A 57,671-nucleotide genomic window follows, 5' to 3' on the forward strand; every position below is an offset into this window, starting at 1 on the left:
TTAAAGATCATCTCCGCGAGCTCAACATAACAACTGCCTGTGTACCCCTTATGAATCCATACTGTATCCAGAACCTTCGTCAATGACTTCGTAAAATATAAAGCAGCCATATTTTATTACTGCTTATTATCCTGATTTTCTTTCTGATCCTTTTCTTTTTTCTGAGCAGTACTGTCGGACTCTGCAGAATCTCCCTGCATGATCTTATTCAGTTCCTGGATCATCTCTTCATCCTTCAAACGGAATTTTACCTCTACACGTCTGGACGCCTCCTTATCTACATTTCCTTCTGCATCCAGAACCGGATCTGACATGGAATGCCCATTCACTGTCAGACAATCCTTCAGTTCCTGAACCTGTGAATCCTTCAGAAAATCACTCTTAATATCCAAAAGATACTGTGCTACCGCCAGAGACCTCTTCTGTGACAGCTCCAGGTTATAACTGTAATCTCCGTCTGTATCCGTATAACCATCAATAATGATCTCGCCAAGATATTTCTTATAGGAATCATCCAGCAATACCTTACAATATGTCGGCAGTACCATGGACAATGTCATCTTACCGGAATCGGTAAGCTCTGCCTGATCATAATCAAACATAACATTGGCATTCAACGTCAGCGCACCTGTCTGTGGATCAATATCCACATTGAGGTTCTTTTTCTCAAATTCCTTCTGCAAAGCTTCCACAACCTCCGCTTTCACGCCGATGATCTTGTCGATCTTCTCCTGCTGTTCTTCCAGAAGCTCTGTTTTTTCATCCAGCGCAGACTGCTGCTCTTTCAGTGTATCCTGCTGGCTGGAAAGCTTCTTTTTCTGAGAGGACAGCTTTTTCTGCTGTTCTTTCAGCTTCTTCTGCTGTGCCTCCAGTGTTTCCTGCTGTTTGACAAGCTTCTCCGCCAGAGAAGACAGTTCTTTATCCTGAGATTTGATCTGCTTGTCCTTGGACTTGATCTGCTCATCCTGGCTCTTTAATGTTCCTGCCTGCTCATCCAGCGCATTCTGTTTTTCCAGAAGCTCTTCTGTATATTTTTCCTGAAGAGCGATTTTTTCATCCCGTTCCTTCAGACTGTCCTGATAGCTCTTCTGTGCCTGAAAAAGTGTCACACACATAATCAGAACAAAAAGCAGCAAAACTCCTGCCATCATATCCGAATAAGAACGCCAGACATTAAACCCATGCCCCTCCGGCTTTCTTTTTTTGCGCATTGACAATTCCTCTCTTATTTAAATAAACCAAAACGGCTTTTCTGTGCTGCCTTCGTTGCCTCACGGATACTGCGCTCGATCTCATCCAGCAGCGCTTCCTGTCTTGCACCCTGTCCTTCCAGAAGATCCTCCAGACCCGTCAGCTTATCCTTAAGTTCCTGGATACCGGCATTGCTTCCATAGCCCCAGGGCTGTCCGGCGATCAGATGGATATCACGGTTATTTTTTGCCGTCTTGATCTCAGAAAGAAGCCTGCGTACCTCATCCAGAACACTATTGACCATCTTCTGGCTCTCGGTAAATTCTTTCACTCTGGCTTCGAAATCTTCGATCATCTTCTTATCTTCACGAAGAAGCTCCTCGCTGATCCTATTGGAATCCGCAACTGCTTTCATCCCCTCTGCAGCGCTGTCCACATACTGGCGCATAGATGCATTGCAGTTTTTCCAGAGATCTGCGGATTCTTTTTCATTTTCATGCATATGCCGGGCAAACTTTTCGTAATCCTGTTTCTGCAGCTGCTGGATCATCTGATTATCCCGGATAATACGGTCTGCAGTCTTCATATAACTGCTCTGCATCTCATCGATTTCCTTAATGGCATCCTTCATGGCACGTTCCTGCTTCGTAAAAGTTTCACTCAGCTGACTGCTCATGGTCTTGTACAATTCTGATGTATATTCTGTATTCTCCTTCTGCACCTTCTTAAGTTCTGCCAGAGCATCATTAAAATCTTCAAACTGCATCTGAAAGGAACCATGCATCTCGCTTAAAAACGTATCCAGGATCTCCCGGATCGCATCCTGCTGCCCTTTTGTCACAGATGCGGTAAGAACGTCCAGAGAATCATTCATCTTCTGAAAAGTAGGTGTGATCACTTTCTCAAAGCTATCTGCCATCTGCACAGAAAACTGTTCCGCCATCTGTTTCATGGCTTCTGTCTGTGTCTTCTGGCTGGAAACAAGGAGATTCCAGGACTCATTCTCCGCAGTAGGGAGCACCAGTGCGTGAAAACGATCCAGAAAATCCTGCATCGCCTGGGACATCGCAGAATATCCGCTTTTCATCCCAAATGTATACACAACAGAAAGTGCAACTCCATAAATGGAAGTCAGAAACGCAACTTTGATGCCATCTACAAGAGCGGATACCGAGCTTGTCATCACTTCATAATCTGTGGGCTGGAAGTTCTTAAGTCCCCACACAAGACCGATAAAGGTTCCAAGGATACCAAGGCTTGTAAAAATGTCCGGAGCCATCTCAAGGAGTCTCTTGTGGATATGTACATCTACATCCTCAATATTCACAAAATCCTCTACTTCAGCGATCCCTTCTTCCGTTCTGCTGATGCTGTCAACAAAATCATCCATCTTTTTGTCGAGATAGCGGTCACCGAAAATCCCTCGCAGCTGCCCAATCTCTTCTTTTCTGGCTCTTCCCGGAAGCTGAAACACTTCTGTGATCTCACCAGAGCCATGCTTCAGTGCTCTTGACAGGTTATCCATCCGATATAAACCTGCAAAAAGCCCCACTGCGTATATGATCAGCATAAGTCCCAGAAATGTAAAATTATAAAGCAACACATTCCCGGAGCCTTTTCCAACATAAGCAGTCAGGGTTGCCGCGGCCACTGTTACTGCCAGAAACAGCACTGTATTCATAAACTTTTTTCCCATAATATGCCTCCCCTGTCTTTATTTTTGAAAAAAGTTACTCTTTTGTTCCCATACTATCATAACATCTTCCCTAAAACAACCAGAAAGGACAATTCCTTCGCCAAAAGAATTGTCCTTTCGTCTTTTTTCTATTTATACTTTTATACGGCAGGCTGCATCATCGCTGATCAGGATCCTGCGTCCGCAAACACCTACGATCACTCCGCCAAGTATCCTGCTTATGATCTGCACGGTCTTTCCTTCACTGACATCATATTGCCTGATCTGTTCCATAGTCTCCGGCATTCCGGTCATCCACTTGATCGTGTAGCTTTCCCCTGCTTTTGTCTCATTTAATGACTGCATATACTCACCCCATTCCATATATCACATCGCTATCAGTAATTATCCTCTATCCGTAGGCGGATATTCGCAATCCGCACTTGGTTAAATGATTTCATATAGTTCCAACACAATTCTGCATCTTTATATAATTAGTAAAGTTTAACTTTTATTTTTCTGAATTATTCATTACTTTTATATATTTTATCTCATTTTATCTTAATTAGTCAATCATAACCTGTGAAATTCCACCAATAAAAATAAGCAAAAAAAGAAACGCAGAACAGCCATTACAGTTATTCTGCGTTTCTCATTATTTTCTATGCATAAACTCTATCTTCTTCCAGAAGCGTTGTCTTTCCATTCTTTACTTCCACAAGATTAACACAGCAGTTTGGCGGCACGGAGCCTCTCCAGAAATTCTCCGGATCAGGATCTACATTCTGAAGAAGAGCACGGACTGCACATCCATGAGAGGCAACAAGAATTGTTTTATCCGCAAGAGTCGGATCTGATGTTATTTCATCCCAGAAATCCTTTGTCCTGGCGATTACATCAAAAATATCCTCGCCCTTTTCCGGTCGTTTAAAATTTACCGGAGCACGGAAAAAAGTCTCGATCTGCGGATCGATATAATTGCCATCTGCATCTCTTACCTGATCACCCTCCAACACACCAAAATCGATCTCCTGAATCCGCTTATCCGGTATGATCGGAACATCACGTTTCCCCAGAATATATTCTGCTGTCTGTTTTGCCCTTGAGAGCGGACTTGTAAAACAGATATCAAACTTCACATTACGGAGAGCTTCTCCGGTTTTTTCTGCAAGAAGGATCCCTTCCTTCGCAAGAGGTACATCCGCTGCACCCTGAAGCTTTTTTAATTTATTCCACTCAGTCAGGCCATGTCTTACAATGTAGATCAGCATCAGCTTCTCAGCTCGATTCCAAGTCCGTTAAGACCATTCATGATCTTTTTCATTGCTGCGGAGATCTCGTTTTCACCAAGAGTCTTGTCATGGGCACGGAATACCAGAGAATAAGCCATGGATTTGAAACCTTTCTCAATCTGTGCGCCCTCGTAGATATCAAACAGCTGATAACTCTCAAGAATATTTCCGCCTCTCTGATCAAAAATCTCCTCGATCTGTCCTGCGAGAACTGCATGGGGAACTACAAGGCTCAGATCACGAGTTACAGCCGGATATTTGGCAATTCCTGTATATTTGTGGTTGAAACCAGCAAATTCCAGAACATCCAGAATGTCGATCACTGCAATATATGCTTTTTCTCCGATAGAGTAATTATCTGCAACAGCCGGATGAACCTCCCCTAAATATCCGACTACCTTACCCTCATAGATCATGTTAGCCTGTCTTCCCGGATGAAGGAATGGTTTTCCGCTGTTTGGATCGTAGGTAACCTTTTTCTTCATTCCGATCTTCTCGAAGAACTCCTCGCATACACCCTTCATATCAAAGAAATCGCCTTTTCCGTACATTCCAAGTGTAAACATGGTACGCTCATCCGGAAGCTCTGTAACCGGAAGGGACTTCGGAAGATAGATATTTCCAAGCTCGTAAAGACGAACATCTTTATTACGTCTGTTATAGTTTGTGGAAAGGGATGCCAGCATACCGTTCAGTGTGCTTGTACGCATGATACTGTAGTCCTCTCCAAGAGGATTGCTGATGGTGATGACTTTACGAAGATCACTGTCCTCAGGAATACAAAGCTTGTCAAATACCTTCGGGCTTTCGAAAGAATAGGACATTCCCTCTGAGAATCCGCAGTATTCTGCGATATCTCTTGCAACCTCCTGGATACGAAGCTTAAATGGCAGCTTACCTGTAGTAGCCTCTCCTGTAGGAAGTGTCATCGGGATCTTATCATAGCCATAGAATCTTGCAACCTCCTCTGCAACATCTGCATTACAGTGGATATCCTGACGGAATGTCGGTGCAACGATCTCGTCTGTTTTTTCATCATAAGCCAGTTCTACACGTCCAAGATAATCGATCATCTCTTCTTTTGTAAGGCTGGTTCCAAGAAGCTTGTTGATCTTCTCAGGCTCAAATTTTACTCTGGATGGCTCTCTTGTCTCGCTGCAGACATCAACCATTCCGCCTACAACCTCACCTGCACCAAGCTCTTCCATCAGCTGGCATGCACGGTCAATTGCAGCCTGTGCATTGTTCGGGTCAAGACCCTTCTCAAATTTACCGGATGCATCTGTACGAAGTCCGATCCTCTTGGAAGAAAGACGGATGCTGGTTCCATCGAAGCACGCCGCCTCAAAAAGAACCGTTTTTACATCGTCTGTGATCATGGAATTCTCTCCCCCCATGATACCTGCGATGCCGACAGCCTTCTCACCGTCACAGATCATCAGAACGTTCTCATCCATGATACGCTCCTGGCCATCCAGTGTGACGAATTTCTCATCTTTTCCTGCACGGCGTACAACGATCTCCTGATTTGCGATGGTATCCAGATCATATGCATGCATTGGCTGTCCAAACTCTTCCATTACATAGTTTGTGATATCAACCAGGTTGTTGATCGGGCGGATTCCATTGGAAGCCAGACATCTCTGCATCCACTTCGGGGACGGACCGATCTTGACATTTTTTACAACTCTTGCGCAGTAACGCGGGCAAAGTTCCGGATCCTCTACAGTAACTTTTACATAATCGGAAGCTTTCTCATCATTTTCCTTAACCTCTACAACCGGCGGGCAGAATTTCTTCTGGAAGGTTGCTGCTGCCTCTCTTGCGATTCCAAGAACACCGTAGCAGTCTACACGGTTAGAAGTGATCTCATACTCAAATACCACATCGTCAAGGCCAAGTGCCTTAACAGCGCTCTCACCCACAACTGCGTCCTCAGGAAAAATATAGATTCCGTATTCCGGCGCTTCCGGATACATTTCTCTGGTGCTTCCAAGCTCCTCGATAGAGCACATCATACCAAAGGACTCAACGCCACGGAGTTTGCCTTTTTTGATCTTGATCCCTCCGGGAGTCATTTTTCCATCATGGCCGCCTGCAACACGTCCGCCATCAAGAACAACCGGAACCTTATCTCCTTCTTTTACATTTGGAGCGCCTGTTACGATCTGCACACTCTCAGTTCCGATATTTACCTGGCAGATGATCAGCTTATCTGCATCCGGATGCTTCTCGATCTTATCGATCTGGCCGATCACGATCTTGTCGAGATCTGCATCCAGCTCTGTAAAGCCCTCTACCTTTGTGCCTGTTAAGGTCATGGCATCTGTATATTCCTGTGCCGTTACATCCAGATCCGGCACATATGTTTTAATCCAAGATAATGAAGTATTCATTTTGGTTGTCCCTTCTTTTTTCTATATTTACTGTCAGACGGATACTCATGATCCGTGTTCACTGTTTTAGAACTGTTTCAGGAATCTGCTGTCGTTCTCATAGAGAAGACGCATATCATCAATCTCATATTTCAGAAGTGCGATACGCTCCAGACCTACACCAAAGGCAAATCCTGTATACTCATCCGGATCGATTCCGCACATACGAAGAACATTCGGATGAACCATACCACAGCCAAGGATTTCGATCCAGCCGGAACCTTTACAGAAACGGCAGCCTTTTCCGCCGCATTTGAAGCAGGAAACATCAACCTCAGCGCTCGGCTCTGTGAACGGGAAATGATGCGGACGGAATTTGGTCTTTGTCTCCGGTCCGAACAGCTCTTTTGCAAACTCCTGAAGGGTTCCCTTAAGATCTGCAAACGTAACATTCTTATCAATAACAAGGCCCTCGATCTGATGGAAGGAAGGTGAATGTGTTGCATCTACCTCGTCAGAACGGAATACACGGCCAGGTGCGATCATACGGATCGGAAGCTTGCCTTTTTCCATCTCACGTGCCTGCACCGGTGATGTCTGGGAACGGAGCAGAATGGAATCATTGATAAAGAATGTATCCTGCTCATCTCTTGCCGGATGATCCTCCGGAATATTCAGCTTAGTAAAGTTGTAGTCCGCATACTCAACCTCCGGACCTTCCACAACCTCATAGCCCATTCCGATGAAAATACGCTCAACTTCTTCCAGAGCGATAGTATTCGGATGGCGATGACCGATCTTCGCTTTCTTTGCAGGAAGTGTTACATCGATCACTTCTGCCTTCATTTTTTCCTCACGGACCTTCTCCTCGAAATCCTTTTTGGAGGCTTCCAGAAGTTCTTCGATCTTAGCTCTTGTCTCATTGACAAGCTGTCCAACCTTCGGACGCTCTTCCGGAGCAACATCCTTCATACCTTTTAAGATTGCAGTAAGCTCACCTTTTTTTCCAAGATATGCAACACGCACATCATTCAGCTTATCCAGGCCCTCGGATTCCTCGATCCGTTTTCTGGCATTTTCAGCCAGTTCCTGAAGTCTTTCTTTCATATCCATGGTCTATTTCTCCTTTAATTAAAATGATCAAATGATCCGCCGCCCACCCCGAAGATCCAGATATGGGCAATAAAAAACCGTCCCTCATAAAAGGGACGGAATATCCGCGGTACCACCCAGTTTCCCATGAAAAGATCACGGGCACCTCTTGTCTGCTTAACGCGCAGCTTACGTCATCTCCTACTGTTACTTCAGAGAGGAAGCTCCGGTGGGAAATTCAAGAACCATCTGAACCCGGGGAAGCTTACAGCCGGTGACTTCCCTTCTCTGTGAGAAAATGATCCTCTATAAACACCTTCACAGCTTTTCTGTCTTTTAATACTATGCCACAAGGTCTGCCTTCTGTCAAGCGCAAAGTCAGGATTCTTTGGAACTGTTTTTTTCATTTTCTTTCTTGGAAAGAAGTGTTTTTACAGATCTCTGGGCCTTTCGGAATTCATTTTCGAAGTAGGCATTGATCTCCGCCCCGTAAAGAAGCAGATTCATACACACATACAGCCACAGCATTACCATGATCAGCGCAGTCAGACTTCCGTACATATTTCCAAAACTCGGAAAAAATTCAAAATACAGGGAAAATCCATAGGAAAATATCATCCATGCCACTGCGATCATAAATGCACCCGGAAGCTGGCTTTTAAAGGTTGCCTTTCGGTTTGGAAGCACTTTATAAAGGACCAGAAACACTGCAAACAGCACGGCAAATACAAGCAATGTCCTGGCCCCTATAACCTTGGCCAGCAGCCTCCCGAGAATCGGAATGGTTCTCTGTGCAGCTACTTGGATTCGATTACCAAGAACCAGGACCAGAAGAGTGACAATGATCGCCAGCACAAACAACAGCATATAAAAAACCGAATAGATTCGGGTCATCAGCCAGTTTCGGGTTTCCTTTACATGATAAATGGTATTTAAGCCATTGGTGATCGCCTGCATTCCCTTTCCGGACGCCCAGAGCGCCATCAGCGCAGACAACGGCACGATGGCTGTACTTCTTTTGTATACTTCTACCACAATGCTCAGCACAAAGGTCTGCAGATTTCCGGGCACAAACCCGATGATGGCATCCCTGACAACATTATAGCTTAACGGTGTATAACGGATCAGCGTTGTAAGAAACAGTATAAACGGGATAAAAGACATGATCAGAAAATACGCTGCCTGGGCCGCATATGCACTGACATGATCTCCGTTTGCCCTGCGCACAAATCCCAGCATGAGCTGGATTATATTTTTCTTTTCCTCGTCCATGCTGACCTCCCTCAGGTTTCTTTTTTCACCAGGAAAAACGTTCAAATCCGATCTTATCCTGGATTTCCGGAAAAAGCTTTACTTCCGGCTGCAGGCTCTTATGTTCGCCTATCATCTTTTCCATCCATACCATATTATACCAACGGTTAAACTTATAGCCGCATCTGTGGAACTCTCCCACACGCTTATAGCCGAAATGCTTATGAAAATCCACACTGGCACTGGTCAGGTATTCATCTTCTTTTGGTGCAACTGCAATGCAAGCGTTCAGGTTCAGAATTCCCATCTCTGCAAGAAGACTCTCCAGGGCTCGATAGAGTCTGCCTCCTGCACCGCTGCCCCGCCGGTCATGCCTCACATAAATGGACATTTCCGCACACCAGCCATAAGCAGCTCTCGGATGAAACGCAGAACCATAGGCATATCCCAGGATCTCTCCGTTCTCTTCTGCCACAATATACGGATATTTCGCCTTTATATCATGGATCCGATGCGTAAACTCTTCTATGGAAGGTGTTTCATATTCAAATGTGATCGCAGTTTTTTCTACGTAGTAGGAATAAATTTCCAAAAGTGTTGCTGCATCCTTCTCTTCTGCCACACGTATCTGCATTGCCTTCTCGCACCTCTTTTAATTCTGTTTGTCTGTTATTTCACAAAGAAACGGTAAACCGTTTCAGAGCTGTACTCTTCACCGGGAAGCAGGATCGGAGAATGGAAATCCTCTACATTGACTGCATTTGGCTCCACCTGTGTCTCCAGGCAGAATCCATAACGTTCATGATAAACATGACCGTTCTTTCCCTTCTCATCCTTAACAAAATTGCCTGCATAGAACTGCACACACGGGCAATCGGAGGAAACCTCCATACCGATACCGGATTCCCTGCAGTATGCAGTAGCGATCGAACGGACATTGCCCTTTGCATAATTATCTGTTACATAGTTATGGTCATAACCGCCTGTAAACTTCAGCTGTTCAAAGTCCGCCTCAATGTCTCTGCCGATCGGTTTGGAAACATTGAAATCCATCGGCGTTCCCGCCACCGGTGCATATTCACCGGTAGGAATGGACTGGCTGTCTTTTACCGGAGTAAAATACTTCGCATGAATACATACTTCCTGGTCAAGCACATCTCCGCTGCCTTCTCCGTTCAGATTAAAATAAGAATGGTTGGTCATATTGGCGACGGTAGCTGCATCAGAGCGTCCTCTGTAAAAAATCTTCAGTTCGTTTTCCTCTGTGAATTCATATTTCACAACAATGGAAAATTCTCCCGGAAATCCGTTCTCTCCATCCGGACTGATGCGGAAGAAATCCACGCTGTTCTTCTCCTGGGAAATTTCTTTTACTTCCCACAGCTTTTTCTCAAAACCATCCGGACCGCTGTGAAGATTGTTATGATTCTCATTCTCTGCAAGAACCACTTCTTTATCATCAATAAAAAATCTGGAATTCTCGATACGGTTTCCACTTCTTCCAATGATCGCACCGAAAAAACATCCATTAATCTCATATCCCCGGATATCGTCATATCCAAGGACCACATCCTTCAGATCTCCGTTCTTATCCGGAACACATATCTTCACCAGGATCGCACCATACTGAAGCACTTCCGCATAGGCACCTTTTTTATTCTCAAGATGATAGATTTTTACTTCTTCTCCTGTAGGAAGTACCCCAAATTTCCTTTCAGAAACACTCATGTTTTAATTCCTCCCATATATGAAAAAAGAGCCACTAACCGGCTCTATGTCTTTAACCGATTAATCCCGGGATGCCGTTCCCTTATTTTTGACGCCTAGCAGATGCTAGGTGGGTATCCTCAACAGTGTCTTCTGCCTACCACGACGTGAGGTCTGACATCCAACCTGCGATTTTGGATTCCCAAAATGTCAATGTAGGTTCAAAAAGAAAAGGGGGATCGAACATTCCAGGATTCGGTTTTCATTGTTTTTATTATAAACCAGTATTTGTGCTTTTTCAACAGAAAATACATTTTCTTACTGATTTTATTATCAATTATTATTTGATCTTAAGGATATCCTTTACTGCTGCCGGCATATCCACTGCATCTACCACCCTGTCATGAAGAACCGGGGCAGTACGGATTTCTTCAACTGCACGTGGAACAGGTACTCCGGAAAGCGCACTTAATGCGTCTACAAGGCCAAAATCATCCAGATCTTTATGCTCCTCACCAAGTGCTTCCATAACACTTCTTGTGAATTTATACGGACTTGCAGTAGAAGCGATCACTGTCGGAAGATGATCCGCCGTCTCACTTACATACTTCTTATATACGCCGGCTGCAACTGCAGTATGCGTATCGATCACATAATTGCTGTTTTTGTAGATATCACTGATGGCCTGTGCAGTCTCATCTTCACTGCAGAAATTACCATAAAAATCAACAAGCTGTGCTTTCATCTCGTCAGTAATGGTATATTCACCGCCCTCACTTAAGGATTTCATAAGCTCTGCACATTTTTCAGCATTTTCTCCGGTAAGACGATAGATCAGTCTTTCCAGATTGCTGGAGATCAGGATATCCATGGAAGGAGATGTCGTAAGGATGAAATCTCTCTTTCTGTCATAGGTTCCTGTGCGGAAGAAATCATAAAGAACACGGTTCTCATTCGATGCACAGATCAGCTTGTGGATCGGAAGTCCCATCTGTTTCGCATAGTATGCAGCAAGGATATTTCCGAAGTTTCCGGTAGGAACTACCACATTGATCTCCTGTCCGTCTTTGATCCTGCCGTCGCGTACCAGTGATGCGTAGGCATATACATAATATACGATCTGAGGAACAAGACGACCGATGTTGATAGAGTTTGCAGAAGAAAACTGGAAGCCTGCCTGATCCAGCTCTGCTGCCAGCTCATGATCATTGAACATCTTCTTAACTGCAGTCTGGGCATCATCAAAGTTACCGGTAATACCTACCACATAAGTGTTGGCACCCTTCTGAGTTACCATCTGTTTCTCCTGGATAGGGCTGACACCATGCTTCGGATAAAATACAATGATCTTCGTTCCCGGCACATCTGCAAAGCCTGCCATGGCAGCTTTACCGGTATCTCCTGATGTTGCGGTAAGGATCACGATCTCATTCTTAACATTATTCTTCTTCGCTGCAGTTGTCATCAGATGCGGAAGAATGGAAAGTGCCATATCCTTAAATGCAATGGTCGCGCCATGGAACAGTTCCAGGAAATATGCCCCATCCGCTTCATGAAGAGGCGCGATCTTTTCTGTATCAAATTTGCTGTCGTATGCTTTGTTGATACAGTTCTTAAGCTCATCCTCGGTAAAATCTGTAAGGAAACGGCTCATTACCTCATATGCTGTCTCCTGGTAGGTCATCTGTGCCAGCTTGTCCATTGGTACATCCAGCTGTGGAATGCTTTCAGGCACGAACAGTCCGCCGTCCTCAGAAAGGCCCTTAAGTATGGCCATAGACGCTGTAACTGCCTGCTCTTTTCCTCTGGTGCTCTTGTACAATACCTGCATTGGTGTTCCGCCTTTCTATTGTAAGATATTCGTTTTCTTTTCAACGTTATCACATTATAGCATGGAATTATGGAAAATGCCACCACTTTTAAAAAAGAATCTGTCTTGCCCAATCCCACCCTGTGATCAGACAGATATTCACAGCTTTCGGATAAAAAGAAACCGCCGGTCTGTTTCTGCCGGCGGTTGATTCCTTCTGTACTGCATCAGTTCTTCCTATTTATATGTATAAAATTCATGAACCCCGTATTTAAAGAGCCTCTTCAGGTCCTTTTCAAACCATTCCACATTATGTTCCTCTGCTGCAGATTTCTGGATAAAGAACAGTGCGCCTTCAGAATAATCCGTACCCTTCAGCGCCTGCTTGACCGCTTCCCTTGTTTCATCGGAAACTGCAACTTCATTGATCCTGCCATCATAGGTCGGTGAAAACTGCGGAACGCCGTCACTGTTATCCCAGACAACCTCTGTCACCGTATTCGGAAAATCTTCGCTTTTTACACGGTTCATGATGACGTTGGCCACCAGAATACGGCCTTTGATATCTTCACTTCCTGCTTCTGCCTCCACGATCCTCAGAAGTGTATCATAGTCTTCATCTGACATCAGTGTGGGATTTTCTGCCAGTGTGATCGATCTTGCATCAAGTTCATTTACTTTGTTTTCCATAGAGGAGCTTACATTAAGATCTGCAGCAGTATTGGTTACTTTCTGTACTCTCTGGCCTACGATCACCTGCTCACAGGAGCTTCCGATCCTTGTAACCGTGCTTCCGGATAATGGTGTATCCGTAACTCCTGAAACCACACCTGCAATCCCGGTAGGAACAGTAACCTCTTCATAGGGAGAGCCCTCTCCTCCATCTGAAGCTGCATAAACCCTGCCCCCCTCACTTTCTGCAAATGTCCTTGTCCCCAGAGAAATAACCATCGCCAAAACTGCACATAATGTCAGCACTGCAAAACTGCGCGCGGAATTTCCTCCGGTTTTTCCATTTCTACGTTCATCCTGCACTCCGTCAGCCTCGCGTAAATCTTTCTCAACTTTCATAATCTCATTCCTTGCGTTTCATTTTCTGTAACAGCCCATAATCCTCCGATGCGACATCACAGCCCCCATTATCATCGCTTCCCGGATAAATACGGATCATTACGATTTCCTTTACATGTTTGTAACATTTTTGTAATGTATGGGAAAATTATATTTAATAATATTGAATATGTCAAGCTTTTTCCCGTATTTAACGCTTCAACGGCGGTATTTGTGTTTTATCCACACCTTATCCACATGTATTCCACATAAAAATCCACATAAAATCGCAGAGTTATCCACACTCATGCCATATTTCATTTCAGAAAAAAGGCAGATAGCGTTTCCATCTCCGTCCAATGTTGTACACCCACTTTCCGGAAATCGTACTTCTATCTGCCTGTTTATCCTTTTTCAGAACAGTTTTTTCTTCTGTTATTTACAGATTTGATTATAATATTTTGTTTTCAGCCAGTCAAGGATTTTTGCTCGACCAGATCCGACACCTTATGCAAAACGGCACAATGCCTGCACGAAAAGTGTCGCATAAACACACAGATCGATACTCCAGGCTCCCAGAAACAGTCCCCATGGTGTTCCCCCGGCTCCTTCGGCAAACCGTTTGGGCTTCAGCGCAAGGATCAGCGGAAAAAGAAGCGGCAGAAAATACCGTCCCTGCACGCCCAGGATCTTATCGTAGCCATAGGCTGTCCACTGTCCATATAACGTTACAAAGATCAGCGCAAATACCAGGAGACTGACTCCTCCCAGAATGCCCTTTGCCGGAAGATCCAGACGGATTCCCGACATATCATCATTCCCGGAAACCTGAAGGACCAGGATCAGAAGATATCCCATTGCCAGCAGGGCACAGACAGGAATGTTCAGCCATCCAAGATTACTTCCTATCATTTCTGTAAGATAGGTCACACCAAAATTATCCAGGCTCCGCACAAAAGTCAGGATAAAGGCAGCCGGATCCTTCAGGATCCCCACAAGCTGTGCAGCTGTATCCACACCCGGCTGTGACTCACAGAGATATCGGGATGCAATGACCAGCCAGCCGAAACTTAAGATCAGGATCACAGCTCCTGCACAGGCCACATGAAACCAGTAATTTTTTCTGCTTTTAAACCGTTCTTTCGGGATCAGGAACAGGAGCAGGCAAAACGGCATGTAAACCACTTTGCAAAGACACAGGAATCCGGTCAGCACGTACATCCATATCAGCTGTCTTCTACTCATCACTTTTTTCTGTTTATATCGCATAGCCAGTACAAATGCAGCCAGAGCAACCGTCAGAGCCAGGGCCAGGGCATCTGCTGACATGGAATTTGCTGACTGGATATTCACAGGTACCAGCCCCAGAAGTACGAGGAAATTTTTCCCAACAGGCGTCAGACGAATGGCAAAGAAAAAGAACAGTCCAAACATAAGCATATTGGCGATCCTTCCCGCATAGGCAAGAACCATCGGCCGGTCCGTAAACAGATCTGCAATGCGGATCCCTACTGCCTGGGGAAGATACGAAGTAGGTGCATACAAGGCTGTATTTCCAAATCCGTAAAACTGTGTTTTTTCCCGGTCGATACGCTGATCTGCATTCTCTCCGATATCCCATAATGATACATGATCCTTGGCGGAAAATTCCGGAACCAGACCACGGTTAAACGTCCTTCCATATGAGAATAAGTCGTTTCCTCCGTTGCCTTCCGACGTCAGATATCCTCTGGAAACCTCATAGCTTCTCAGATAATGGCTGTACTCATCCGGCGAATTAAAGGCCGGAACCGCCGCCAGCGTACAGATACTCATAAAAATATAAACAACGGCAAACACCACTTCTGCCCGGAGCTGTCTGCGTTTCAGAAATGCAAAGATCACCAGCATCACAGCTGCCGCCACTCCAATCACCAGAAACACCAGTGATTTTGGAAATGGCCTGGAAATGATCCGATAGGCAAGTGTCTGTGTATCATCCTTCTGGCTCACCAGCCCTGCAGCCACTCCGGTATCCCCTTTTGCGCCATCTAAAACGATCCGGAATTTCTGCCCCTTACATTCCGTAAGCTTCTGGTCAAGCCGGAAATACGTGGTATCCCCCGACGATATGGTCAGTCTGCTGGCCTGCCAGCTCTGGATCTCCCTTTCATTCTGATACAGCGTTATCTGAAACGTTCCAGCAACCGATGCACTCTCTGTAGAAAGAAAAAGCTCCACACCGGACAGACGGTTCGTTTTGCAGGTAAACTCCTCTTCAAAGCTTCCTCCCGCACCGATCATAGACCAGGTATCCGGTCTTGCCTGCTGCTTTACATTTCCGAGGATCTCCGAATCACTAAGCAGATATGCGGAAAAGATCAGGATCATTCCCCATATCAGCAGATATTTCAGAGCGTTTTTCAGCTCTGCGGACAGGCTGTATGAGCTCCTGTTTTTTTTCTTATTTTTCATAATATCCCTCTTACTCACTGTTATTTTCACATTCCGCACTATTATAGCATCTGCACGGCAAAAAAAGAAGCTGCATTTTATGGCAGCTTCTCATTTTTTGTAAACCTATCCGGAACCGGATGCTTATCGATTGTTGATCGCAGTTACCAGTGCATCAATAGAGGCACGGATGATATCCTGATCAACACCCGCTCCCCAGGCAAGCGTTTCATCCGGTTTACGGATTCCCACATAAGCGATAGCCTTGGAGGAAGAACTCTGCTCCAGAGCATGCTCCTGATAAGTTTCCAGTGTGTATTTCAGTTCGTAAGCTTTCTTCAGTGCATTGCTTACCGCATCCAGACGACCATTTCCGGAAGCCTCTGTAACGATGGTTTTTCCACGGAATGTAGAAGTAACCCGTGTTACGATGCCGTCTTCCTTCTGCTGGAAATGAACCTCATTGATGCTGTATGGTTCAACCACATTTTCGAAGGTAGATTTGAACAGACTGAAGATCTCGTCCGGATGAAGCTCTTTGTGCTTGTGATCGGACACTGCTTTGGCTGCATAGCCCATAGCCTCGCGCATTTTCGGAGGAAGGTTCAGGCCAAACTTTGTCTCCAGTACATAGCCTACACCGCCCTTTCCGGACTGGCTGTTGATACGGATAACATCTGCATCGTAGTTTCTTCCCACATCTGTCGGATCGATCGGCAGATACGGAACAGTCCAGTGCTCCAGATTTCCGTTCTCTCTCCAGTGCATACCCTTTGCGATGGCATCCTGATGAGATCCGGAAAATGCAGCAAATACAAGAGCTCCACTGTACGGACTTCTTTCATAGATCTGCATTCCGGTACATTTCTCATAAACCTCACAAATATGCGGCATATCAGAGAAATCGATCTTCGGGTCCACACCCTGGGAATACATATTCATACCAAGCGTTACAATATCCACATTACCGGTACGCTCACCATTTCCGAACAAAGTTCCCTCAATTCGGTCAGCACCTGCAAGAAGACCCATCTCGGAGTCTGCAACGCCACATCCACGATCATTGTGCGGATGAAGAGAAACGATCACGTTTTCACGGTATTTCAGATTATCACACATGTATTCCACCTGACTTGCATACACATGCGGCATAGAATGCTCAACCGTAACAGGCAGGTTGATGATCGCTTTGTTATCTGCAGTGGGCTGCCATACATCCAGAACCGCATTGCACACCTCCAGTGCATACTCCGGCTCTGTTCCCGTAAAGCTCTCCGGGCTGTACTCAAACTGAAAATTGCCTTCTGTCTCATCAGCCAGTTTTTTCAGAAGTGCAGCGCCATCTACTGCGATCTTCAGGATCTCCTCTTTTGATTTTTTGAATACCTGCTCTCTCTGCGATACGGATGTGGAATTGTATACATGAACGATCGCTTTTGGGGCGCCTTTAACAGCTTCAAAAGTCTTACGGATAATATGCTCTCTTGCCTGAGTCAGAACCTGGATCGTTACATCCTTCGGGATCAGATCCTGCTCGATCAGCGTACGGAGAAACTCATACTCTGTCTCAGAAGCAGCCGGAAATCCAACCTCGATCTCTTTAAAACCAATCTTTACAAGAAGCTTGAAAAATTCCACTTTCTGCTCCAGGCTCATCGGGATCACAAGTGCCTGATTTCCGTCACGAAGGTCTACAGAGCACCAGATCGGGGCCTTATCCACATATTCTTTCTCCGCCCATTTCATACATTTCACCGGCGGCATGTAATACTGACGTTTGTACTTGGATGGTGTCATCATTTTGTTTTCCTCCACTTTCTGTTTCCATTAAAATTTCTCTTTGGTTTCTGTTTTTGATATAAAGACATAAAAAAATCTTCCGACTCTGCAGATTCTGCAAGAGACGAAAGACAACTGCTGTCCTACGCGGTACCACTCTTATTTCATGAATAAAAATTCACACACTTGACAGATACGGAATGTATATACATCCTTATATCCTCTCCGGATAACGGCGGACACCGTCTGCGTCTACTCTCTTATATAATATATAAAGATTTCAGGCAGATGCTCCGAGGCGAGTTCCACAAATCCCTTCCGCTGCTTCTCACCGGCCAGCAGCTCTCTGTGCTCCGTTCTCTTGTGTACTATTCCTCATCTACGCATTTTCTTTTTGAAACTGGTATTAGGTTAACACGTTATGGAAGATTTGTCAACGAAATTTTAGCGATGCACCGCGCAAAAATTTCAGTGCATCACTCACGAACAGCAATCCGGGCTGATCCGTTTCTCTGTCTTCCTGCTATCTGCGGCAGACATTATTCGGCTCCCCGCCTGACTGAAAGCTGATGACCAATCCAGTACACAGCCCCGCCAATACCTCCTCCAAGAGTATTATATGTCAGATCAGAAACCTGGAACGTCCCAAGCCTCAGGAAAAGCTGCAAAAGTTCAATGGACAGTGAGAATACAAAGGTAATTTTAAGTCCGGTCCACACAATATTCAAGAATGTTGTTTTTTTCAATATTTTCTTTCCTGCGGTCCAGAACAGCAGGATCGTGAACGGAATGAACAGCATCAGATTCTCAATACACTCGGTTGTGAGATATCTGGTACCATCCTCTCCATATTTCCAGATCCACCAGTTCTCCATCACATCCGAAAGGGGATTCATCCACATATCCCGGTTCAGCAGCGTGCGAAACAAGATCATGGTTGTATAAAAGGTCAGAAAAAACAGCTTCCGAAAAAAAGCATTTCCTCTGAAATACTGCCACCACACGGAAAAAGCTCCCCTGATTCCCCTTCCACCTGTCTCATTATGGTAGGCAAAGAGATAAAAAAACAGTACCATCACAGACAGGATCACAGAAAACCAAAATGGCTGGTACAAAGCTGTCAGTACACTTGTAATAATACTTGATATGATGTCTTTCATTATAAGTCCTTTCACCTAAACCAGACAGTCGACCATTCTTCTGTCCGGCAGCTCTGTCATTATTCCTACCTATATTACTACACTCTTCCCACAAAAGCCAGAAAAAGATATCTCTCACCGCTCTGTCAATCGACCTGCATATCGTTTTTATATTCCTGAAAATGTGAGAGGCAAGGGATATTCGCAATTGAAGCAGGGGACTTACTTGATTCAGCTAAACTACAATATTTTTTTATTTTTAACAAATTTTTGTTATATTTTACCAGCAAAACATGCTATAGTTCATAGTAAGAAAAACATTTCGGAGGTATTTTTAATGAAACGTGATCTGAAAAAAATCGTAAGCCAGATGACACTGGAAGAAAAAGCCGGCATGTGCTCAGGTCTTGATTTCTGGCATCTGAAACATGTGGAACGCTTGGGGATCCCGGAAGTAATGGTCAGCGACGGCCCTCACGGACTTCGTAAGCAGGATGACAAGGGCGATCATCTTGGAATGAACGACAGCATCAAAGCCGTCTGCTTCCCGCCGGCCGCTTTAAGCGCCTGCTCCTTTGACCGCAAGTTGATGGAAGAAATGGGCAAAACCATCGGAAAAGAAGCTCAGGCCAACGATGTATCCATAGTTCTCGGACCGGCCGTAAACATCAAACGTTCTCCTCTCTGCGGAAGAAACTTCGAATATTATTCCGAGGATCCATATCTCGCAGGTGAGATCGCAGCCGCTTTTATAAACGGAGTGCAGTCCCAGCATGTAGGAACCTCTATCAAGCACTTTGCAGCAAACAACCAGGAATATCACCGCATGAGCAATTCTTCCGAGGCTGATGAGCGCACTTTACGTGAGATCTATTTCCCTGCATTCGAAACCGCAGTAAAAAAAGCTCAGCCATACACCTTCATGTGCTCCTACAACCAGATCAACGGCACTTTCGCATCTGAGAATAAATGGCTTCTCACAGATGTTCTCCGCGGCGACTGGGGCTTCAAGGGCTATGTAATGTCCGACTGGGGTGCAGTCAATGACCGCGTCAAAGGTCTTGAGGCAGGTCTTGAGCTGGAAATGCCTTCCTCCAATGGGGTCAACGATGCCCTCATCGTACAGGCCGTAAAAGACGGTTCCCTCAAGGAAGACATTCTTGACCAGGCTGTTGAACGCATTCTACGCATAATTTTTGAATATGCAGACAACCGGGCACCGCAGGAATTCACCATGGAAAAAGACCATGAAGAAGCACGCCACATTGCCGAAGAATCTATGGTTCTTCTGAAAAACGATGGGCAGATCCTCCCTCTGAAAGCATCCGAGAAAGTTGCTTTCATCGGTGGTTTTGCAAAGAAGCCTCGTTTCCAGGGCGGCGGAAGCTCTCATATCAACTGCTTCAAGATCACAAACGCACTGGATTCCGTTCCTTCCGATGCACAGGTTACTTATGCAGAAGGTTTCCCTGCAGACAAAGATCTCTACGATGACGCACTTGCAGCTGAAGCGATCAAAGCTGCTGCCGCCGCTGACAAGGTTGTGATCTTCGCCGGACTTCCGGACAGCTTTGAATCTGAAGGATACGACCGTTCCCACATGAGGCTTCCTGAATGCCAGAACCGTCTCATTGCTGAGATCCTTAAAGTACAGCCGAATACCGTGATCGTCCTCCACAACGGTTCCCCCGTGGAGCTGCCATGGCTCAATGATATAAAAGGCCTTCTGGAAGCATACCTCGGCGGTCAGGCAGGCGGTACCGCTGTCGCAAACATCCTTTACGGAAAAGTAAATCCCAGCGGCAAGCTTGCCGAGACAATGCCGCTCAAGCTCTCCGACAATCCATCTTACCTGAACTTTGGCGGTGGTGAAAAGGTTGAATACCGTGAAGGCGTATTCGTAGGCTATCGCTACTACGATACAAAAGAAATGGATGTAGCATATCCGTTTGGCTATGGACTCTCCTACACTACCTTTGCCTGCAGCGACCTGAAGATCTCCAATGAAAATCCTACAGACAAAGACACTGTCACCGTTTCGGTTGATGTAACAAACACAGGAAATATGGCAGGAAAAGAAGTCGTACAGCTCTATGTCAAAGACTGTACCAGTTCCGCAATCCGTCCGGAAAAAGAGCTCAAGGGCTTCGAAAAGGTTTTCCTGAATCCAGGCGAAACCAAAACAGTAACCATGGAGCTGGACAAGAGAAGCTTCGCATGGTACAATACAGAACTTCATGACTGGTTCGCAGCCAGCGGCGAATATAAGCTCCTTGTCGGTACCTCTTCCAGAAATATCCGTCTTGAAGGCAGGATCCATCTGAACAGCAGCCAGGAGCTTCCGATGCATGTTCATATGAACACCACCCTGGGCGAACTGTTCCGCAACCCGAAAACAAGCGAAACAGCAAAAGAACTGACAGCAAAATATATCTCAGCCATGAACGTTGGTGAAGAGTCCTCTTCTGAAGCCGCTTCCGAAGCTGTCACCGAAGAAATGACAGAAGCCATGACCGACTCCATGCCATTACGTGCGCTGGTAAGCTTCGGCGGGTATTCCAGAGAAGAACTTACAGAAATTATTGAAAAATTAAATAAACTGGTATAATTTCACAGAGCATCCTCTGCCACTCGAATTATACTTACATAAAAAGCTGACAGAATAAACCTGCTTTTACAATGACACAGGTTCGTACTTCTGTCAGCTTTTTGATTTTTTATCAGCAGTGCATCAATTTTTTTATATTGCTTGATCTGCGATGCACCCATATTTTACACACCCCTTTTTTGCCTGTAAATTTCCTTAAGATCCTCCACCGCCATCTCCGGATCCATCGTGTGAAACATCAGGTAATTTACATTCATGGTTTTTGCCGGAGCCTGACGATAAATCTCTCTGCTTGATTCACCTGTTACATAATGCCAGTATCGATACACGTATCCCGCCCAATACATAACTTCCTTATCATACTGTATACCATCTTTCTTTACTTCCGGGCATTCATCTGCAAACTCTTCCAATAAATACTCTTCTCCAGCCCACTGCATCCGGTTATACTCCGAATCTAACGCCCGGGCCACCTTTGAATTCATAAAATATCGTATAAATCTCTCACTGTTATAATGCTCTTTCCACGCCAACTCAAACAACCTGCCCTGAATATCACAAAGCTTCAGTTCTATCGAATCCATTATTTTCACCTACTTCTGTCTTGCACTGTCAATGATTTCATCAAAATACTTACCTTCACGGCGATAGTCTCTACATATCCGATTAGCCAAGGAAATACCTTGTTTTCGATTTCGACCACTTACTTTCTTTAACGCCTGTCTTTCCATCCAAAGAAGCGGAATTTTCCTTTCAATCCGGATCGCATCACATGCTTTCTGTGTCATCGCTACATATTGGCACCCTAATTGCAAAGCAGAAAGACTTTCAACCAAAGCCATATCTGTCACATTCCTTTGAAAAAAATTGTCCAACACATAAAACATCCTGTCATTAGCAATCCTACCTGCAATAATATCATATCCTTTATCCATCACCGCATACTTAGCATATAATTCTGTCCCTGCTATTTCTTCCAGTTTTCCCCTGTGATAAGCAATCAACATGGCCCATTCGATATCTGCTGGTATTTCAATTTTTTTTAACTCATTTTCATCTATTGAAACTATATAGAATACCGATTCATCATAATCGCAAATCAAAGTCAGTGGCTGTAATGGCTCTGTCCCCATATAAAACCCAGCTCCAAAATCACATCTGTCTCTGCTGGATGGTGAAATATTTCCTTTCAATCCCGACTTAGAACCATGAAACAAAATTTCTCTATACGGATTACTTTTCGCAATTTCCTGTGCCTGTTCTCTGATTGACTCCTCTACTACTTCAGCCAAATCTATTTTTTCCTTCTGGCATATAGAGATAAGCTTCTCCTGGGCAGCTTTACCCGGAATCCCATCCTCATTTTCCCAGCGCTTCACTGTAGCAACTGTAACTTTCATCTCATCAGCCATTTTTTCCTGATCCCATTGTAAACTTTCACGAATCCGATAAATTGTATTCACTAAAATCACCACTTTATATGTCTGTTATGTTCAAAAGGTTCCATAGCATCAATTATATATAAAATAATGATACCATGAAACCTTTTTTTCGTAAAGTTGCCTATCATTGCTCTGCAATCATGCGAACAAGTCGAGCTATTGTTTGATAGTCCTCTTCCTTTTTTATAATAAATTGTCTTACCAGCAACTGTTCAATATTTCCAATTGAATTTCCTAGTGAACTCGCAACGCGGAATAATTTTTCCTTACTATCTCTAGCCCCATTGAAACTTGGAAATTCCTGTTGACCACAGATTATTCGCAAATATTCGTTATTACTATATTCATCAAAGTCAATCCATCTCAGATATCATAGATCAACTTTTCGTTCCGCGGTTTTGTATTTTATCATTCACCAGTTCTCCTTGCTTAAATAAGCATTTTAATTCAATACTTCCTTTACTGGCATTCTGATTGCATGTCAACAACATAACTGTTGCATTTTCTCTTTGAATACTATGACCCTGCAAACGGCCAGGAGCTCCCCGGAAGTTTCTGTTGTATTAACTGCTACTCATATCGTAACGGTGTGCATTTTTGAACAATTACTATATCATTTCTCACATAGCCATTGTTCTTTATTTTCAGCTGAAGCACATTTCTTAATCTTTGCGCTTCTTTACTATAGCACGAACGAAATGATGAACAATCGAGTTTTTCATCACTATTAAAATTCCCACATATACCACTACCGAAATTAAAACTGAGCTTATCATTCGCCATAAACTGCTATCAAAGCTTTTGTTGCAAAGCATGCAGATTATGCCAATAGCAACACTTCCACATATACACGACTTAACCGATTTAATATCCAACATCTTCCAATCAAAAAATGTCTTTGAAAAATGTATCTGCATCACACAATTCTTTATAATAGGTAACTGCTGAATGAAGCTTTTCTGCTTTCCTCCCCGGAATGGACTTTTGCCTGGATATGTGACTCTTTGCTGCGGCTATGGCACTGTTTATCGCAGCTCGCCTGAAATACAATGGGACTTTTTCCCAGGGAAGGGGATTCTGTGGAACCTGCTTGTCTCTTCCCATAATAGTCAGAACCTACAGGGCCCGAAGAGTTTTCTGGCTCCCCAGTTCTCCCAGTTCTTCATGAGCCAACAGAAGATCATAATAAAAGCTTTCAATTTCATTATAGAAATCCTGGGTTTTCCTGAGTCATTCCGGATGTCCGCAGCAAAGTCGGAGTCTTCTGGTTGTTATGCTGTAGCCTGTATTGGACGGCATGTTCTCTTTCTTCAATTTATTATATAACTTATCCAATATCATTATCTTGTCGCTTAATGTTAGATTAAGCGACAGGACCTGAAAAAACCTGTATATAAGGAAATTCGCCATTTTTCTGACCAAAAAGCTGACCACTTATGACCATGAATCTTATAACAAGAAGCCTGATATTTCCCGTAAAATACAGGTCTCTGGGACTATACATCTGACCACTTATCATGACCACTTTTATATATTGATATGTATTTTTCTTTCTCTGATATATAAAAAGCTGCGTAAAACGGCACAAAAAACGACATAATTGGACAGCTATGGCAGTTTCAGATCGCTTGACAAGCATTAAAGCGGATGTTATCATTACATATGGTTCAAAATCTTGAATCAAACAACAGAATAATCCGAAAAAATTACTGTCGCTTAATCTAACATTAAGCAGCAGTTTTCACATTCTTTTCATTTTCCTTTCACACAATGCACACATTTTTTTACTATATTATTAACTGTAAATAGCAAATGCTAAACAATCTTTTTCTTTTTCATACTTTTTTGCCGGGAGTCCGCACAACTCCCGGCCTCCTTTTTTTATTCTTCAGGTAGTTCGCCTGCATTTTCTATTATTATTAAAGATATAAAAATATGTCTTGTTTTTTCTTATTATATATATTATACTAGTCAAGAACTTATTGTTCCCGTCCATTTTGTTCTTTGATAATTTCATAGACTTCACACTCGAAACATGATACAATATCCGCACAGAGAAATATGCGGTACAATTTTTATAGGAGGATGCGCATATGCTAGATCAGAAAGATTTGGAATTATTAGCCGGTATGATAAACCCGATCAATGTCCAGCTGGGCAATATAAATAACCGATTAGATGGTATCGACGCCAGACTGGATGCAGTGGATACTCGTCTCGACGGTATCGATACTCGTCTCGATGCTATGGATGTTCGTCTCGACGGTATTGACGCTCGTCTCGATGCTATGGATGTTCGTTTTGACGGTATCGACGCTCGTCTTGATGCTATGGATGTTCGTTTTGACGGTATCGATACTCGTCTCGATGCTATGGATGTTCGTTTTGATGAAATAGATGCCCGCTTCAACCGGGTAGAAAACAGACTTGAAATGATCGATCTGAAATGTGATACCAACAGAAAACGCCTGGACGACCTTTCACTGGATGTTAAGCTTGCAGAATGGGATATCCGAAAAGATATCAAAAATTTACAGGACACAACAGAAACTCTTGTCGTTGTACTTCAGGGAAGAGGTATTTTACCTGACCCAGGTAACACAATACAGACAGCCTGATCATATCATGTAAAGAGTGTGAAGCCTATGAAAGTATCAAGGGATCACACTCTTTATTATCATCCATACAACCATCTTTCTCCTCAAAAAATGGTTGCATTTACAATTCGTTTATGTTATAGTTATATGCGTTGCGGGGTATGGCGTAGCTTGGTAGCGCGCACGGCTGGGGGCCGTGAGGTCGCAGGTTCAAATCCTGTTGCCCCGATATTTCTAACAAATTCAAGGATTTCCGAGGTCTGATGACTTCGGATTTTTTTATTACCTTTATTACTTTACTATTTTTCGAAAGGAAGGTTTTGCATGCAGGATAATCTGTCTCTTTATCATATTTTTTATACGGTAGCACGTACCGGCAGTATCTCCCACAGTTCCCGGGACCTTTATATCAGCCAGCCTGCTATCAGCAAGGCGATCCAGAAGCTGGAGCAGAATCTGGATACCGTTCTTTTTAAACGCAGTTCCCGGGGTGTCACTCTGACCCCGGACGGTGAGCTTCTTTTTGAAAAAGTAAAAGAAGCTCTTTCACTTCTGGATGAAGGAGAAAATTCCATTCGCCATAACCGTTCCCGGGACATTCCAAAGCTGCGTCTGGGCGCCAGTTCTACTCTTACCAGATATGTACTGCTCTCCCACCTGGAAAACTATATTGCACGTTTTCCTCATGTACGTATCACAATTTCCTGCCAGTCTACTTATCAGACGCTGCAGCTTCTGGATGAGGAAAAAATCGATCTGGGACTCATCGGACGGCCGCAGAAGCTTCGGGGATATTATTTTCAGCCTCTTTTGAAAATCCAGGATACCTTTGTCTGTACACAGCAGTATCTGGAAAATCAGAAAAAGCTCTATCCGGATGAACCTCTGATCCAGGCAGCAACTTTCATGATGCTGGATGAGGACAATATTACACGTCAGACCGTGAACACTCAGCTGAAAGAACATCATGTGGAATTAAGTCATATTCTGGAAGTAACAACTATGGATCTTCTGATCCAGTTTGCGGAAATTGGTCTTGGGATTGCATGTGTGATCCGTGATTTTGTAAAAAAAGAGCTGGAAGAAGGAACGCTGGTGGAAGTACCGGTAGGATTTTCTTTTCCGCTGCGTGAGATCGGGTTTGTATGCAGACAGAAAGATGCTGATTCGCCTTTGATCGCGCCATTCTTTGATGATGAAACAGAGCATCCGGATAAATAAAGGAATGTAAAAAAATTCCCATCTGATCATTGCGACCAGATGGGAATTTTAAATTTCAAAAAAGTTTCCTGCCACTGTATTACGTGTGTGACTTTTTTGACTCAAACTTCGCTGCGCTTCGTTCGAGTAGCACAAAATTTATTGCACCTGCAATAAATTTTGCTTAGTTATTAATAAGCTTGTCCTCGCCGTTCCAGCTGTAGAGTTTACGGATCTCTTCGCCGACTTTCTCAGACTGATGCTCAGAAGCTAATTTTCTCATAGCCTTGAAGTGTACCTGTGCACCTGCATCGGACATGTCGAGTAAGAACTCTTTTGCAAATGTACCATCCTGGATATCGGAAAGAATTTTCTTCATTGCTTTCTTTGTATCCTCTGTGATGATCTTCGGTCCTGTGATGTAATCGCCATACTCAGCTGTATTGGAGATAGAATATCTCATTCCGGCGAATCCTGACTGATAGATCAGGTCAACGATCAGTTTCATCTCATGGATACACTCGAAGTATGCGTTTCTTGGGTCATAACCAGCTTCAACAAGTGTCTCGAAACCAGCCTGCATAAGTGCGCAAACACCACCGCAAAGTACAGCCTGCTCACCGAAAAGGTCTGTCTCTGTCTCTACACGAAATGTTGTCTCAAGAAGACCAGCTCTTGCTCCACCGATACCAAGACCATATGCAAGTGCAAGCTCCTGAGCTTTTCCTGTATAGTCCTGCTCTACAGCGATAAGACAAGGTGTTCCTTTTCCAGCCTGATACTCGCTTCTTACTGTGTGACCAGGTGCCTTAGGAGCGATCATTGTTACATCAACGTTCTTCGGTGGCTTGATGCATCCGAAATGGATATTGAAACCATGAGCAAACATAAGCATATTGCCTTCTTCAAGGTTCGGCTCGATGGACTCTTTGTAAAGTTTAGCCTGTAACTCATCATTAATAAGGATCATAATGATATCTGCCTGTTTAGCAGCCTCTGCTGCTGTATATACCTTAAAGCCCTGCTCTTCAGCTCTCTTCCATGATTTGCTGCCTTCGTACAGACCAATAATGACATCGCATCCGGAATCTTTTAAGTTCAGAGCATGTGCATGTCCCTGGCTTCCGTATCCAATAATCGCAATTGTCTTACCATCTAATAATCCGAGATTACAGTCTTCCTGGTAAAAAATCTTATTTGCCATTTTACTTTCCTCCTCTGATGTTTACAACATCTTCTTCATAAAAATTATTTATCGTTAAGAGAGTAGATGCTCTCCTAGCAAACATATGTAAAAATTTTTACAGGTACCGGACATCGTCACTGCCTCGTGACAGACCTGTGATTCCCGTTCTTGCAAGCTCAAGGATCTCATAGTCAGCCATCAGCTCCACAAACGCCTGCAGCTTGTTCTGGCCTCCGGTCATCTCCATAATAAGAGAATCCTTACTTACATCCACCACCTTGGCACGGAAGATATCTGCAACAGAAACAGCTCCCTGTCTCTGTTCCGGCTTCACAGCAACCTTGACGAGCATCAGCTCACGGGCAACGCTGTCGTCCTGTTCAAGGACCTTAACATCCCGTACATCTTCCTGCTTCGCCAGCTGCTTGGTGATCTGCTGGAGCATCTGATCATCTCCCTCACAGACAACTGTCATACGGGAATATCTCTGATCTGCAGTCACTCCTGCGGTAATGCTGTCAATATTATATCCACGGCGACTGAAAAGACCAGCCACACGGCTAAGGACTCCGGAGGTATTATCCACAAGGATGGACAGTATTCTCTTTTCCATAATACACCTGCTTTCAACACTTTTATGTATAGAAAACCGACTTCGTCAGTTAACGCTTTAATCTAATAAACCCTTGCTTTCTTATCATTATAACAACTTCGAAAATTTTGTCAATCAAAATTTCCTGCAAAATTCCTTCAGGATGATAAGAAATGTTTTTATCCTCAGATCAGATATTTTTTCTTAAGCTCCTCGGATGCCTTTGGTGTCAGATAGAGTTTTTTCCGAAGGAATCTTTCAATTCCTCCGTTTTCTTTTTCGATGACATCAAAAACTGTATTGATATAAGACTCCTTCACCTGATAGAAGGCTTTCAGATCTGCAAGCTTCCGGCTGTTTTCCGGCCGGTCTGCCCGGTAAAGCCTGCACATATATTTCAGTTCATCTTCCAGACATGGATTCGACCGCATATAATCCCTTCGTATCGTTTCCTTAGGTACACCCAAAGCAAAGAGCAAAAGTGCTGTTCCGACTCCTGTCCGGTCTTCTCCTGTGGCACTGTGAAAAACAACAGCTCCATTCTTTACATGAAGCAGGACATCCAGAAAACGTGCATACTGTTTCAGAGAATACTCATCCGTAACGAAATTCCGGTACCAGTCCTGCATATACCGGTCTACATCACCATAGCGGGACATCACATGTTCAAAAAAGCTGTTTCCGCTGCTGTCCTCATCCCGGATCGGAATGTGATAATACTCCACTCCTGCCATGATATCATCCGGTTTTTTCTTTACTTCTGCAGCTGACCTGAAATCGATCACTGTTTTTACATTATATTCTTCTGAAAGGATCCGGTTGTCTGCTGCAGAAGCATGATAGATTTCTCCGCTGCGCAAAAGCTTTCTGGGAAGAATATGCGAACCGTCTACTGTCATCAATGCACCCAGATCTCTTGTATTCGGAAGATTCTGAAGCGGAAGCCTGCTTCCTTTTGGAAAACCAACCGCAAGATCCGGATTCAGTACTTTAAGAAGCTGAAGGCAATCCTGTACCTCCTGCTCTGTCATATCAAATTTATAACGCTTCTGACGTCTGGTTATGATCACCAGATAATTGATGATCAGCTGCTTTTCACCGGTTTTATCGGTTCCTTCACGGCGCATGTACGCCCAGAGAATATCTTTACACGGAAGACTGTTGAGCATCATATGTCTGGTAAACACAAAAAAACCATCTTCGATCCGTATTTTTCCGTATCTCATTTTCTTTCCTTTCTCCTTCTCAACCCCTGTGCTGCTTTCTTCGCAACACTTTTTATCATACCAGAAATCTCCAGTCCCGTATACCTCGTTTGACAATTTTCGTAGTTTGGATATAATAGACAGAGAAATTTTACCACAGGGAGGCTTTCTTTTATGGACAATCTTATTTTCTGTCTGAATGTTACCGTGCCCATCTTTCTTACACTGCTCCTGGGATATTTTTTCCGGAGGATCGGACTGTTTGATGAAACATTTGTCAATCGTATGAACAAATTTGTGTTTGTCATCCCCCTGCCTGTGCTTCTGTTTCAGGACATCGCTAAAATCGATATCTATGAGGCCTGGGATCCCAAGATGGTTCTTTTCTGTTTTGCGATCACATCGCTCAGTATTATGATCTCCGTGCTCCTGTCCCGTTTTCTCCACCCTTCCGATATCCGGGGCGAGTTTATCCAGGCATCCTACCGCAGCAGCGCAGCGATCCTTGGTATCGCCATTATTCAGAACCTTTACGGAAATGCAGGTATGGCACCACTGATGATCATTGCCAGCGTCCCTCTTTACAATGTAATGGCTGTTGTAGTTCTCTCTGTCTTTAAACCAGGTCAGGGAAAAATAGATGGTACCGTTCTGAAGCGCACTTTAAAGGGAATTTTCACCAATCCCATCATTCTCGGCATTGCAGCCGGTACACTCTGGTCCCTTCTTCGTCTTCCATTTCCGAAGATCCTGGACTCTACGGCAGGCAATCTTGCAAAAACCGCCACTCCTCTTGGCCTCATGGCTATGGGCGGATCTCTGCACTTCGGAAAAGCCTTTTCCCGGCTGAAAGCATCTGTTGCCTGTACATTTATGAAACTTGTCGGTTATGAAGCACTTTTTCTTCCTCTTGCCATCCGTTGCGGTTTTACAAAGGACAAGCTGGTTTCCATCATTATCATGCTGGGGTCTGCCAGCACCGTTACCTGCTTTGTCATGGCAAAAAACATGGGACATGAGGGCTCTTTTTCTTCGGGAGTCGTGCTTCTTACCACATTATTCAGTGCCTTTACCCTGACACTCTGGCTGTTTATCTGCAAAGGTCTGGGACTGATCTGATATTGCAGCTTCTGCATATTATCTACCCGGAAAAATCTGTAGCATAAAATGCTGTAAGAACTATGATTTCTGGTTCTTACAGCATTTTTTTATAAAAGCATATTCACATAAAGCTATCATTTCTGATGTGGATATTTCTGTTCTTACAACCTCATAGCCTACAAAACAAACGAAGCATTCTCTCAGATCAGCTTCAGATATTTCAAGCCATCCCGAATGCCGTAGTGGAACATATCAGACGTAACATAATCTGCCAGTTCTTTGATCTTCGGAGAAGCATTTCCCATGGCAACCTTTGTTGCTGCGTATTCAAACATGGCAAGATCATTGTTGCTGTCTCCAAAAACAACGGTATCCTCCCACGGAATAGCAAACAGGCGGATCACAGCTGCGATCCCAACAGCCTTGTTAAAGCCCTTTGGCACCAGTTCAATGGTATTTCCCACAAACGAACTGCTGCCTTCATGGCGGATGATATCATAGTATTCTGATAAAATGGATAACGCTGCCTCCGCATCACATCCCTCAGTCATTTTTGCACTGATCTTATTGATCCGCATACAATCCTCATTTCCACGGATAGGCCTCCATTTATCGCCCAGGGATTCTGTGATCAGACTGGCATACCAGTTCACTTCATCGGTATACTCCTCTTTGTCATAATACATAAAATCCGCGCCTTCCATTACCGGGATCAGTCCGTATTTTCTGAGAACCTCCACAGAAAGCTTTGCAACCTCCGGCGTCATCTCTTTATTAAAAAGTCTCTTCCCGTCCTTCTCAATGGTGGATCCGCAGGCACTGATCATTCCCGTAAAAGGGATCTGCTCCAGATACCAGGATACAAACGCACGGCTTCTTCCTGTGCAGAGCCACGCTTCATGTCCGTTATCTACCAGCGCACGGATGGCTTCTATGGCACTGTCCGGCACTCCTTTTTTCATATCACAGACTGTTCCGTCCGCATCAAAAAATACTGCTTTTCTGCTCATTTTCCTGTCCTCCGATATCACCTGTAAAATACCTTTGCCGCACGGATCAGGCTTTCCGTATCTTTCACTCCGGCTGTTTCATAAGCGGAATGCATCGCCAGCTGCGGCAGACCGATGTCGACCGTATTCATGGCCGCCTGGGTATTGGAAATATTTCCCAGAGTGGAACCACCGGCAATATCGGAACGGTTCACAAATGTCTGATATGGCACATCTGCTTCTCTGCAGAGTTCCTTGAAGATTGCTGTGGAAATCCCGTCGGTACAATATTTCTGATTGGCATTATATTTGATCACAATTCCACCATTCATCACCGGACGGTTTACAGGATCTGCCTTGTCTGTATAATTCGGATGTAATGCATGTGCATTATCCGCAGAGATCATAAAGCTCTCCGCAAGGGCCATCAGGTAACTTTCCTGGTCTCCGCCAAGGGCCAGATTGATACGAAACAGTACATCTTTAAGAAATGTGGATGCAGCTCCCTGCCTGGTAGTGCTTCCCACTTCTTCATTATCCAGTACGCAGTGGACTGCAATGACCTTCTTCTTATCTGCCTGAAGAAAGCCTTCCATTGAAGCGAAAGCACACTGCAGATCATCTAATCTTGGACTGGAAACAAATTCATTCCTGGATCCCCAGATCGTTCCGGGCATCCGGTTATAGAGAAACAGATCATGGCCCAGGATATCCTCCGGACGGATCTCTGCCTCTTCTGCCAGCATCCGCATGAAGTTTCCTTTTTCGCCACTGCCACTGTACAATGGAAGCATATCCTTCTGGACATTATAATGATAGCCTCCGTTAATATCTCGGTTCATATGGATCGCAAGGCTCGGGATCATGACCAGATCTCTGTCAATATCTACAAGCTTTTCCAGAATTTTTCCGTTTTTGTGGACGATCATGCGGCCTGCCACAGAAAGGGGACGGTCAAACCAGGTAGAAAGGATCATTCCTCCGTACCGCTCCACATTCAGCTTCACATAAGCTCCGTTTACAGACATCTCCGGATTTTCTTTTATTTTAAAAGACGGGGAGTCACTGTGACTTGCAATGATATGATATCTCCTGCAGTCATTGACAGGAATGGAAAATCCGATGATCGCGGAATGATTTCTCATGACAAAATATTTTCCGCCCTTTTCCAGCTCCCAGCGCTCCTCTTCCTTCAGTTCTGTAAAGCCTTCCTCCAAAAAACGTCTTCTTGTTTCCTCTGCCGCCTGAAAGGCTGTAGGACTTTTACTGATAAATTCCAGCAGTTTTTCTGTTGTTTCTTCGTACATAATCTTCTCCTCTGTCGGCCCGGTAATATCCAGGCTGTTATGCTATTACCCATTATACGGCAAAACTTTTTTCAGGGCAATATCTCAGATTTCTGTACTCTTTCGTACCCACATATGCTGCACGAGCTTATCCCCAAGCTTATTTGCGAGCATAGTATAAATTGAACTAAATACATTGGCTCCAATACGGAGCAGCACTGCTGCCGGCATTCCAAACAGTCCTGATGCAATGGACAATGCTCCAAATGTATTAAATGCAGTCTGCCACGCATAACCTGCGGAATATCCCACACCGATTCCTCCGATCATTCCAATATAGGGATACATAGATTCCGGAAGTATCAGATAAAGCACTGCAAACAGAATACAGCCAACGATGTTGAACATAGCTCTTTTTCCGGCTCTTCCCCTGCAATCCGCGGTAAACGGCAGACACACGGACATACAGGCAATTCCGGCCCACATTGCTCTCGGAAGTCCCAGAAGAGACATGATCAGCATAGCGCTGGAAACGATCAGCGTCAGTCTTAAATACCACCTGCCTCTTGCGGAATGCAGATCAAATTCCCGGAACAGGTCCAGAAATGTCCTGCGATACGGGCGGTTTTTCTGATTCTTATAAAAAACTACCATGCAGAAAAACATTCCGGCCAAAAGCCCCTCTACACGAAGCAGATACGCCTTTCCGGTTACGTCATATCCCATCAGAAGCAGATATCCGAGAACAAATGTGGAATGGTTATACATAATTACATTATGGCATCCCAGGATCATCAGTAACAGGATGCTTATCGCATTAACAAAAAATGCCGGTACCGGTGAAACCATATTGGATAATCTCGGTCCTGCGATCAGAATACAGAAGATCCCGGCAATGGACAACAATCCGTGGGACGTCCGGATCCCGAAATCCGCCTGTCTTAAGACCAGCACTGCCAGCAGTACAGTTACTCCTACAACACTGTTGTCATTGCCGGTTATCTTACTGTACAATGTCACAACCGCCACACAAAATGCCATGACAAGATACACTTTAAAATTATAGATCAGAATATGCCTTCTTTTCTCCTTTTTGTCTGTGGTATTTCTGATCAGCTGTTTTGATCCGGTTGAGCTTAACTGCAATTCCTGATAAAATGTCATTTTCATCACTCCTTTTGTAAAACAGACATTCTCATTTCGCTTTTTTCACATGCTCATAAACGCAATCTCTTTACAATTTACGTTCAAAGATACAAACAGCCATTATACTTGGTTTATTCTGAAACGTCAAACATTTTTTCTGAAATCATGTTCACGCATTACACTCCCAGCCCCGATCAGATCACTCCGAAAATGGCCAGGAACATTTTTATTATTTTTATATTTACTGCAGCTCCGCTATCCTGGTCACTGCTACATAAATGTCCTGTATCTTATACCAGGTTGGATAATCCACCACTCCGGATGCAGGAAGCCCGAATATATTCTGGAATTTTTTTACAGATGCAGCAGTAGCCGGACCATAAATACCATCCACGATCACTGACGGGATGGCAGGATAGGCTTTTGCTATGGCATTAAGCTGTTCCTGGATCTGCTGTACCTTTTCTCCGGTAACACCGATAGTCAGGTCATATCCAGGCCAGGATGCGGGAATCCCGGAAACTGCTTCCGCCACATTGATATACATATCGTTTCCATAGAAGCTCCGCAGGATCTCAATTGCGGAATATCCCTGATCTCCCAGAGCTTTACTTCCCCACTGGGTCATCCATCCCCGGTTCCTGCACTGCACCTGGTGTCCGTCACAGTACTGGGTCAGGATCGGCTGACGTACATCCGGTCTGGAAAGGTAGTTTTCAAAAAGTTCATCCACGATCCGGTCTATACTCTCAAAAATATTCCTGCCATAGATCCATTTGTGGTCGTATGCTGTGGAGGATGTAATGGTGAAATCATAACCCTTATTCCGGTACCACTCTGTATAAACTCTGTTCAGAGTAAACGACATGATTGCCAGAACATTGGCACATAAATGATGATACAATATCCGTCCGGCAGTGGGTACCTGCCGGACTTTTTATAATAGGAAGTTATTTTGTGTTTGCCTTCACATGTTCGATCACCTTTGTCCAAGTGTCTTTTCCGCAAATCCCGTCTGCTGTGAGCTTTACATTTTTCTGAAATGCTTTCAGCGAGGTATCTGTATCGTTTCCGAAATCACCATCCACCTTCACTCCGAGCATGGCCTGCAGCACGGATACAGCCGTTCCTTTGCTGCCTCTCTGGATAACCGGGAACTGGACTTCAATCTTTTCGGTTAATGTTATGGTATTCTTTGTTGTTGTATTCTTCACTGTCGTTGCTCCCTTCATATATGCTGCAGTCTTTTTTACAAATTCCGGCCAGCGGCCTTCCGCCTGGATCCGGCGCGGGCAATTCTTCCGGGAAGCATCATAGTGACGTTTCAGGCGATCTGTTCCCCATCCATACTGCTTCAGGAGCTGTGCCGCCAGCTGCTCTGCGTAGTCTACTGCTTTGTAGTAGTCTGTTTCCGGATTTACGCATATCTCGATGTTGATGGAGTTACGGTTTGTGATGCCGTACTTTCCTTTTCCGTCACCTACAGCCCAGGCACCGTCACTGTGATCAAGTGTCTGGTAGACTGACTTGGAATCTACATAGTAGTGCACGGTTCCGGCCAGATTGCCATTCTTCATGGCTGTAGCATGGGCTTTTGCATCTGCGCCCTTGCTCCAGTTGTCTGTCTCGTGGATCACGATGTAAGCAGGTTTGTTCTGGCCGATATAGCAGTTCTTCTTGCTGATCATTTTGATAATGTTCATGGTAACACTCTCCTTTTCTGTTTTTAATGCCTTCTTTGATGCCTTAATAGATAATATGCTGTTCAGAATGTTGATGATCTTCTGTCCGTAATTCCGACCGGAAGCCCAGCCCTGCCATTTGGGATTCTCCTGGATCCCAAGCCATTCCACATAAGGCGCACAGCCTCTGTTGACGTATGTATAGCGTGGATCCACGCAACGGTTCTTCAGTCGGTCCATACTGGCATACGCCTGCAGGTGCTGGATCTGGGCCCGGATGCCCTCTGCCGGGGTCTTGAAGCTGTTGTCTCTCATACCGGTTTTGGTCACACCAAGGCCGCAGAAATTGTTCTGGCTGAGTGTTACTGCAGATCCGCTGAATGTGAAGTTTCCGGTTTCCAGGCAGGACTGGGCAAAAGCAATGTCACCACGGACACCTTCCGCTGCCCCTTCTGTGATATACAGAGGAATCATCTTTATGACCGAATCGGACACCTTCGGATTCATCTTTCTGATATAAGCCCGCATCTGTTCAATGCTGGCCTGTGATTTTCCCATGATCTTTAACATGTTCTTCTCCTCTCACTCAAAAGAGGACGATTATTCGCCCTCTTCTGCCTCTACTTCCGGAATACCCGCTACGCTGGTAAGAATACTTACCACTCCGGCCACGACTGCTGCCGATGCTACCATCTTCCAGTCTACCGCCGAGATGACACTTCCAGCACCAATCACGCCGACTGCAGTCTGCGCCATAGTCTTGACGGCTCTGATGCCCGCTTTTTTCAGCCATTTCATAGTGTCAACGCTTGGTTTGAAAACACAATTCTTAAACATGTCCATTCTCCTTTTCTTCTAAATCTGAAATCCGGTGGTTTGCTACTTTGATCTGTTCTTCCTGAACAACTGCTTTTTTTTCCAGGGAATAGGTTCTTTCCACTACATTGTTATGTTTGTCTACTCTTTTTGTGAGTTCTTCGAGTTTGTACTCCATCAATGCGCGTGTCTTTTCGTTCTGGCTGTGGTTGCTGATCAGGCATACCAGGAGAGTCACTGCTGCACTGATGCATGATGAGATGATTGTTTCCACCCTTTCTTCCTTTCTCCGGTGTTGCGCCGGCGCAATTTTAAGCATAAAATAAGAGCCTTCCGGCTCTGCTCTGATTTTCATATTCTCATCTCCTATTCTGTCAGGTGTGTATCTTCGATGTACTTTTTGATTTCACTGATGTGATTTTTCAGGTCTTTATTAAGTACGAGGAAGTTTTTCTTGTTATTCTGGCTGATGATTGTTCCGTCCTCTCCAACCTCTGAATACGTGAACGAGATTCTTTCTCCCTCTCCAGTGTTCAGTGCTATAAAACTTGTTAATACTTTCATATTTCCTCTCTTTCTTCGATGAGTTTTTCTGTTTCTGCTATATACTCATCATCATATGCTATTTTTTTAAATCCTACTACTCTATCCTCGCCATCGTATCGGTTATACTCATATCCTTTCTGTTTTGCTTTCAGCTCCCAGAAGAACTTGAGGCCTGGTGTGCCGGTGACTACAAAGTAATCCGGAGAACATTCTGACACGTACAGATCTCCTTCTCCGCGCTTCTGTAAAAAAACATAGTACTGCATTCCTGTGTTGATCATCTCTTTCAGGATGTCTTCGATGTCAATGTAACATTTTCCATCTTCTGATATCTCTCCGGATCCGATATCTCCAAAGTACGGTGTCGGGGTTTCGTAGCAATAGACGCCTTTTTCTCCGTAGTTTTCCGTTTCTCTGACCGCCTGTTTAGTTCCGGCAACCCTGAGTCCAGCTTGCACATACAAAACTCCGTATATGTTTGTATATCCTAGGGAATGATGTTTTCCGCCGGTAAAATCATCACCACTCTCTACATCCGCATCCGATATCAGATCTAAGCATTTCCAATCACTAGTCCTCAGACCATTTATGCTGAATGTCATATAGTCAGATGTTCCAGGGCCCTTTCGAAAAGTAAGACGTTTGTCTCGAGACGAGAAATATGTGTCGTAATAAGTCTGTCCGATGCCACTTTCAGGTTTTGTAGTACTCTGATGTGATATTGTATCTGCTGAGATCTTGAATCCGGCTATGTTTGCTTTCAGGGAGTACAGGTCGTCTACTTTGAGTTTTTCCGCGGTTATAGACTTTGACTTTATGTAAGCCCCGTTCCAGTACAGCTTGCCGCCGGTCATGTACATGCCCTGGATGTTTCCGTTATTAGTTAACAAATTGAATATATCCTCGGAAGAGTATCCGTGCCGCACGTCTGGTCGGTAAATGTATATGGTTCCATCGCCGGTGCTAATCGTATTCCCGCCACCGAACATGATCAGGCTTCCCCACTCTTCCACGCTCGTGACGTCTTTTACGAATGAAAATTTTTTCCACGATGTGGTCAGTGCTATGCTTTCTCGCACTTTATTGAAAGAGAATGCTATACTCTGTTCTTTTGATGCTTTTGCCCAGAAAGTTACCGTATACCTACCTGTAGCATTAAGGATTGCGTTTGTGTCCCGCTTTGCTGCCAAAATGCAGTTATCCGCGTCAGCATTGATCACTATCGCATTTTTCCCTCCATCCGGATCGTTCTGTCCTGTTTCCACAGTCCCGACTGTATTCCAGTACGTTTTTACATTATCCGCTGATAACCGATATCCTTTCACAAGGTTTCCACCAGACTCTTCTAGCTTTCCGATTTCCGCTAGCGTATACGCCCGTGTATAGTCCTGTGAGTCTTTAAGAACCAGTACATCACAGTCATCCGTATACTTTTTCGCATCTGATAGCGCTGTGATGCTATATTTTTTTATAGTATCCATAGCGTCGTTAGATATATCCGTGATACTGATGTTACCCTGCAGGTCTATGATGCTTGCACGGATCTTGATCTGTTCCGCAGACTGATTGATCTGGCTGATCAGTGATGCTTTGTCAGCCTTTTCTGTCCATTCCGCACTTGATGTGACTGTTGATACGATAGCGCTGTCAGTGATCTTCTGAGACGCTTCTGTTTTCCATGTTTGCAATTCGCCAACAGAATTTTTTGTGGCATACGTAGATGATACCTTACCTTCAATGCTTTCTGCCTTCTGGTCAATCATTGACTGTGTTTGCGTAACTGTGGCATATGACTTTAACAGCTCTTTTGCTGAAGCCTGTGCGGTATTAACAGCTGCCTGTTTTGCCGCAGCTGCATAGCCTTTTGCAGTTGCATCAGCAGATGCAAGTTTCTGCTGAACATCTGATCCTGTGGCGTAAGTCTGTGATATAGTTGAGGACAGGCCATCTATCTTGGCCTGGATAGTAGCATTCATCGCGGCTGTGGTACTATAGTTGTCCCGTAGATTTGTCTGCACCTGCGAAAGGTTTTGCGACATGCCATCCACACCTGATTTATATTCCGCAACTTTCGCATCCAGGCTTATGTACTGGCCGGATACAGAATCATATTTTGATGATATATCTGAATATTCCTGTGCAAGGCCATCTACAGTAAGTTTCACATCTGCAAGTTTACTGTACATTGTTACTTTGCTGTTCTGCAGTTCGGTAATCTCGCTTTCACTGATCAGAGCTTCTATTTTACCTTTCAGAACAGAAAAATTTGTCTCATTTGCCTGAAAACGTTTCAATATAGCTTCTTTCGAAAAAATGTTTACTTCCCTTTGAAATTTCGTATTATTCACCTCCTCTCTATGAGATTACTGTCAACCTGACGCAAAATAAATAACGGTTGGCACTTTTCGTCCTGTAGTCCCCTCAAAGATCGGATTGATCTGTCGTTCTCGCAAAACGGTCTCACAGGATCCTCCTCCGTCAAGGCTATAGGCAAACCGCACTCCTTTGCTGATCAGAAGATTTGCAACGTCATCGTAGTCGATTCCTGCTTCATTTGTGGTTATAGATCCTTTTATACCATCAAAGCTACAGACAACATAATCACCGTTCTGATACTGGCCTATGACCTGTCTCACATATTTACCTTTGTGTACAATCTCATTCCAGGTATCCGTTGAGGTATTTTTATAATTATCAATGATAGTCCCCCAGGCAGTTACTGCATATTTATATCCTGAAGATATCAACGCAGCTGGTCTGGCCCCGTCTGCTTTCCGATTCGTGTATGGAGTCGATAATCTCCCTGCAGCGTCAATACACAAAGGATAGCATTCCGTGTTGGAAATCGCAGTTCCCATATCATCATCCATCCATGGGTATAAGTTCCCGGAGCTATCCGTTTTGTATGTGGTCATATCCACACCGTTAATGACCAGCTGACCTTCTGCTTTCAGCGTTTTCGTATTAAACAAGGACGCATTTAAACAGAAGGCTGTGTTTTCACGGCGGGCATAATCCAATGCAGAGTATTTCTGACCATCTGTGCTGCCGTCCTGACTAGTAATCGCCACCCGTGGGGTGACTTTATTCCCAGCCAGGTCATACTGCGGAATCCTTGCAAGATAGTAACTGCTGCCATTCAGTCTTCCGTATTCAACTGTGATCGCGTTCACCAACAAATCCCTGGGCGTGTAGGATAATTTTCCAGCAGCTGCTAATTTTATAAGTTGTTTGTAAACCTGCTCGTCTGTGGCTGCATAATTAACAGGACGACATATTAGTTTTCCGTCTTTGCTTTTTAATATATAGGTCATTTGTTTCTCCTTATCGAAAAACCAGCCCGAAGCTTTTCAAGGATCTCATCAGTTATAGTCGCAGAACCTGCTGCACCATATTTGAAGTTTACGTATAAGTCCAGACCATCTTCTGCCGGGGTATAATTAAATTCTGTTCCCGATGTCCTCCATCCCGAATCCACAATTCTTGTCTTTGATACAGAAGAAAATATCTGAACTCCATAATAACATCCACCTGCCAACTCTGTGTTCAATCGAATCGTATATTCGATTCCTTGTTCCAGTGGAATGCCATAAATATATCCTGTATCTGCGGAAACTGGTGCTGTAGAGCCGACGTAAGCATAAGCTCTTGCGGCATTCCCTCCAAATCCAGGGATACCGTTTGAGCTAAACCAACCAGCCGCTTTTGCAATATTCACTTTTACATTAAGATTTTTAACCGATACATTGATACTGCTGGAATAGCTTCCACATTTTGCAGTTATAATAGCTGTTCCTTCCCCGACAACTTTCACAGTGCCGTCCAAAGTTACTTCTGCAACCGTTGGATCTGACGAAGACCAGCGGACTGTCTGGGTACAGCCGGAAGGGGACACGAATACGCTCAATGCTATAAGGGCACCTATATTTTCGATACTACATATTTGATCTGATTCCTGAATTCTTATTCCAGTGCAGTAAACTACATTTCCGCTGCCTGCCATCGGAACTTTTGATATCTGTTCCTCCCTATAGAGCAGATAAAGAAATTCATCATCTGCATCCAGGGTTAAGTTATTTTTTATCAGGGATTCAACATCGATCACAGAATCCTCTTCATCCGATTCTTCGAACAGGACAACATTGTCCGGTACCGGATCAACCGCAGGATTGTTTTCCGCGACTACCCATTTACCATCGACAACCTGTAAAATCTTTCCCTCGTCTTCCGCTGTCGGTATTGGGAGCAGACGCAGATCTTTTATATTTCCTACAATATCTCCATTCATTAATTTGTATATATCTAATCCAAATTGTGACGGAGAATCGGCATAACCTGCTTCAACAGCACCAGCGTATACACTTCCGGCTATATCTACTTTCGTACCCTTTAAATCGTAACAGTATATCCTCCCTTTTTCTGTGAAATATAATGTGTTGCGAAAATTAGAAGGGGTCACTAATTCCTGTTCTTCATTAACACGGCATACTCTTAAAGTAGCATTTGTAGTATCTCTGCCGCGAATAGAAACTTCTTCCTTCAGATCATATAAATACGCTTCTTTAACAGTAAGTACCGTTCCTTTTGGAAATCCGTAGCTCTTAAATCCGACAGTAAGTGCTGTAGCATTATCCGGGACAGTAAACGTGCAACAGGTCATTTTTTCATTCCACACTGATGATTCTTCGCTTATATCACTATATAATCGGGCTGACGTTGGATCTGTTGTGTTCGTTGATATTCCAAATGCAAAGTGCGTCCAGTCACTTCTTGGACGGCCGGTTTCGCCATTCGAAAACGTCATACTGGAGCAGCCTAGTTCGAGGGTATGTCCACGTAAAGCAATAACTTCATCGCTGGGAAAAGAATACATAGACCAACCCCAAGGGTCATTACAAGTCACTGCCATATCATATACTGGTCTGGTTTGTTTTTTAGATGTAGTTTTTGTTACAGTAAGTGCCGATGTGTTGTTAAAATCGGATGGAAAAATATTTGTATACCATTTTTTAGAGATCTCATCTGAATGCTCGCCGGTGTCTATTAGATATAGATTTTTAAGGGTAACCGTGCCATTCAGTAATTGAGATGATCCAGGTGATCTGGCCCACACGTATATTCTAGCTGAAGTTATAGTTCCGCTTTTCGTTCTTTCGTAATGGCCTGTACTTTCTCCAACCTCACTGCCGACACCTTTGATCCATGTTAATTCATCATCAACCCCATCCGTTACATAATGGAGATACGGACGAAAAGAAGGATATCCCCATATGTTGGCACCATAATAAGCAGTTCCATTGGGCAATGTCCAACTCTCTTCAGACATATTGAATATTACATCGGAAAATCCGAATTCCAATGGCTGTCCTGTCAGATTTAAGCTTTCGTAATTAGATGAAGTAATTACATAAAAAGCAACATTATTATATTCGCAATTTGTATATGTTATTTCCAAATCGACAGTGCCATCGTCATTTTTCCTAAGAATCGCTTTTACATTTTCAGGATGACTGTATGTAAAATTAACTACGTCTAATGCTGCTAAATTTCTATAATCAAGGTAAGATAAGTCCGGCTGCCAATCATCAATAGCCATCCTCCAAAATGATGAAGAATTTTTTCTATTATCTTCAGTCATACCGTCTATCCGGCTTTCAACTGTGGATAACCGTCCTGAAAACTGATATCCAATTCCAGAAGCAGTAAGAAAAGCATTATTAAACGGAGTGCTATCATACAGGTAATAGCATTTGGATATAGAAGATTCCGACACGGTTCCGTCTGCACTTTTCCATCTATGTACCTCTAACTCATGATCGCCCACTTGCAAATGGTAAGTATTATCATCCATTTTAGTTATGATCTTTTTGGTTCCTTCTGTAAGTGTTTCTATAAAAAAAGGCTTTTCCATAAAGAAATTAACACCCGCAGATATATAATGTGCTCCGCACGCTAAACTCATCGCACACAAATATGTGATCAATTGATTTCTATAATCACCAGAGCTCTTTGGCGCGTAATCAAGAGACCAGATTTTCGCCTTACATTTTCCATTGACATACCAATTTGTATAATAGTCATAAAGTGAAGTATGCCCATTCTGCCAAGTATTTCCAGCAGAAGAGATCATGCAAGACTCCATAGCTATTACATCGTTTTCATTTAAATAGCTATACCAATCTCCAACATTAAAGGGTCGTCCGCCATTCGTAATAAGTGCTAATCCCCGCTTGTGACAGGCCGTAATCAACATTTTCCATTTTTCATTCAGTGCCGCATTGAGCGTATCATAGTCAGCAGGATTCAGTCCCATCTGGTAACAAACATCCTCTTTTGCAAAATCATAGCCCCAGTCGTCCCAAAACACTCCATCAGAGCCAGTTTCCTTGAAATAATCCAGCCAATCGCAAATTTGTTCATATGTATAAATTTTGGTGCAACCAGAGAGTTCAGCCGTAGATCCAATCCAAGTACCATCCGAATTTAGATGCGCATGGTCTCCATTGTAAGTAAAGTCTATTCGTCCACTCTCAGATTGAATATACTCAAACTGTCTAAGCTTTGGATTTAATTCTTTGGCTCTTTTTAAAATTGCTTTAGAGTCCCCTGCGAAAGTTGGCTTTGAGGTAGCTAATGAATTCAAGTCAAGTCTCTGGGTAAGAACCAAATCATGTTTCGAGTACATAATGGCGTCATTTTCTATACCATTCCCTAATTCAAGATTATTCGTCCAGTAAATCCATGCTAACCCAAAATCCTGTCGCATTATTTTCCCTTGTTTCATGGTATCCAGCACCTCATCCAACCTGGTACCATCATCGTCAACCTGGATGGCGTGGGATTCCATCAGGGGGAAATCCTGGTTGTTGGCCTGGGTAATCCCTGAGATTAATTCTACGGATCCGTTGTATTTTGCCATGTCCTGCCTCCTATGTTACTTTTATTGTTTTTGTGCCCAGGTTGCCGTTATCTGAGCGATAGACTGCATATTCCTCTGTATAGCCACTGGCATTGGTGAAACTGATGGATGCTGCTTTTGTAAAGCCGCCATCGAAGCCACCAACATTGAACACCGGGGTTCCGTATCCGGATGGAAAAGCATACCAGACGTACTGGCCTTCTGTGCTGATTGTGCTGAATGTTTTTGTACGGCTTCCCTGCAGTGATCTCGAAAGCGAAAGTATGAAAGTATTGTTTACTTCTTCAGGGATCTCTGATACGCCATAGTAAACCCCATTCTGGAACACAACAGATGTATTTTTCTGTGCCGTTTTCCCTTTTTCATCTCTAACCTGCAGCATGAATGTTTTATCAGCAGTTAATGCCATGTCTTTTAATGTTAATGATCGTAATGTTTTCAGGTCGGCCCTGACCTGGCCATTCATCAGGATGGTTTCCGGATCTTTGTTCAGCTGCCATTTCAGTGTGAGCTCATTGAGCGTGCTGCCTTTTTCTGCAACACCAATGTTATTGGAAAATGCTAAGATCTCAATAGGAATATACTGCAGATCCCGGTTCAGTTCGTTCAGTGCATCCGGCAGGGTTTTGGCTCCCTGATCCAGTTCGAATGTCTGTGTTGTCAGGTTCAGCAGGATCTGCCTTGCAAGATTCTCCAGGGCAACGATCCCGCCCTGATTAGTTGCAGCATCTGTGAAAATGAACTTTTTGCCCGCTGGGATAGTAACTACCTCGGAAAGCGTATTCGCGTCAACATAATCCTTCTGTTCCGCACTAAGGCTTACTGGTTTTCCATCGATCTCCACTACACCTTCCTGGACCGACAGCAATGCTTTCCGTTGGTTTTCATCTGCATCCGTTGTAAACTGCCCGACTACAACACCGCCAAATATATAATCGTTGTTGCTGACAGTAATGGAATATCCGGAGCCTAAAGCCTGTTCCCCTGCTTCTGTCTTTCTTTTCCATGTATAACAGCTTTCCGGAAATTCTTTTGTAACATCCTTACCTGCACGGTACACCACTGCCGTTACTGTAGTTGTATTATCACCATTATCGTGATAGGTACAGTTATATAAGAGTGTTCCTTCTTTCAAGCCGTACAGTTCTGATGTAGTTTCGGAAAGCTTTAAGTTCATCCCATCTAAGCCAGTTTTAATACTTGCCACATTTTGATTTGTGGTCTGAATTCCTTCAGCTGCATTCTTCGCTACGTCAGATGCTGAATCAGCCTTTTTCTGAGCTGTTTCGATGTCCTTTGCCGTCTTGCTGTACAGCTGGCTTAATGTCTGCTTCTCCTCATCAAACCAGATCAGCGACGATTTGATTGTTTCCGTGCTTCCGTTGATTTCTGATACCACAGATGGAATATCCAACTTGGATCCTGCGATTCCTGCGTTGTCTGCAACCATCTTATTGACGATCATACCGTCTGCGATCGCGTTTTCCTTGATCCCGGTAGAATCGATCAGGACGCCTTTTCCGGTTTTGTCAAAAAGAGAAAACGTAAAATCTCCATTTGCATCCCGGCCAGCCTGCATCCGGACCGTTCCGTCCGAATCTGACCACTGCTGTGTTGCTCCCTGGATCCGGATGCCGCCATCGTCAGAAGCAATCGTAAACTTATTCGTTGAGATTGTGCCCGCCAGAAGATCTGAAACCGCAACCGTCTCTATTACTGCCGACCGGATCAGGGCAGAATCGATCACTGCGTTTGCCGATGTAAGGTGGATGTTCTGCAGATCCCCGATGCCAGCACCTCCGGACAAAAGTACTTTGATATTTGCGTAATTTCCGTTCAGGATATCGATCTGCGCGTTAGCCGCTTTAAAATTCGCAGTGGTCAGTTCCTTGAAGTTACCAACTTCTCCGTTTATCTTCTGTACATTCTCTTCCACTACGCTCAATTTTTTAATCGTGGCGTATGTGATGTTCGCGGTATCTACATCCAGTTTGTTGATCATCGCCTGGTCGATCATGACCAACTGTGCATAATACCGTTCCATCTCTTTTGTCTGAGGCCCCTTATAGTCTGCATTGGTTTCTTCTTCTGACAGACCGACAGCTTCAACTGAGTACGTAAGGCCTCCGTCATATTCCCATTCCAGTTTCATGACCGGGACTTTATATGTATTTCCGGACAGATCTTCCACAGTCAGGATGTCCCAAGGATCCAGGCGGGGATCTCCCATCATTTTCAGAGTGCCTGGCATGTAGGAAAAACTCTTGAACGATGCCAGGATATTATTGAGTACGGTCTGTGTCATGAACGGATTGGAAAACGACACGGACCTTGCTCCGGATCCTGAAGTTATTGATATGCTTTTTCCATTTTTGTCCTGGCTCGTAAAACACACAAATTTCGAAACATCAAAAACATAATCATTATGTTCAAAATTTCCCCAGTACCGATTTGGTTTTACCTTATAATCTGAATCCACATAGGTATGCAGCTCGATCTGACCTCTACGATTACATACAGCAAACGCGCCATGAAGCTGCGCCACATAAGAAAGGACTTCCCTGCAGCTATATCCTTTCGGCACTTTTATGGATATCGCAGTTAATCCGAATGTCACTACAGGAACACCTGTGATATCCGCAATCTTCTTCAGTACTGCCACTGTATTTGTGGTTGTGCCATCCATGGAAAATGTCCGCTCTGTGTTCATCATACGGTCGTAAGCTGTGAATGTGATCTGATCGTCCGCTTTCTTTGGCTTCCCTACGGTAAAGTATCCCATCGGGATGTATTCTGTCAGACCGTTCACGTCCATCCCGATCTGCAGGAAGATTTCTTTTCCCTCGATCAGGAGGTTGCCATCCGGAATCGTTACCTCGATGTACTGGGACATGGTCGAACCCAGGGAAAAATCATCCCCTCCTTCTGATCCACCGGTAAGCTTGATACTTTTAACCTTTGTGATGGATACAGCTTCATATGTAAGTAGTGCTTTAAAAGTTCGTGAATCCTGCTGTACCAGGTTTCCGAATGCTGCTGTTGACTGATACACAGGACCGCCTCCTTACTCTGTAATCATAAACTCAATGACATCCAGTTCTTCCATGGTCAGCGAATCATACTTTGGATCGTCATCGCATTTTTCGACAATATCAATTGATACCGTGTGGATTTTCACTGCAGTTTCAATCGCTAAAAGTTCACTCATATCCTTCTCAAATTCATCTTTGTTTTCGAACACATAGCAGCTATCCTTGACAAGATATTCTCCCTTTTTGTCCTTTTTCGCATATCTGGCTATAAGCTCTTCTCTTTCTTCCATGTATGCAGTTGCCGCTTCCTGAACTGCTGCCATGTTTTTCTTAATCGCATACGCCAGACGGACCGGCAGGCGTTTCTCTCTTAAGCCTGCACAGGTGTTAAGGAATGCTACAATCTCACTGTTTTTCATCTTCATGCTCCCTGTTCCTCCGTATCAGTATCTTTTGCAGTGTCTACCGTCCCCTGATCTTCCAGTTTCCACAGGAGCTCGTCAAATGCAGCCATGTCTTTTCTGCATTCTGCTTTGTTCGCCTCATACATCTCCTGGTCCTGAATGGTCTTTGTGCAGTTGCTCTTTCCGGTTTCCGGAACCTGTGCAGACATGTATACCACACTTTTTCCATCGATGATGGAGCTGTAACTGAGATTCATTGATTTTGTACCTTTTAACATGTTTGTTTCCTCCTATTTTCCGATCAGTGTCGCCCCTACTCCTTTGTATGTTTTCACACCGTCCACATAACTGTATACCGGATAGGATGGTGTGTTTGAGTAGAATCTCTTTGTTATCCGGGAATTGCTTCCAGGATCCGTAAATGTCACACTAAAGAAAGCAGGGCTGATTGCTGCATCGATCTTGGCAGCATCCGCTCTGCTTAACATGGGCCATGTAATTTCCAACGTGTATTTAATAGCAATAAGATCGCCTACCATATCACCATTCGCTACACGTCCTGTATTATTTGACCAAATTTTTTCCTTTTTTATTGTCAAACCCGAAAGGGCCGGAGTCGGCATCGTAACTCCGTCAATAATGATATCATCTGTCACTTTACCGCCTCCTTATCCAAATACCGGATTTCCGGTCTGTTTCTGATAGTTGTTTCCTTCCTGGCGGATCACCTTAAACAATTTCTTTGCATCGCCTTCCAGATAGATGTGGAGTTCCTGTCCACGATCATTTCTGCCCTGCATGCTTTCAAAAGCATTCACAACTGCTTCAAATACACCTGCCCGGATTCCGGCAATGATCTGATTATTGTTTGCCACCGCAGAACGGTTTCCCATTCTTCCGACAAGCTCCGGTCCGGACTCTCTTGCCACGAACATTTCTCCCATACCAGGGAATCCGCCATTTGCGTACCAGCTCAGATTGAAACGTGGCAATGAAAATTTGAAGTTACCGATTTTTATAGATCCACCTTCCCAATCCCAGCCGATATGTGGCATAGGGATATGGATGCTTGAAAATCCATTTGCAAAAGTCTGAATAACATTCTGGCCAACTGTGTATAAGCTTGGAATTGCGTTTGCCACCTTGCCTGGTATATTACTTAATATTCCAGACAGAGAGCTCCAGTTATTATTCAGGCCGGTTCTCATTCCGCTTATGATATCCCTGCCTTTCGGCGTTACTTTGCTTTTGATATCTCCGATAGCGTTGAAAGATTGAGAACCGATTTTCTTTACTCTGCTCAGGAATGTTGATTCCCTTACAGCTTCCCAGCCATTTTTCAGACCGATGATCGCAGCATTTCCTTTCCCACGTAGCCATGTTTTGGCATTTCCAAGTCTCTCTTTTGTCTGCCCTGGGAGTTTAGCAATCCAAGACAGTACAGCTGGCAATCCTGCTTTCATACCATTGAACAGGCCAGATATAACATATTCGCCCTGCGTACGCATGACTGTTGATGGTGAATGGATTCCGAAAGCTTTTTTGAATCCGTTTATGAATGGTTTAAAAATGTGTGCCTTGATCCAGGTTCCTATATCTTTAAATGACTGCACAACACCATTTTTAAAACCTTCCCAGGTGAATTTTCCAGCTTCTGTGAAATGCTTTATAATATACTTCCTTGCATCTGCAACTGCATTTTTAAAGATACCGCCAATAAATGCGGCAAAACCTCCAAATGCAGCTCCAATCGTTTCAAAAACTCTGTCAGCAATTCCGCTCCAGTCAATGTTTACCATCAGATCTTTTGCTTTGTTATAGATGGTGTCCCCCATGGACCACCAATCCATGTGTTCAATCGCTGAGATTGCAAAATCAAAAAAGCCTTTTATCCCATCGGATAAGGTCTGTCCTATTTTTCCTGTATCAATGGTTTTGACCGTGTTGGTTACAAGATCAGCCAGTGCAGTGCCCAAGCCTCTCCAGTTAAAGTTATGAACTGTGGTATAAAGTGCTTCCAGTCGTGTGTTAAAGCACTCTCCAACAGTTTTTCCAACAACACTCCAATTGGTTGTCGCAATCGCTGTATTCAGTGTGCTTACCAAGCCAAATACAGTATCATGTACGGTTCCTTTGATCAGGTTCCAGTCAAGGCCTTCAAGAGCACCGTTGATTCCATCTCCGATAGCTTTCCCAAGACTGTTCCAGTGGAAGTTCTTTGCAAAGGTATCTGCAAATCCAAAGGCTGTGTTCAGTCCCTTAGAGAATGTATTGCCAACTAATTTCCAATCCGCAGCTTCAATAAAGCCATTCAGAAAAGTGGCAATGCTTTTTGCAATCTTGTTACAGGTATTCTGAATTTTACCCCACGGAATACGTTCCAGTGCTTCGTTGAGCTTATTGCCGACCATGGCGCCAAGTTCTGTAAAATCACCGGACTTCCAGGAATCTTTGATCAGTTTTGCAAGATCTTTGAAACGGCTCTTGATGGCCGTTGTCTGGAACATATCATTAACGCCACCAAGCGGTGATGTATCCGTTTCACTTCCTGTTCCTCCTGATCCGGAGCTGTCTGAATCATCGTTCAGCTTGTTAATCTGGTCGAATCCCAAAAGAGTGCGCTGATATTGTTTTGCCGCTTTTGATGCCATATCCGCGTTCTTTGCATTATTCTTCAGACCCGTTGAGGTACTGTTAAGACTTGCAGCATAATCCTGATTGACTTTCTTGGCCGTGACCATGGTGGTTTTGCCTGTGAGGGCTCCCATCAGCTGGCCTATGGAATTTACCACGTTGATAACCGTCTGAATGAAACTGTTCAGAATTGGTGCTACAACATTCAGGATTGGTGCAAAGGCTGTGGCCAGTGAATTTTTGAGCTGTGTCAGAGAAGACATCAGCAGAGAAAGACTTCTGTTTGTTTCTCCACTGTACTGTGCAAGGTTCTGAAATCCCTGCTTTGCGCCATCTACAGCTCCACGGATCACAAAACTTGCAAACATAAATTTTGCAGTCATTCCGATCGTCTTCAGTATACCTGTCAAGCCTCGTCCGGATGTTCCCAGACCATTGAACGAAGATTTTGTCCTGTTAAGAAACGGGATTCCGGATGTGAACTTCTGGATTAGTGCAGCATAAGCACCGGAGCATTTCCGGATCACACCGGTAAAGGAAGATGCAATGTTTCCAATACCTCCCAGAAGCTTTGTAAGGCCTCCCCAGCCCTTTGAAACAGTTGTTCCTATTCCTTTGAAAATTCCTGTTCCAAAGTTCAATGCCTGTCTCGGAAGAGATACCGGCCGCTTTACGTCTGTGTTGTTCTTCTGCATTTTTGCAGCTTCAGTCTGATATTCGTTTACCGTTCTTTGCGCGGATGCAATATCGTTCTTCAGTTTTTTCCATTCCTGACTCTCTTTGGAAACTCCCAACGCCTGTAGTTTTTCTTCCTTCTCTTGATATCTTTCCAGCTCTTGCCGCGTTCGCGAAATATCCTCTTTCAGTTTTTTGTATTCCTCTGTAGGTACTTTTTTTGTCGCCTTACCTGATTTTTCCAGTTCTTTTGCCTTATTCTCATATTCCCATAGCTGCGTATAAGCCTGGTCAATGTCATACGCAAGACTTTGCCACTGTTTACTTTCTTTTTTTACACCTGTGGCTTCTAATTTATCTCCCTTTGCCTCATATTTCCTTATCTGTTCATTTGCCGCCTTGATGCTGTTTTTGATATTAAGATATTCATCCGTTGGATTTTCTTCAAACGCAGTTCCTGATTTTCTCATTCCTGCTGCCGCTGTTTTATATTCAGTAAGCTTCTTTTTGGCATGTTCAATGTCATACGCAAGACTTTGCCACTGCTGGTTTTCTTTTGATTTTCCTGAACTTTCAAATTTCTTTTTCTTTTCCCGTAACCCATCCAGCAGCTTCTGAGCTTTCATTGTTTTTTCCTGAAGCTGCTGATACTCTTCCGTTGGAACTTTGATGCCTGCCTTGATCTGGAAATTTTTCACAGGATTCCTGCTGAGCATTTCCCTGATCTTATTCAGAGTATTCCTTACCGGCTGCAGCGCTTTGCTTTCCATCCCCTTGAACGGATTCTTTACTTTCTCAGTTTCCTTCTGGATTTCTTCAACACTTTTCTTTACTTCCCGCCGGCTGTTTTCCATCCCTTTTTTCAATGGTTCTGTTGTAGCTTCAATTATCACCTGCATCTTATGAAGTGTATCTCCCATGGTCTCACCTCCTCTCTTTTTCTCAACAAATTAATGATTATGTCTATAGTTCCATTCGGCGTTGTACGCCCTTCTTTTTTCCATGTACTCTTCCCACTGGCGGGCTTCCTCTGCTTCTTCGTATGCCTTCTGTTCTTTTTCAAACAGTTCCGGATAATAATCCCAGGGATGGGCTATCTTGCCATCTTTGGCAAATAACGCTGAGATATCTACTGCTATAGCCTGAGCCTGAATGAAATTATCCATGATCCGCTGCTTTTCTTCTCTTAGCAGCCGCTTTCTTATATTTGCCAAAGTATCAAATATCTCATTTACAGAAAGGTTCCAGAATGTTTCCGCCGGAATCCCCATCTCAAGAGCTACCAGATACAGCTCTGAGAGCTGTTCTGACATCAAGCGTTCTCGATTTCCTCCAGAAGGGATGCCGCTGTTTTCTCCGGTAAAAAACCCGATACCACCATGAGCGGGATCAGAATCTTCTGATAGAGTTCCAGCTGACTGTTCCCTTCATCGATCCATGCGTCATACAGCTTCTGCACATCCTGATAATCAATCCCATGCTCCCACGGTGACATTGCTTCCTGGATGATCGTCAGCATCACGGAAAGTGGCGGAATATCATCAATCATATTCATGAGATTCTGTCTGTACTTATTTTCCAGGCGTCCGATTCCGGAAGCTTTCAGTTTCATCCTGAAGCTCCTACCGCCTACATTCCAATAAGCAAAGGGCTGTCTCTTTTTCTTCTGTTCCTCCAGATTGACTACTTTTTCCTCTGGAGCCTGTGTCTCATTCTGGGCAGAAGCTCCGCCCAGATCCTGAATACCTTCAAAATTCATCATCTTTTATTCCTCCTTACGCCGGATCTGTCTGTTTAATCTCAGACTGTACGGCCATGGTCACCTCAAACTCGATCACACCATTTACTCCACCGCCTGTACGTTTTACGGAAAACTGTGCAGTAAACTCGGTAACTGTTCCATCTTTTGTTTTTTCCTGGAAATCCCAGATCTCTTTTTTGTCTGCTGCATCTCTCATAAGCCTGTACGGGCTTCCGGCTTTACTGTTGTCGTACTTCCATTTGTACTTCATATCCGGAAGGTCTCCAATGCCTTCCTCGTACATCTTGTGCGGATCTGTAAGGCAGGTGTTTTCCTCCTTATCCAGTTCCACTCCGACTTCCGGGATCTCTTTCAGTCCTGGAAGATCTGTGTAAGCTGCAGAGTTTTCTCCAGCTGTGTGTTTTCTGTAACCTAATGTTGCTCCATTTGCTAACATCGCTATTCCTCCTTATCTCCAGTACACGCTGTCAGAATCCATATCAATGATCCCTTCGTAGCGCATCTGTTTATGCTTCATCCCTGACGGATCCGGCACATCTGCACATGCGATTCGTTTCAGGCCTGTCACTTTCATCGCTTCATCTACCTGCAGAGCTGCTTCTGAAGTGCTGTGATTGTTCCAGATGTCGATCCGGTATCTTACAAGGGCTTTATCCTCTCTCATTCCTTCAGCATCGGAGCTGGCTTCGTATACATCGTTCTGCTCTTCGGTATACTGGATCGTTGAACCCTCCGCCCAGGAACATGGATAAGCATCTGAAACATTTTCGGACACCGTGCACAGTGCCGCGTACACCTGATCTTTTACATTCTTCATATATCCTCCAAATCTGACGCAAGGCTTCCGCCCAGCATCTTTAAGATTTGTTCTTCGTTATCCTTCATAGCCGGATACAGGAACGGATAGGCCGGATTTCCGCTGCATCTATAGAATCTTCCATCCGGCGTGTCTATATATGGCCAACGGTACTTTTCAGCCACTCTTCTGTCTATCTGGCTTTCATGGATCCACCATGGCTGCTGGGTATAGACCGGAGTTACTTCCGGAGAGATGCCAGCATGTTTCTCCTGGCCTTTCGGTCCGGTTCCGAACTCTATGTATGGAGCATAAGCTTTGTCTGTCCAGCAGATCCCTGTGACAGTGTTTTCTTCCTCTGCGGTTTCGGCAAAAATGCTCTGCCGGAGTTCTCCGGTATCTGCATGGCAATTCTCAACTGCTGCTGACCGTACAAACTGGATCGCTTCTCCAACTGCCTGCCGGGTGTCCAACTCGGACACCTCCTGCAAAGCTTTCTCCACTTCATCAAATCCATTTACACTCATATCTTTTCCACCTCCATGGTAAGGAAACGATATGGTTTGATGGATATGATCCGATAGTCTGGAAGCTGATCTGCTGCCACATATAGACAAATTCCGTCCCGTTCCTCCATATCCGTTCCATCTTCCAGGATATAATGCAGCCGGCCTTTTTCATCCGTCTGGATCTTATAGCTTCCCTGTATCCGGATATTCCGGATATAATTCAGTCTCTGGCCGTACTGCTCAGCCTGTACTTTTCCGGATGCCGGCCAGCTTTCTCCGGTAACAGAAGAGGCAGCACCATATTCCTCGCTGGTACTGCCTTCCTTATCTTTCTTTACCGTCATTTTCTTGTGGAAAAATCCCTCAAGTCTGCTTCTTCTCAGCCTCATAAATCTTTCCTCCTACTCTGGCCAGGCGATACCGGTTCAGCGTGTCATAGATCTGTTTCGGCGCATCCTCAAAAGTATAACTCTCTCCACCCTCACTTCTGGACTTTTCACCCTCTGTTCCCATCCGGTTCAAAGCGATTACAGCAAGATCCCGGACTGCTTTTTCAAGTCCAGTTTTTAATCGTGTCCGGTTTGTGTAAGACAGTACGAAAGCTTCTGCATCATCAAGAAGAATCTCTATGAGATCCTCATCTTTTTCTCCTGTCAAGGTCTGAACTCTTTCTATGTCTTTACTTTTCGCCACAGGATCATCCTTTCAAAATAGCAAGCAGATCTGCCTTGGCAAGGGAAGATACACCAGTCAGGCCTTTCTCCTTTGCAAGAGTTTTCAGCTCCTCGACTGTCATATCTTCAATATTCTTGCCTGCTTTCTCTTCTGGTACTGTATCTGGCTTTTTTTCTCCCATTGGCGTAAATCCATCGCTGATCAGCTTTTCTGCTGTTGTCCCATCAGCTTCTCTTTCCACATTTTCACGGATCAGTCTCATGCTTTTGCCTCCTGCATGCTCAGGTAGATGGAATCCAGTTTGTTGTCCAGAATCCACATATCATGGAAACGGCGGTAATCCATCTGCCATGCATTCAGTTTCTGGTTTGTTGTTGGGTCGAAGATACGCATGATATCCTGTTTTGTGACAGCGATCGGCGTGGTTACAGGGCAGATGAAGAAGTTCAGGTTCTTTGCAGATGTTCCTTTTTCATATCCGCCTTTTTCCTGGCCACTATCTTTACCGTTATTGATCTTGATAGCTGTGTACATACGGTTGGAAGGTGTGGAAACCAGTGGTACACTATCTACAGAAGGAACCTGTGTCTGAATTCCGCCTTTAGAGAAGGTCACTGCAGTGATCTTGCCTGCAAGTTCCAGTTCCAACTCCATAATAAAGTCCGGTGTCGCCTGGCAGATAAGAGCTCCGTTATAGTTTTCTCTTACCGCTTTGATTCCTTCTTTCAGCTTACGCAGAGCAGATGTAGAAGCAGTTCCCGGTACATAAGATTCTCCGATCATTCCTGCTTTATCTGCAGTGAGTGTTTCTGTAGCCAGCTTGCTGATACGGTACGCATCGATCTCCGGAACTACCTGTGTCCTCTGGAACTCTCCCATAACTGCACCGGCAGTCGGGATAAAGTTTGCCTCATTGATATCCATCGGATCCAGCTGGAAGAGACGGCCACGGTCCTGTGTCATTTTTCTGGTCTCGTACTCCAGGGTAACGGAGCCGCGCTGGTATCCAGCCTCACGGTCATAGTCGCCCATTCCCTGAACGCTCATTTTCGGGATCTTTACTTCAGATCCACCGTTATAGATCACCTGACCGGCATTGGCATCCATCCAGCCAGTGGTTGCTTCCTGGACAGCGATCTTATCAAGCTGTGTCATAAATAAGGTTGCTATTGCTAAAGTATTGATTGCCATTGTTTATTCACTCTCCTTTAAAAAATACCCATCATCGCATTGTATACCTGCTTTTCAAGGGCTTCCTGTGTGTTTGTTTCTGGTGCTTTTTTCGGAGGCTTGCCGCCTTTCAGCTTCTCATCGACTGCTTTCTCAACTGCAGTCTGGAACGCTTTTTTGACGGTTTCCATGGATTTCTTGCAGGCATCTGCATCTGTATAATTCAGTACTTCTGCAAGCTCCACCGGAAGTCCTTCGTCTGACAGGTTGTTCTTTGCTTCTGCCATGAGCTCACTTCTGGTTACTGCTGCCTCTCTGTCGGAAAGTTCCTTTTCTTTTTTCTTCTGCATGTACTGTGTTTTTTCTTCCTTGGTCATCTTGGCCAGCTTATCAGCTTCGGAAAGTTTATCATCCGTCAGTGCCTGCCACTTCTCCTGTGCGTTTGTCACTGCCGTATTGACTGCCTTCTGGACACGTCTGTCAAATTCTGCCTGATTACTGCCTGTTTTCAGGAAGTCATCAAAAGATGGAGGATTATCTCCTTCGCCGCCCGTACCTTCTCCAGATCCGCCGCCATTGCCCTCACCGGCCCCAGCACCGTCTCCGCCTTCTGCGAATAACTGCAGGTTCATTGGAACTTTACACATTGCTTTGAATACTCTGTTTCTCATATTTTTTCCTTTCTGCCCAGCCTATTCGTTCTCACGCCCGGGCCATTCAGTTTGTGGAATCCGCTTCTTTAACGCCTGGCGGAAAAAGGCATAAAAAAATAAGACGCTTCACCCTGCGTCTCACCGGGAGATAATTGGATTACCTATTCCTTCCCTTTGACTGCTGCCTTTGCTTCTCTTACTGCCTCTGCAACACCCTCGCTGATCAGATGTGCCCCTCTGTTTTCTGTTACTTCCAGAACAGTTCCCTTCTCAACTACTTCTTTTAAGCAGATGTCGCTGTATCTTTTGATGCATTTCACTTTCATTCTCTTCACCTCCCCTCCGTTGCGCCGGCGCAATTACTCTGCAAAAATCCAGTCTTCAGCAAGCATATCTGCCTGGGATGCAAGCCAGCCCATCTGCACACCGGAGGTTCCTGTAAAAGCCACCGCCATGTTGCCAATAGCATTGTGCTCACAGTTTACAACTTCGCCATCTGCTGCCTTATAAGAAATCCCAGTTGCAAGCTGGATATACTGTTTCTTACCATTCCATCCTTTACGAGCTACTTTAAACCCTCTTTTCAGGTACTTAACAGCTTCCCCGAAAGAAAATGTCGCTTCGCCACCAAGAATTGGGCAGTTCTGACCATTTGCAACAATCCATTCATCAGCAAGGATATTCTGAAGAGTATACTCCACATTCTGGGTTTCTCTTATATCCAGACAGTCACCGTCTTTTGTGTACATAAGGATTGTTTTGGTTTCTTCATCCCACCACCAATAACCAGCCCATGACGGAAGTTTTACTGGGAGTCCGGATTTCATTGCCTTTAACGCTTCTTCAAACTTCATTTCTTGTCCTCTCTTTCTTAAAAATTAAAAATGGGTATAAAAAGACCACCGGCCGTTTCTGACTGGTGGTATCTCTATTCGATCACTTCAATTTTCTCAATTTCCGGTTCTGTCAGCTCCGTCAAATACGAACATCCTTCTTCCTGGACGCATATAGAAGCTACTTCCGGTTCATTATCAAGCGGCTGTGTAAAGTATTCGTTTATTCCCTCGAATATCTTTCCATCTTTACATGTTACCCTTATCTTCTTTTCAGATGTTCCCATCATCTTTTCCTGCATTTCAGTTATTTCTGCCATTTTATTTCTCCCTCGGCTTCGCCGGAACTACATGAACACCATTTTTCGAATAATGGATTGTTGCAATGTCGGTCGGAAGTTCGTTTCCTTTAAGATCCT

General features: G+C 44.3%; 53 protein-coding genes, 1 tRNA gene, 1 other RNA gene, 2 pseudogenes and 2 other annotated features (2 of these 59 cut by a window edge). Of the genes and pseudogenes, 5 read left to right on the forward strand and 52 right to left on the reverse strand.

Annotated elements, in window-relative coordinates:
- The 16 genes from V9W66_RS02095 to V9W66_RS02170 all read right to left on the reverse strand — a co-directional run.
- Nucleotides 1-110 carry the beginning of a hypothetical protein gene (locus V9W66_RS02095; protein WP_144093687.1) on the reverse strand. The gene continues 154 nt to the left of window position 1, outside the view, so only the first 110 of its 264 coding nucleotides appear in the window; it begins with the start codon at nt 108-110; the stop codon falls past the left edge of the window.
- A gap of 6 nt (nt 111-116) precedes the next feature.
- On the reverse strand, nt 117-1,211 hold the full coding sequence (locus V9W66_RS02100; RefSeq protein WP_144093686.1) for an OmpA family protein: 1,095 nt from the start codon (nt 1,209-1,211) through the stop codon (nt 117-119).
- Between the two features lie 14 nt (nt 1,212-1,225).
- Nucleotides 1,226-2,887: a MotA/TolQ/ExbB proton channel family protein gene (locus V9W66_RS02105; RefSeq protein WP_144093685.1), complete on the reverse strand. Its 1,662-nt coding sequence runs from the start codon at nt 2,885-2,887 to the stop codon at nt 1,226-1,228.
- Between the two features lie 132 nt (nt 2,888-3,019).
- Nucleotides 3,020-3,232: a ferrous iron transport protein A gene (locus tag V9W66_RS02110; protein ID WP_044962386.1), complete on the reverse strand. Its 213-nt coding sequence runs from the start codon at nt 3,230-3,232 to the stop codon at nt 3,020-3,022.
- Nucleotides 3,233-3,528: 296 nt separating this feature from the next.
- Nucleotides 3,529-4,137 carry a histidine phosphatase family protein gene (locus V9W66_RS02115; RefSeq protein ID WP_186290028.1) on the reverse strand — a complete coding sequence of 203 codons (609 nt, stop codon included), beginning with the start codon at nt 4,135-4,137 and terminating at the stop codon, nt 3,529-3,531.
- A complete protein-coding gene (pheT, locus tag V9W66_RS02120; protein WP_144093683.1) occupies nt 4,137-6,554 on the reverse strand; it encodes a phenylalanine--tRNA ligase subunit beta in 2,418 nt (805 codons plus the stop codon). Before pheT ends, V9W66_RS02115 begins: the two co-directional genes overlap by 1 nt.
- Before the next feature lie 66 nt (nt 6,555-6,620).
- Nucleotides 6,621-7,640, reverse strand: coding sequence for a phenylalanine--tRNA ligase subunit alpha (gene pheS / locus V9W66_RS02125; protein WP_044962388.1), 1,020 nt, complete (start codon nt 7,638-7,640; stop codon nt 6,621-6,623).
- A gap of 94 nt (nt 7,641-7,734) precedes the next feature.
- Nucleotides 7,735-7,956, reverse strand: a binding site (T-box leader).
- Nucleotides 7,957-8,003: 47 nt separating this feature from the next.
- Nucleotides 8,004-8,897: a YihY/virulence factor BrkB family protein gene (locus V9W66_RS02130; RefSeq protein WP_059086355.1), complete on the reverse strand. Its 894-nt coding sequence runs from the start codon at nt 8,895-8,897 to the stop codon at nt 8,004-8,006.
- A 25-nt stretch (nt 8,898-8,922) separates the two neighbouring features.
- Nucleotides 8,923-9,510 carry a GNAT family N-acetyltransferase gene (locus V9W66_RS02135; protein ID WP_129975315.1) on the reverse strand — a complete coding sequence of 196 codons (588 nt, stop codon included), beginning with the start codon at nt 9,508-9,510 and terminating at the stop codon, nt 8,923-8,925.
- Between the two features lie 35 nt (nt 9,511-9,545).
- Complete coding sequence (locus V9W66_RS02140; RefSeq protein ID WP_144093682.1) at nt 9,546-10,604, reverse strand: aldose epimerase family protein; 1,059 nt, start codon at nt 10,602-10,604, stop codon at nt 9,546-9,548.
- Between the two features lie 59 nt (nt 10,605-10,663).
- Nucleotides 10,664-10,841: non-coding RNA, 6S RNA (ssrS, locus tag V9W66_RS02145), on the reverse strand.
- An 82-nt stretch (nt 10,842-10,923) separates the two neighbouring features.
- Nucleotides 10,924-12,414: a threonine synthase gene (gene thrC, locus V9W66_RS02150; RefSeq protein ID WP_021652923.1), complete on the reverse strand. Its 1,491-nt coding sequence runs from the start codon at nt 12,412-12,414 to the stop codon at nt 10,924-10,926.
- Nucleotides 12,415-12,630: 216 nt separating this feature from the next.
- Nucleotides 12,631-13,464 carry a cell wall hydrolase gene (locus V9W66_RS02155; RefSeq protein WP_144093681.1) on the reverse strand — a complete coding sequence of 278 codons (834 nt, stop codon included), beginning with the start codon at nt 13,462-13,464 and terminating at the stop codon, nt 12,631-12,633.
- A 486-nt stretch (nt 13,465-13,950) separates the two neighbouring features.
- Nucleotides 13,951-15,897, reverse strand: coding sequence for a DUF2142 domain-containing protein (locus V9W66_RS02160; RefSeq protein ID WP_144093680.1), 1,947 nt, complete (start codon nt 15,895-15,897; stop codon nt 13,951-13,953).
- 123 nt (nt 15,898-16,020) lie between these two features.
- Nucleotides 16,021-17,676, reverse strand: a complete 1,656-nt coding sequence (locus V9W66_RS02165; RefSeq protein ID WP_186290027.1) for a 2-isopropylmalate synthase — start codon at nt 17,674-17,676, stop codon at nt 16,021-16,023.
- 96 nt (nt 17,677-17,772) lie between these two features.
- Nucleotides 17,773-18,046: a binding site (T-box leader), on the reverse strand.
- Between the two features lie 148 nt (nt 18,047-18,194).
- Nucleotides 18,195-18,815 carry a VanZ family protein gene (locus tag V9W66_RS02170; RefSeq protein WP_144093679.1) on the reverse strand — a complete coding sequence of 207 codons (621 nt, stop codon included), beginning with the start codon at nt 18,813-18,815 and terminating at the stop codon, nt 18,195-18,197.
- A 316-nt stretch (nt 18,816-19,131) separates the two neighbouring features.
- On the opposite strand from V9W66_RS02170, the gene V9W66_RS02175 reads away from it, so the two are divergent.
- The gene (locus V9W66_RS02175; protein ID WP_144093678.1) at nt 19,132-21,402 is read left to right on the forward strand and encodes a glycoside hydrolase family 3 C-terminal domain-containing protein; all 2,271 of its coding nucleotides are present in this window, start codon (nt 19,132-19,134) and stop codon (nt 21,400-21,402) included.
- A gap of 164 nt (nt 21,403-21,566) precedes the next feature.
- Here the strand turns inward: V9W66_RS02175 and V9W66_RS02180 are convergent, their stop codons facing one another.
- On the reverse strand, nt 21,567-21,986 hold the full coding sequence (locus V9W66_RS02180) for a hypothetical protein (protein WP_144093677.1): 420 nt from the start codon (nt 21,984-21,986) through the stop codon (nt 21,567-21,569).
- Between the two features lie 9 nt (nt 21,987-21,995).
- Nucleotides 21,996-22,865 (reverse strand): DUF3990 domain-containing protein, encoded by an 870-nt coding sequence (locus V9W66_RS02185; RefSeq protein ID WP_243121641.1) that lies wholly within the window; start codon nt 22,863-22,865, stop codon nt 21,996-21,998.
- Nucleotides 22,866-24,937: 2,072 nt separating this feature from the next.
- Here V9W66_RS02185 and V9W66_RS02190 point away from each other — a divergent pair.
- The 3 genes from V9W66_RS02190 (at nt 24,938) to V9W66_RS02200 (ending at nt 26,662) form a co-directional block, all read left to right on the forward strand.
- Complete coding sequence (locus tag V9W66_RS02190) at nt 24,938-25,462, forward strand: hypothetical protein (protein WP_144093675.1); 525 nt, start codon at nt 24,938-24,940, stop codon at nt 25,460-25,462.
- A 134-nt stretch (nt 25,463-25,596) separates the two neighbouring features.
- A tRNA-Pro gene (locus V9W66_RS02195) sits at nt 25,597-25,670 on the forward strand.
- Between the two features lie 95 nt (nt 25,671-25,765).
- Nucleotides 25,766-26,662 (forward strand): LysR family transcriptional regulator, encoded by an 897-nt coding sequence (locus V9W66_RS02200; RefSeq protein ID WP_144093674.1) that lies wholly within the window; start codon nt 25,766-25,768, stop codon nt 26,660-26,662.
- Nucleotides 26,663-26,825: 163 nt separating this feature from the next.
- On the opposite strand, the gene ilvC is transcribed toward V9W66_RS02200, so the two are convergent.
- From ilvC to V9W66_RS02215, 3 genes are all read right to left on the reverse strand, one after another.
- Complete coding sequence (ilvC, locus tag V9W66_RS02205; protein ID WP_144093673.1) at nt 26,826-27,845, reverse strand: ketol-acid reductoisomerase; 1,020 nt, start codon at nt 27,843-27,845, stop codon at nt 26,826-26,828.
- Nucleotides 27,846-27,942: 97 nt separating this feature from the next.
- Complete coding sequence (gene ilvN / locus V9W66_RS02210) at nt 27,943-28,440, reverse strand: acetolactate synthase small subunit (RefSeq protein WP_144100434.1); 498 nt, start codon at nt 28,438-28,440, stop codon at nt 27,943-27,945.
- Nucleotides 28,441-28,604: 164 nt separating this feature from the next.
- Nucleotides 28,605-29,645, reverse strand: coding sequence for a tyrosine-protein phosphatase (locus V9W66_RS02215; RefSeq protein WP_144093671.1), 1,041 nt, complete (start codon nt 29,643-29,645; stop codon nt 28,605-28,607).
- A 153-nt stretch (nt 29,646-29,798) separates the two neighbouring features.
- Between V9W66_RS02215 and V9W66_RS02220 the strand changes: the two genes are divergently transcribed.
- Entirely contained in the window at nt 29,799-30,743 is a 945-nt protein-coding gene (locus V9W66_RS02220; protein ID WP_144093670.1) for an AEC family transporter, read from the forward strand.
- Between the two features lie 182 nt (nt 30,744-30,925).
- Here V9W66_RS02220 and V9W66_RS02225 read toward each other — a convergent pair whose 3' ends face one another.
- The 31 genes and pseudogenes from V9W66_RS02225 to V9W66_RS02375 all read right to left on the reverse strand — a co-directional run.
- A complete protein-coding gene (locus V9W66_RS02225; protein WP_144093669.1) occupies nt 30,926-31,735 on the reverse strand; it encodes a Cof-type HAD-IIB family hydrolase in 810 nt (269 codons plus the stop codon).
- Between the two features lie 17 nt (nt 31,736-31,752).
- Nucleotides 31,753-33,021 carry a M18 family aminopeptidase gene (locus V9W66_RS02230; RefSeq protein WP_144093668.1) on the reverse strand — a complete coding sequence of 423 codons (1,269 nt, stop codon included), beginning with the start codon at nt 33,019-33,021 and terminating at the stop codon, nt 31,753-31,755.
- Between the two features lie 84 nt (nt 33,022-33,105).
- Nucleotides 33,106-34,164, reverse strand: coding sequence for an FUSC family protein (locus V9W66_RS02235; RefSeq protein WP_144093667.1), 1,059 nt, complete (start codon nt 34,162-34,164; stop codon nt 33,106-33,108).
- Between the two features lie 223 nt (nt 34,165-34,387).
- A pseudogene (locus V9W66_RS02240) lies at nt 34,388-35,032 on the reverse strand (peptidoglycan-binding protein); the annotation flags it as partial.
- Between the two features lie 64 nt (nt 35,033-35,096).
- The gene (locus tag V9W66_RS02245; RefSeq protein WP_439362992.1) at nt 35,097-35,849 is read right to left on the reverse strand and encodes a peptidoglycan recognition protein family protein; all 753 of its coding nucleotides are present in this window, start codon (nt 35,847-35,849) and stop codon (nt 35,097-35,099) included.
- 51 nt (nt 35,850-35,900) lie between these two features.
- A pseudogene (locus V9W66_RS02250) lies at nt 35,901-36,392 on the reverse strand (glucosaminidase domain-containing protein); the annotation flags it as partial.
- A 36-nt stretch (nt 36,393-36,428) separates the two neighbouring features.
- Nucleotides 36,429-36,665, reverse strand: a complete 237-nt coding sequence (locus tag V9W66_RS02255; RefSeq protein ID WP_144093665.1) for a holin — start codon at nt 36,663-36,665, stop codon at nt 36,429-36,431.
- Nucleotides 36,658-36,999 carry a hypothetical protein gene (locus tag V9W66_RS02260; RefSeq protein WP_330575293.1) on the reverse strand — a complete coding sequence of 114 codons (342 nt, stop codon included), beginning with the start codon at nt 36,997-36,999 and terminating at the stop codon, nt 36,658-36,660. Before V9W66_RS02260 ends, V9W66_RS02255 begins: the two co-directional genes overlap by 8 nt.
- 11 nt (nt 37,000-37,010) lie before the next feature.
- Nucleotides 37,011-37,208: a hypothetical protein gene (locus V9W66_RS02265; RefSeq protein WP_144093664.1), complete on the reverse strand. Its 198-nt coding sequence runs from the start codon at nt 37,206-37,208 to the stop codon at nt 37,011-37,013.
- Nucleotides 37,205-39,484 (reverse strand): hypothetical protein, encoded by a 2,280-nt coding sequence (locus V9W66_RS02270; protein WP_144093663.1) that lies wholly within the window; start codon nt 39,482-39,484, stop codon nt 37,205-37,207. Before V9W66_RS02270 ends, V9W66_RS02265 begins: the two co-directional genes overlap by 4 nt.
- A 75-nt stretch (nt 39,485-39,559) precedes the next feature.
- Entirely contained in the window at nt 39,560-40,504 is a 945-nt protein-coding gene (locus V9W66_RS02275; RefSeq protein WP_144093662.1) for a phosphodiester glycosidase family protein, read from the reverse strand.
- Nucleotides 40,501-44,109 (reverse strand): Ig-like domain-containing protein, encoded by a 3,609-nt coding sequence (locus tag V9W66_RS02280; protein ID WP_207705777.1) that lies wholly within the window; start codon nt 44,107-44,109, stop codon nt 40,501-40,503. Before V9W66_RS02280 ends, V9W66_RS02275 begins: the two co-directional genes overlap by 4 nt.
- A gap of 10 nt (nt 44,110-44,119) precedes the next feature.
- Nucleotides 44,120-47,161: a hypothetical protein gene (locus V9W66_RS02285; RefSeq protein WP_144093661.1), complete on the reverse strand. Its 3,042-nt coding sequence runs from the start codon at nt 47,159-47,161 to the stop codon at nt 44,120-44,122.
- A 12-nt stretch (nt 47,162-47,173) separates the two neighbouring features.
- Nucleotides 47,174-47,566 (reverse strand): hypothetical protein, encoded by a 393-nt coding sequence (locus V9W66_RS02290; RefSeq protein WP_144093660.1) that lies wholly within the window; start codon nt 47,564-47,566, stop codon nt 47,174-47,176.
- The gene (locus V9W66_RS02295) at nt 47,563-47,823 is read right to left on the reverse strand and encodes a hypothetical protein (protein WP_144093659.1); all 261 of its coding nucleotides are present in this window, start codon (nt 47,821-47,823) and stop codon (nt 47,563-47,565) included. Before V9W66_RS02295 ends, V9W66_RS02290 begins: the two co-directional genes overlap by 4 nt.
- Nucleotides 47,824-47,835: 12 nt before the next feature.
- Nucleotides 47,836-48,201 (reverse strand): hypothetical protein, encoded by a 366-nt coding sequence (locus V9W66_RS02300; RefSeq protein ID WP_144093658.1) that lies wholly within the window; start codon nt 48,199-48,201, stop codon nt 47,836-47,838.
- 12 nt (nt 48,202-48,213) lie between these two features.
- Nucleotides 48,214-51,774, reverse strand: coding sequence for a phage tail protein (locus V9W66_RS02305; RefSeq protein ID WP_144093657.1), 3,561 nt, complete (start codon nt 51,772-51,774; stop codon nt 48,214-48,216).
- Nucleotides 51,775-51,804: 30 nt separating this feature from the next.
- Entirely contained in the window at nt 51,805-52,170 is a 366-nt protein-coding gene (locus tag V9W66_RS02310; RefSeq protein ID WP_144093656.1) for a hypothetical protein, read from the reverse strand.
- A complete protein-coding gene (locus V9W66_RS02315; RefSeq protein WP_144093655.1) occupies nt 52,167-52,616 on the reverse strand; it encodes a DUF6096 family protein in 450 nt (149 codons plus the stop codon). Before V9W66_RS02315 ends, V9W66_RS02310 begins: the two co-directional genes overlap by 4 nt.
- A gap of 13 nt (nt 52,617-52,629) precedes the next feature.
- Entirely contained in the window at nt 52,630-53,052 is a 423-nt protein-coding gene (locus tag V9W66_RS02320; RefSeq protein ID WP_092070766.1) for a phage tail protein, read from the reverse strand.
- Between the two features lie 12 nt (nt 53,053-53,064).
- Nucleotides 53,065-53,433 (reverse strand): hypothetical protein, encoded by a 369-nt coding sequence (locus V9W66_RS02325; protein ID WP_144093654.1) that lies wholly within the window; start codon nt 53,431-53,433, stop codon nt 53,065-53,067.
- Nucleotides 53,430-53,939 carry an HK97-gp10 family putative phage morphogenesis protein gene (locus V9W66_RS02330; protein ID WP_144093653.1) on the reverse strand — a complete coding sequence of 170 codons (510 nt, stop codon included), beginning with the start codon at nt 53,937-53,939 and terminating at the stop codon, nt 53,430-53,432. Before V9W66_RS02330 ends, V9W66_RS02325 begins: the two co-directional genes overlap by 4 nt.
- On the reverse strand, nt 53,936-54,310 hold the full coding sequence (locus V9W66_RS02335) for a hypothetical protein (protein WP_144093652.1): 375 nt from the start codon (nt 54,308-54,310) through the stop codon (nt 53,936-53,938). Before V9W66_RS02335 ends, V9W66_RS02330 begins: the two co-directional genes overlap by 4 nt.
- The gene (locus V9W66_RS02340) at nt 54,285-54,614 is read right to left on the reverse strand and encodes a phage head-tail connector protein (RefSeq protein ID WP_144093651.1); all 330 of its coding nucleotides are present in this window, start codon (nt 54,612-54,614) and stop codon (nt 54,285-54,287) included. The genes V9W66_RS02335 and V9W66_RS02340 overlap by 26 nt, the downstream gene beginning before the upstream one ends.
- Before the next feature lie 4 nt (nt 54,615-54,618).
- Complete coding sequence (locus V9W66_RS02345) at nt 54,619-54,858, reverse strand: Rho termination factor N-terminal domain-containing protein (RefSeq protein WP_144093650.1); 240 nt, start codon at nt 54,856-54,858, stop codon at nt 54,619-54,621.
- Nucleotides 54,855-55,787: a hypothetical protein gene (locus tag V9W66_RS02350; RefSeq protein WP_144093649.1), complete on the reverse strand. Its 933-nt coding sequence runs from the start codon at nt 55,785-55,787 to the stop codon at nt 54,855-54,857. Before V9W66_RS02350 ends, V9W66_RS02345 begins: the two co-directional genes overlap by 4 nt.
- Before the next feature lie 17 nt (nt 55,788-55,804).
- Entirely contained in the window at nt 55,805-56,437 is a 633-nt protein-coding gene (locus V9W66_RS02355) for a DUF4355 domain-containing protein (RefSeq protein WP_144093648.1), read from the reverse strand.
- A gap of 143 nt (nt 56,438-56,580) precedes the next feature.
- Nucleotides 56,581-56,745: a hypothetical protein gene (locus tag V9W66_RS02360; RefSeq protein ID WP_186290026.1), complete on the reverse strand. Its 165-nt coding sequence runs from the start codon at nt 56,743-56,745 to the stop codon at nt 56,581-56,583.
- A 33-nt stretch (nt 56,746-56,778) separates the two neighbouring features.
- Entirely contained in the window at nt 56,779-57,273 is a 495-nt protein-coding gene (locus V9W66_RS02365; protein ID WP_144093647.1) for a DUF2829 domain-containing protein, read from the reverse strand.
- A 74-nt stretch (nt 57,274-57,347) separates the two neighbouring features.
- Entirely contained in the window at nt 57,348-57,572 is a 225-nt protein-coding gene (locus V9W66_RS02370) for a hypothetical protein (protein WP_144093646.1), read from the reverse strand.
- Between the two features lies 1 nt (nt 57,573).
- On the reverse strand, nt 57,574-57,671 hold the end of the coding sequence (locus V9W66_RS02375; RefSeq protein WP_186290025.1) for a polymorphic toxin type 50 domain-containing protein. It continues 1,441 nt past the right edge of the window; only the last 98 of its 1,539 coding nucleotides appear in the window; its start codon lies off the right edge, out of view; it ends in the stop codon at nt 57,574-57,576.

The organism is Blautia massiliensis (ex Durand et al. 2017), assembly GCF_051861785.1.
Lineage (GTDB): Bacteria > Bacillota > Clostridia > Lachnospirales > Lachnospiraceae > Blautia_A > Blautia_A luti_A.

Bases quoted from the DNA above. Each gene is read 5' to 3' on its own strand.
- V9W66_RS02105 (WP_144093685.1), bottom strand. From the start codon at position 2,887: ATGGGAAAAAAGTTTATGAATACAGTGCTGTTTCTGGCAGTAACAGTG.
- V9W66_RS02345 (WP_144093650.1), bottom strand. From the start codon at position 54,858: ATGAGACTGATCCGTGAAAATGTGGAAAGAGAAGCTGATGGGACAACA.
- V9W66_RS02235 (WP_144093667.1), bottom strand. From the start codon at position 34,164: ATGACATTTTATCAGGAATTGCAGTTAAGCTCAACCGGATCAAAACAG.
- V9W66_RS02335 (WP_144093652.1), bottom strand. From the start codon at position 54,310: ATGAGGCTGAGAAGAAGCAGACTTGAGGGATTTTTCCACAAGAAAATG.
- V9W66_RS02370 (WP_144093646.1), bottom strand. From the start codon at position 57,572: ATGGCAGAAATAACTGAAATGCAGGAAAAGATGATGGGAACATCTGAA.
- V9W66_RS02100 (WP_144093686.1), bottom strand. From the start codon at position 1,211: ATGCGCAAAAAAAGAAAGCCGGAGGGGCATGGGTTTAATGTCTGGCGT.
- ilvC (WP_144093673.1), bottom strand. From the start codon at position 27,845: ATGGCAAATAAGATTTTTTACCAGGAAGACTGTAATCTCGGATTATTA.
- V9W66_RS02360 (WP_186290026.1), bottom strand. From the start codon at position 56,745: ATGAAAGTGAAATGCATCAAAAGATACAGCGACATCTGCTTAAAAGAA.
- V9W66_RS02220 (WP_144093670.1), top strand. From the start codon at position 29,799: ATGGACAATCTTATTTTCTGTCTGAATGTTACCGTGCCCATCTTTCTT.
- V9W66_RS02315 (WP_144093655.1), bottom strand. From the start codon at position 52,616: ATGATGAATTTTGAAGGTATTCAGGATCTGGGCGGAGCTTCTGCCCAG.
- V9W66_RS02215 (WP_144093671.1), bottom strand. From the start codon at position 29,645: ATGAGATACGGAAAAATACGGATCGAAGATGGTTTTTTTGTGTTTACC.
- V9W66_RS02190 (WP_144093675.1), top strand. From the start codon at position 24,938: ATGCTAGATCAGAAAGATTTGGAATTATTAGCCGGTATGATAAACCCG.
- V9W66_RS02165 (WP_186290027.1), bottom strand. From the start codon at position 17,676: ATGATGACACCATCCAAGTACAAACGTCAGTATTACATGCCGCCGGTG.
- V9W66_RS02275 (WP_144093662.1), bottom strand. From the start codon at position 40,504: ATGACCTATATATTAAAAAGCAAAGACGGAAAACTAATATGTCGTCCT.
- V9W66_RS02140 (WP_144093682.1), bottom strand. From the start codon at position 10,604: ATGAGTGTTTCTGAAAGGAAATTTGGGGTACTTCCTACAGGAGAAGAA.
- V9W66_RS02325 (WP_144093654.1), bottom strand. From the start codon at position 53,433: ATGAAGAATGTAAAAGATCAGGTGTACGCGGCACTGTGCACGGTGTCC.
- V9W66_RS02350 (WP_144093649.1), bottom strand. From the start codon at position 55,787: ATGGCAATCAATACTTTAGCAATAGCAACCTTATTTATGACACAGCTT.
- V9W66_RS02320 (WP_092070766.1), bottom strand. From the start codon at position 53,052: ATGTTAGCAAATGGAGCAACATTAGGTTACAGAAAACACACAGCTGGA.
- V9W66_RS02305 (WP_144093657.1), bottom strand. From the start codon at position 51,774: ATGGGAGATACACTTCATAAGATGCAGGTGATAATTGAAGCTACAACA.
- V9W66_RS02355 (WP_144093648.1), bottom strand. From the start codon at position 56,437: ATGAGAAACAGAGTATTCAAAGCAATGTGTAAAGTTCCAATGAACCTG.
- V9W66_RS02115 (WP_186290028.1), bottom strand. From the start codon at position 4,137: ATGCTGATCTACATTGTAAGACATGGCCTGACTGAGTGGAATAAATTA.
- V9W66_RS02130 (WP_059086355.1), bottom strand. From the start codon at position 8,897: ATGGACGAGGAAAAGAAAAATATAATCCAGCTCATGCTGGGATTTGTG.
- V9W66_RS02330 (WP_144093653.1), bottom strand. From the start codon at position 53,939: ATGAGTGTAAATGGATTTGATGAAGTGGAGAAAGCTTTGCAGGAGGTG.
- pheT (WP_144093683.1), bottom strand. From the start codon at position 6,554: ATGAATACTTCATTATCTTGGATTAAAACATATGTGCCGGATCTGGAT.
- ilvN (WP_144100434.1), bottom strand. From the start codon at position 28,440: ATGGAAAAGAGAATACTGTCCATCCTTGTGGATAATACCTCCGGAGTC.
- V9W66_RS02245 (WP_439362992.1), bottom strand. From the start codon at position 35,849: ATGAACATTATCAAAATGATCAGCAAGAAGAACTGCTATATCGGCCAG.
- V9W66_RS02110 (WP_044962386.1), bottom strand. From the start codon at position 3,232: ATGCAGTCATTAAATGAGACAAAAGCAGGGGAAAGCTACACGATCAAG.
- V9W66_RS02255 (WP_144093665.1), bottom strand. From the start codon at position 36,665: ATGTTTAAGAATTGTGTTTTCAAACCAAGCGTTGACACTATGAAATGG.
- V9W66_RS02160 (WP_144093680.1), bottom strand. From the start codon at position 15,897: ATGAAAAATAAGAAAAAAAACAGGAGCTCATACAGCCTGTCCGCAGAG.
- V9W66_RS02295 (WP_144093659.1), bottom strand. From the start codon at position 47,823: ATGTTAAAAGGTACAAAATCAATGAATCTCAGTTACAGCTCCATCATC.
- V9W66_RS02280 (WP_207705777.1), bottom strand. From the start codon at position 44,109: ATGGCAAAATACAACGGATCCGTAGAATTAATCTCAGGGATTACCCAG.
- V9W66_RS02135 (WP_129975315.1), bottom strand. From the start codon at position 9,510: ATGCAGATACGTGTGGCAGAAGAGAAGGATGCAGCAACACTTTTGGAA.
- V9W66_RS02155 (WP_144093681.1), bottom strand. From the start codon at position 13,464: ATGAAAGTTGAGAAAGATTTACGCGAGGCTGACGGAGTGCAGGATGAA.
- V9W66_RS02365 (WP_144093647.1), bottom strand. From the start codon at position 57,273: ATGAAGTTTGAAGAAGCGTTAAAGGCAATGAAATCCGGACTCCCAGTA.
- thrC (WP_021652923.1), bottom strand. From the start codon at position 12,414: ATGCAGGTATTGTACAAGAGCACCAGAGGAAAAGAGCAGGCAGTTACA.
- V9W66_RS02180 (WP_144093677.1), bottom strand. From the start codon at position 21,986: ATGGATTCGATAGAACTGAAGCTTTGTGATATTCAGGGCAGGTTGTTT.
- V9W66_RS02290 (WP_144093660.1), bottom strand. From the start codon at position 47,566: ATGAAGATGAAAAACAGTGAGATTGTAGCATTCCTTAACACCTGTGCA.
- V9W66_RS02230 (WP_144093668.1), bottom strand. From the start codon at position 33,021: ATGTACGAAGAAACAACAGAAAAACTGCTGGAATTTATCAGTAAAAGT.
- pheS (WP_044962388.1), bottom strand. From the start codon at position 7,640: ATGAAAGAAAGACTTCAGGAACTGGCTGAAAATGCCAGAAAACGGATC.
- V9W66_RS02170 (WP_144093679.1), bottom strand. From the start codon at position 18,815: ATGAAAGACATCATATCAAGTATTATTACAAGTGTACTGACAGCTTTG.
- V9W66_RS02265 (WP_144093664.1), bottom strand. From the start codon at position 37,208: ATGAAAGTATTAACAAGTTTTATAGCACTGAACACTGGAGAGGGAGAA.
- V9W66_RS02225 (WP_144093669.1), bottom strand. From the start codon at position 31,735: ATGAGCAGAAAAGCAGTATTTTTTGATGCGGACGGAACAGTCTGTGAT.
- V9W66_RS02200 (WP_144093674.1), top strand. From the start codon at position 25,766: ATGCAGGATAATCTGTCTCTTTATCATATTTTTTATACGGTAGCACGT.
- V9W66_RS02260 (WP_330575293.1), bottom strand. From the start codon at position 36,999: ATGAAAATCAGAGCAGAGCCGGAAGGCTCTTATTTTATGCTTAAAATT.
- V9W66_RS02175 (WP_144093678.1), top strand. From the start codon at position 19,132: ATGAAACGTGATCTGAAAAAAATCGTAAGCCAGATGACACTGGAAGAA.